This is a genomic window from Synechococcus sp. UW106, from assembly GCF_900474015.1.
Lineage (GTDB): Bacteria > Cyanobacteriota > Cyanobacteriia > PCC-6307 > Cyanobiaceae > Parasynechococcus.
This window is the reverse complement of sequence record NZ_UCNV01000009.1, coordinates 339,550-396,271: the sequence shown is the minus strand read 5'-3', so window position 1 is coordinate 396,271 and position 56,722 is coordinate 339,550. Positions and strand designations below refer to the sequence as shown.

Sequence of the window (56,722 nt, the reverse complement as noted above, 5' to 3'; positions counted from 1 at the left end):
CCGAAACCCTTGAGCTGCCATTCGATCCGGCTGAGAAACAACCCCGCTCCGGCGTCGGTGTGGTGATCGGCATGGCGAATGCTGCCGCCATTGGCTGCCACCCATCCCGCTAATTCGCTGACCAAGCCCGGGCGGTCGGGACAGATCATCTGGAGGATGACCGTGGCGTCACTCACAACAACCTTTGAAAAACAAATTCTCCCGCGCAGGAGGGGCTGGTTAAAGTCGCAGAAAATTTTTTGATCACCATGCTGAAGGCTCTGAGACGCCTGGCTGCGTTCTGCCTCTGCGTCGCGTTGAGCATGGGTCTGATGGCCCCGGCTGCTGCCGATGCTGCCGGCATCAATCCTGATGATCTGGGGGTGATCCGCCGCCAGGCCGCAGCATTTGAAGCCACCAAGTCTCGTCTGCCTGATCTAGCCCGGCTGGTGAGTGAAGAAGACTGGGTGTTCACTCGCAACCTCATCCATGGCCCCATGCAGGAAGTGGGCCGGGAAATGCTGTACATCAACCAGCGCTTGGATAAGAGCGACCGCAAAGCGGCCGACAAGGTGGCTCGATCCTTGAAGGAAGCTATGGCCGATCTTGATGAGGCAGCACGTCTGCAGGATTTCAGCCGCATGCAGAAGTCCTACAGCGCTGTCGCAGCCGGATTTGACGCCTACAGCGATCTGATCCCTGCTGAGGCCCTCAGCTGACCCGCTCCATCGGTGTCATTGGTGCTGGAGCCATTGGCCTCAGCACCGCCTGGCATCTGGCCCAACGAGGTCATCATGTCTCTGTTTACGACCCTCGCCTGAACGACCCCGTTCATCGCCAGGGATCGGCAAACGATCTCAGTGGCACATCAGCCTCCCTTGGGGTGCTGATGGGACATGTGTTTCGCCGCAGCAGCGGGCGGGGCTGGAGGCTTCGCCGCCGAAGCATGGAGCTCTGGCCGCAATGGATCGGAGCGCTGCAAACGCACCAGCCTGAGCTCAAGCTCGATCTGGGCTTATTGCAAATCGCTGAGGACGAACAAGCGGCTGAACGGATGGAGGGGCTTGCTAGCCAACGCGTCGACCTGGGCCTGGAAATAGTCGCCAAAGAAGCGCTGAACAAGGTCTGGCCGACAGCCACCCATGGTGGGCTCCACTCGCGTCACGACGGTCGAATCGACCCGCTGCTGCTTCAGCAAGCTCTGCGAGAGGCTCTGAATGAACAAAGCGTGGAGCAGACCACCACAGCAGTGGTCCACCTGGAGCGCAACAACAACAACAAGTGGAGTGTGCATCGAGCCGACGGTGAGAGCACACTCCATGACGTCGTTGTGCTGTCCACAGCACTGACCACGGACACTCTGCTGGAACCCCTGGGCCACGCCCGAGCGATGACGCCGGTGTTGGGCCAGGCTCTGTCACTCCAGCTAACGACGGGGCCAACGAGCTGGACCAACTGGCCCTCAGTGCTGGTGGATCAGGGCTTCAACCTGATTCCCACATCACCCGGGCGCTTGCTGCTTGGGGCCACAGTGGAACCGGGTGATTGCGCTGCCGAAGCCCCCATGACCCTGATGCGCAGCCTGAATGGGCGAGCACCGGAATGGCTGCGCACAGCCACCGTGGTCGCCCAGTGGAATGGCCTGCGAGCCCGCCCCATGGACCGCCCGGCACCCCTACTAGAGGAGCTGGAGCCTGGACTGATTCTTGCCAGCGGGCATTACCGCAATGGCGTACTGCTCGCACCTGCCACAGCGGAGTGGGTTGCCGCTGCACTCGAGCAGCCATAAAAAAGGGCCCCGCAGGGCCCTAACGCGTCGATGGATCAACCGATCACTTGGTCTCAGTGAACTCCGCGTCGATAACGTCGTCGCTGGCGTCACCACCAGCAGCGTTAGCACCGGCATCAGCACCGGCATCAGCACCAGGAGCTCCGCCGCCAGCTGCAGCACCCTCCTGCTGATAGACGGAAGCACCAACGGTGTAGAGCTCCTGCTGCAGTTCCTCCAGCAGGGTCTTCATCGCGTCGTAGTCGTCTTTCTCGGTGGCTTCCTTGAGCTGGAGGCGCTTCTCCTCCAGCTTCGCCTTGGCATCAGCATCGACTTTGTCGCCCAGTTCGCCCATCTGCTTTTCAGCTTGATAAACGAGGGTTTCGGCCTGGTTCTTGAGGTCGATCTTCTCGCGCTTCTCCTTGTCAGCGCTGGCATTGGCCTCGGCGTCCTTCACCATCTTGTCGACTTCGGTATCCGACAGGGTCGAGGCACCGGTGATCGAGATGGACTGCTCCTTGCCGCTGCCCTTGTCCTTAGCGGTGACGCTGAGGATGCCGTTGGCATCGATGTCAAAGGTCACCTCGATCTGAGGCACGCCGCGGGGTGCCGGAGGAATGCCATCGAGACGGAAGGTTCCGAGCGACTTGTTGTCGGATGCCATCTCGCGCTCGCCCTGGAGCACGTGAATCTCCACGTTGGTCTGACCATCCACAGCCGTGGAGTAGGTCTCTGTCTTCTTGGTGGGAACCGTGGTGTTGCGGGTGATCATCTTGGTCATGACACCGCCGAGGGTCTCAACACCCAGAGAGAGGGGCGTGACGTCGAGAAGAAGGATGTCCTTCACCTCTCCGGCCAGCACACCGCCCTGGATGGCAGCTCCAACAGCCACCACCTCGTCGGGGTTCACCGTCTGGTTGGGATCTTTACCGGTGATGCGCTTGACCAGTTCCAGCACAGCCGGGATGCGGGTGGAACCACCCACCATCACAATCTCGTCCAGCTCACCGGAAGAGAGCTTGGCGTCCTTGAGCGCCTGCTCCACGGGCATGGCACAACGATCAATCAGCTTGGAGGCCAGTTCCTCGAACTTGGCGCGGGTCAAGGTGAGGTCTAGGTGCTTCGGACCCTCGGGCGTTGCCGTGATGAACGGCAGGTTGATCTCGCTCTGAGTGGCATTGGACAGCTCAACCTTGGCCTTTTCAGCGGCCTCGGTCAGACGCTGCAGAGCCTGCTTGTCCTGACGAAGATCAATGCCTTCGTTGGATTTGAAGGTCTCGGCCAGGTGATCCACGATCACCTTGTCAAAATCGTCACCGCCGAGGTGGGTGTCTCCGGCGGTGGAGAGCACCTCGAACACGCCGTCGCCGACTTCGAGAACGGAAACATCGAAGGTGCCGCCGCCGAGGTCGAAGACCAAGATGCGCTCATTGCTCTTCTTGTCGAGGCCATAGGCCAGAGCCGCAGCGGTGGGCTCGTTGATGATGCGCAGCACCTCAAGACCAGCGATCTTGCCGGCGTCCTTGGTGGCCTGGCGCTGGGAATCGTTGAAGTAGGCGGGAACCGTGATCACCGCCTGGGTGACGGTTTCACCGAGATACTTTCCGGCATCCTCAGACAGCTTGCGCAACACCTGCGCTGAGACCTCCTCAGGTGCGAATTGCTTTTCGAGAACCGGGCACTTCACCTTCACGTTGGAGCCGGCCTTCTCAACGCCGTAGCTCACCTCCTTCGATTCCTCGTTCACCTCATCGACACGACGGCCAATGAAGCGCTTGACGGAATAGAACGTGTTGTCCGGGTTCATCACCGCCTGACGTTTGGCGATCTGACCCACCAACTGATCCTGGTTCTTGGTGTAAGCAACCACGGAGGGCGTCGTGCGGAAGCCCTCGGCGTTTGCGATCACGGTGGGCTTGCCGCCCTCCATCACGGAAACACAGCTGTTCGTGGTGCCAAGGTCAATGCCGACAACCTTTCCCATCGTTGCCCACCTCCTGAGATGGTGATTTGAATGGGTTCATCCTCCACATCAGACCCGGTGACAGGCGAGGTGTGGTTCCCGAACAGGCAGGCTGGTGGAGCGATCCGGCCCTGGCAATGATCAACGGCGGCACCAGCCTTTTGGGCCTGCTCGGCAATCCAGTGCGCCACTCGCTTTCGCCGGTGATGCACAACGCAGCCCTCGAATCAATGGGGCTCAACTGGCGCTACCTGGCCCTTCCTTGCGAAAGCGAGAGCCTTGGTTTGGTGTTGCAGGGTCTAAGGGCCGTTGGCTGCCAGGGCCTCAACGTCACCATCCCGCACAAGCAGGCCATCGCTGAACTCTGTGATGAGCTGAGTCCTCTGGCGCGGCGACTGGGTGCCGTCAACACCCTGGTCCCAGGGGTCGACGGTGGCTGGTACGGCACCAACACCGACGTGGAGGGCTTTCTGGCACCACTTGGCGCCAACGAAGACTGGGCCGGACGCGATGCCGTGGTGATCGGCTGCGGCGGATCGGCCCGTGCGGTGGTCGCCGGCCTGCAAAGCCTGAAGCTGAACACAATCACCGTGGTGGGACGACGAAGCGAAGCCTTGCAGGCCTTCAACACCGATCTGCAACAAGACAATGCCCCTTTAACGGCCTGCCTCGAGAACGCGCCCCAGCTCAAAGAAGCCGTCGCCCAAGCAGCTCTCGTGGTGAACACGACCCCGGTGGGAATGGCACAGCACGGTGACCCCAAAGCAATGCCCCTGGGTGCGGAACTCTGGTCAGGGCTGAGCCCAAAGGCTGTTTTGTACGACCTCATCTACACACCAAGGCCCACCAGCTGGCTCACTACCGGGCAACGCCGCGGCCATCGCTGCATCGATGGCCTCGAGATGCTGGTGCAGCAGGGCGCTGCATCGCTGCGGCTTTGGAGCGGACGCCATGACGTTCCAACCGAGGCGATGCGAAGCGCCGCCGAGACTGCTCTTGCGACCTAACGTCGCTGTAAGTCAGAGCCCCACCGTGCAGATTCCCCTCTGGCAGCGGCTACTCGCACCGCTGGTGTACCTGCTCCCCTGGAGTGACGCCATTCCCTTTGGCCTCGGGGCTGACGGTGTGTTTAACCAGATCCCTTTGCTCAGATTGCTGATCGTTCCAGCAGTGCCTCTGATCCAACTGAATCGGGGGGTGCCTTTTGGTGGCCTGCTGCTGTTCTTCGTGCTTTTTCTGGCGGTGGTGCGGAATCCAGCCGTTCCCTACTTCCTGCGATTCAACACTCTGCAGGCCTTGCTCACAGACATCGTGCTCGTTGTTCTGAGCTTTGCCTTTGGAATCCTGCTCCAACCGATTGCTGGAGGCAGCTTGCTGCTGAGCACCCTTTCCAGCACGATCGTGATCGCAGTGCTGGCCATTCTGGTGTTCGCTCTTGTGGAGTGCTGGCGAGGGCGTGAACCGGATCTGCCAGGCATCAGCCAAGCCGTGCGCATGCAGCTCTACTGACGGTGGAGGGGCACACCAGGGGATAAGGTGTTGGATCCGTCGCTCACTCCGGTGAGCCTGAAGCCCCGTTGGAGCTGCCCATGACGCACGATCCGTACTACGAAACCATGTACATCCTCCGTCCGGACATTCCGGAAGAGGAGGTCGAAAGCCATGTCACCAAGTACCGCGACATGCTCGTCGAAGCCGGTGCTGATGTGCTGGACAACCAGATGCGCGGCAAGCGCCGCCTGGCCTATCCGATTGCCAAGCACAAGGAAGGCATCTACGTGCAGCTGAGCCATAACGGCGATGGCCAGCACGTTGCTGTTCTCGAGAAGGCCATGCGCCTCAGTGAGGACGTCATCCGCTACCTGACCGTGAAGCAGGAAGGTCCCCTTCCCGCACCTCGTGTGATGCCTGGTAGTGAAGCCGCTCAGCAACAGCAAGCCGAAACAGCTACAGCTGCAGCTGCATCAGCTGACTGATCAGCATTGTCTGATCCATGGGTGGGCGATAGCGTCCGCCCATGGATTCACAACCTGATCAGCGTCATTCAACAGAACCCGCTTGTAACGAACGTCATGGCGACGTTGAGGTTGTTCAGTTGTTGAAGAAAAGAATCACAGAGCTCGAAGCCGAGATCAAGGCTTACGAAGACCTGCTTGCAGAACTGCCCGACGTTTTTGAGCGTCGATTCCAACAGCGACTTGAGCCGTTGATGGAGCGGTATCAACTACTGGCTGAACAGGTTGATCAAGAACAGAACAAGCGGCCCCAGCAGGCAGCTCTCCCTGGAACCTCAGAACCGGACAACGTCGTGCGCTTTCCGGGCCTGAGGCTCCCCAAGTTCCTGCAGAGGCAGCAGCGTTCAGCCTGAACGACGGTGGGATGCTGACCAGAGCCGGGTTGGCAGACCCCAGACGTAAATGAAACCCTCCGCAGCACGGTGATCGAACTGATCCCCACTGCCGTAGGACGCCATCTCGGGAACGTAAAGACTGCTGTCCGCTGAGCCGCGACCGGTGACCGTGGCTGTTCCCTTGTGGAGCCGGAGACGAACGACACCATTGACGTAGGTCTGGGTGCGATCCATGAAGCCGTCAAGAGCATCCTTGAGGGGGCCATACCAAAGACCTTGGTAAACGAGGTCAGCCCACTGCATCTCCAATTGCCGCTTGCTACGCAGAACATCGGCGGCCAGGGTCAGGCTTTCCAGTTCCTGGTGGGCCTGAATCAGAAGCAACAGCCCAGGCGTTTCATAGATCTCCCGGGATTTGATTCCCACCACCCGGTTCTCGATCATGTCGAGACGACCAATGCCGTGGGTGCCCGCCAAACGGTTGGCTTCACGGATCAACGCCACGGGATCCAGACGCTGCCCATTGATCGCAACAGGATTGCCTGCTTCAAAAGCAATCTCGATCTCTTCTGAGGCATCGGGAGCAGCCTCCACCGATCGGGTCATCGCGAAGACCTCTTCCGGCGGAGCAACCATCGGATCTTCCAGAGGTCCAGCCTCGATGCTGCGGCCGAGCAGATTCAGATCAATTGAGTAGGGCGATTTCTTGCTCACCGGGGCGGGCATCCCAAAGCGTTCGCCGTAAGCAATGGTCTCCTCTCGGCTCATGCCCCACTCACGGGCGGGGGTGAGAACCTTGAGATCAGGCGCCAGCGCTGCGATGGCCACATCAAAACGCACCTGGTCGTTGCCTTTGCCTGTACAGCCATGGGCGACAGCATCAGCACCCACTTCCCGGGCCACCTCGACAAGGCGCTTGGCGATCAGAGGCCTGGCCAGAGCGGTGGAGAGGGGGTAACGGCCTTCGTACAGAGCATTGGCACGAATCGCCGGAAAAGCGAAATCCTTGATGAACGGCTCGATCAGATCTCCCACCAGCGACTGACTGGCACCGGCATCGAGCGCTTTCTGACGAATCGGTTCCAGCTCATCGCCCTGGCCGAGATCTGCAGCAAATGTGATCACGTCCTCCACACCCCATTCCTGCTTGAGGTAAGGGATGCAGACACTGGTATCCACTCCCCCGGAATAGGCGAGTACCACCTTCTTGGCGCGGCCCATCAATGGGTCTCCTGATCACACTCCTCTGATTCTCTCGTCTCGCCGGCCGCATCCTGAGGTGAGGTCACAAGGAGCCATGCAGCCAGACCCGCAGCCGGAGCAAAGACCAGGACCAGCGCCACGATCCAAGAGGTCTGCAATGGTTCAGGCCGCTGCAGACCCCACCAGTGCAAGCCAGCACTGATCATCAGAGCCAGACCCCACAAGACAATCAGAAGCGCAGGTTTGTTCAGCTGAAGCTCAAAAACAGCACGTGGTCTATCTTGGTTGATTGGCCTGTGTCCCTCCCTGCATGAGCGCTCTGGTTGATTTAAACGCCCTGGACAGCGTCAACCCGTCCCTCACCCGCTATGGGCGCCGTGACCCAGCACCCGTGCTGCCCCTGCGAGAGGAGCCCGACCTCCTGTCCTGGCTGGAGACCAGCGGCCGTCTCGTCGCGGACGAGGAATCCGGTTCCCCCGAAGTGAGCACTGTCGAAGAGGAAGAACTCTCGGCGCTCATGGGTGAGAAAGAGGATTACAACAAGGATGACGAGCAAAATGAGGAGCAGTGGGAGGACTGATGTCCCCCAACCACTGACTGGTCGTCACTGAACGACTCATCTAGGGTCCCAGCGACCAGTCCAGTGCTGCTTTGCAATCCACGGATTCGATCCATCGTCCTTGGTGGGAGAACGGCTCGATTAGTGCCAGCTTGCTCATGCTGGTTGTCTTGGCGACCAGCTTTGCAGCCGACAAATGGATCACCAATGCGCAGCTGAGCCTGCCTCTGTTGATTTCAACGGTCTGCGCAACCGCTACGGCAGCTTTAGGCATACCGCTTCTGCGTCGCTTGAAGATGGGGCAGTTCATCCGCGAGGAGGGACCGGAATCCCATCGGAGCAAAGCGGGAACGCCAACGATGGGGGGTCTGCTCGTCGTTCCCGTCGGAGTCATTCTCGGCAGCCTGATCACGCGGGACCCCGTGGCATCGCAACAACTGCTCAGCCTGGCTTCGCTGACGTTGGCGTTCATGCTGATCGGCGGCGTCGATGACTGGAGCAGCCTCACCAAACACACGAACACAGGTCTGACAGCGCGAGGGAAATTGCTGCTGCAGGCCCTTGCGGCCCTTGTCTTTCTGGTCGTCGCAGCCTGGCAGGGCTGGATCAGCAGCAGCATTGCCTTGCCTTTGGGCCTTGAACTTCCGCTGGGGATCCTGATCTGGCCTTTGGGGCTGTTTGTTGTTCTGGCGGAGAGCAATGCCACCAACCTCACCGATGGCCTGGATGGTCTGGCCAGCGGCTGTGGAGCTCTGGTGTTTACGGGTCTGGCGCTTCAGCTAATGCTGCGAGGGGACAGTGGAGATCCCGCCCTAGCTGGATTTTGCATGACCATGGCAGGGGCGTGGCTGGGATTTCTTGTGCACAACCGAAACCCGGCTCGAGCCTTCATGGGCGACACCGGATCCCTGGCGATGGGGGCAGCCCTCAGTGGTGTCGCCCTGTTGTCCAACAGTCTTTGGCCCCTGCTGGTGATGGGAGGCGTCTTCGTGGCGGAATCCCTCTCCGTGATCATCCAGGTTTGGGTTTTCAAAGCCACGAAAGGGCCTGACGGACAAGGCCGACGCGTGTTCCGCATGGCGCCACTTCATCACCATTTTGAGCTGGGAGGCACCGATGAACGCAGCGTGGTACCAACGTTCTGGCTGGTCACAGCAGGTCTTGTACTTCTGGGGCTGGTGCTGCATCCATAGCGTTGATCTTCGATCAAATCCTGGGAAAAATCCTTTTTAGAACGATCTCAAGGATGAAGCCGTTCAGATCGTCACTGAGTCGAACTTGAATTCATAACACACAAAATCAATATATTTTTCAAAAGATTGATCATCAACCAGCAAAAACAAGTGACGTTTTAAAAATTAGAAGATGACCACAACACTGCCCGCCAAATAGAAGGAGGCGTGAACTAAAAATCCTGAACTGAGGAGATTTCTACATCCAGAACGAAAGCTTTCTTCGGCTCATATCCCTTAAAGTCATGCTTTCGAGGCATCGAGGCAGGATGACCTACTTCACTTGGCGTGAATCCGGTCTCACAGCTGACTGTTCGAGCCTCGAGGCGATGGCTGCCCGCTTTGAGGAGTCAGCCAGTTTGATGCGGCGCATGTCCAGCGAAGGATTCCAGCTGGAACGGCATGGAACAGAGCAGCGCATCACCCATCCCGATCCAACGGTGTTTGAAGCCTGGGGATTCGTCAGCGAAGAATCTCCGGTTCGCCAACTCACGCTGATCCCCGATCTTCAGAACTGATGGAAAACCTGCTTGCCAAAACCGCTGAGCTACTCGCCAGCGCAGCGGCTGATCCCGATCGGGTTCTGCGTTGGGTGCTGATCTATTTCGGTGTGTCGTCGCTTGGATTCATGGGCGTGTGGTTGATCGGAGAAGTGCGTCGTCAGAGCAACAACGCCGATTCGAACTGAGCCCTCAGCGGCTCGCTTCCACAGAACGCTGACGCCACTGAGGCGTCTGTTCCATCGATTTCAGCTGATCAGCACTGGGAGTTTCAAGCGCGTCGAGGAAATGCAGAGGTTCCGCTTCAAAGTGAAGGTGAGGACCGGTTGACCAGCGTCCCGTATTCCCACAAAGACCAATGATCTGACCGCGGTCATAGGAACCTGCGGGGGCACCAGCATTGAGATGGCTGTAGCGGGTCTTAATCCCATCGCCCGCAAGATGGAACGTCCATCCGTGGGTGGATGTCCAGCGACTCCGACCAACACCATCATGTGCCGCGCGCACAGGACGACCAACCCGGCAGGCGATATCCAACGCTGGGTGGTCTGGTTCGACGCCTTGGGTCACCACACCCGACATCGGTACAAGTAACGCGGCAAACAGACCCAGCAAACAATCAAAATGAGAATCGGAAGAGAACCTTAAGACACTGTCCCTTCCGTCAGAGAAAAGACAGGATTCTCGTTTTTCCTTAACGCTCTCTTAAAAGGAAAAAAACCCTGTGCTTCCGGGCCACTCCGCCGGCGGTCTCGCGACGGTTGAAGTGCAAATCAAACGCAGCTCATGCGCAGAGCACTTCTGTTCACTGGTGCCGGCCTGATGGTCGCAGCCGCTGGATTGCCTGGCTTCGCCGCCCCCAAACAAACCGCCCGGACCGTCACCAACGGTTTCGTTCGCTCCAACGTTCTGTTGCCCATCGGTGGCAAACAGCAAGTCTCCAATCCGGTTCCTCAAGATCTGAGCAATCTGTCCGGTTGGACCCGTGAAGAACTCGAAGTGGGTCTAGAGAAGCAGTACGACGTCGACGTTGCTGACGTCACTGAATTCCTCTACTCAGATGAGGGCGAGGCCTTCCTGAAAGCAAGCCTGAATGGCAACTATCACCCGTACTACAGCCAGCAGAACGATCTGCAGGCCGTTCGCAGCGCCATCATTCTCGATGCTGAAGATGGCAAGCTCTCCAGCTACGGAATGATGGCCAAGCTGCCGACCGATCAGCGCCTGCAAGGTGCCATGAAGGTCTGCAATGCCGACGTGAAAGGTGATTTCCACAAGGACACCTCTCTGCTCAGCTGGTACATGAACACTCCGGCCTGCATTCAGGCCTACACCGCCAAGGCCCCTGAGCCCGCTCCAGCTGCTCCCGTTCAGGGACTCTGGTGATCTGACGGCATAACGACAAAAGACGTCGAACAAGCCCTGGGACTACCCAGGGCTTTTTTGATGCCCAGTGCATCAAAAAAAGGCCATCAAAACAAGGGCATCAAGGCAAAACCACCACGGGAGTCCCCACCTCCACAAGCTCAAACACCCTGCGGATGTGTTCGTCATAAAGGCGAACACATCCATGCGACACGGCCCGTCCGACGGTCCAACGATGGGGAGTGCCGTGCAAACCGACGTGGGAGCAGCCTCGAACCTGCACCACTTTCTCGCCATCCCAACCACCGGGATTGGAGCAGTCCTGATGAAAGGCAATCCAGCGCGATCCCAGGGGGTTTCGACCTCCGGGGGGAACCAAAACACCGGTGCCTGGATGCCTCCAAACGGGATCCACCGTCTTGAAAAGCACCCGATGCTCCCCAACAGGGGTTTCCCAACCTTGCGTGCCAACAGCGGCAGGCACACGCAGACGAAGCTGGCCCTGCTCCAGCAGGATCAGCTGACGGCTTGAGCGATCCAACACAAGTTGCTTGTTGGAACGTGAGCGGACTGCAGCCGGCAGCAAAGCCAGCGCCTCTGCATCACTCAGCCATGGAGCAAGCGGTGGAATGGGATCAGCAGGCCTGGCTCTTGCCGCCCCGAGCTGAAGACATCCCCCAGCGAGAACCGCCAACAATGTCGCCCGAAGCACTGTACTCCATCAAGAACTCATCCTTGACGTAGCGGCACATCGAGCCCTGCACTCCCAGGCTGCGGAAAGTCTCAGGACTTGCGTTGATTGATGATGCGGCCAGCCATTCAAAGATCACCATGCCGTCGTTTCCTCGCACCGTGATGCTGCTGGGCAGTGGGGAACTGGGCAAAGAAGTGGCCATCGCTGCCCAGCGACTGGGCTGCCGGGTGATCGCCTGTGATCGCTATGCAGGTGCCCCAGCAATGCAAGTGGCTGACATGGCGGAAGTGTTGCCGATGACCGATGCCGAGGCCTTACTGGCGGTGGTCCGGCGCCATCAACCCGACGTGGTGATCCCGGAGATCGAAGCGCTCGCAGTTCATGCGTTAGCGGAACTGGAACAGGAGGGAATCACCGTGATTCCAACGGCCCGTGCGACGGCCGTCACCATGAACCGTGACCGCATCCGCGACCTGGCAGCCGGCGAACTCGGTCTCCGCACGGCCCGATTCGCCTATGCCTCCAATGCTGAGGAGCTCACAGAGGTAGCGAAACCTCTGGGGTGGCCCGTCGTGGTGAAACCGGTGATGAGTTCCTCCGGCAAAGGACAAAGCGTGGTGAAAGGCCCTGAAGACTTGAAGCAAGCCTGGGAGATCGCCATGGCCGGCGCCCGCGGCACCTCAGACCAAGTGATTGTTGAGGAATTTCTCAGCTTCGATCTGGAAATCACCCTGCTCACCATTCGCCAGCGCAACGGCGAAACCCTCTTCTGTGCACCGATCGGCCACGAACAGGAAGGAGGGGACTATCAGTGCAGCTGGCAGCCCGCCCAACTGACGGAACAGCAACTGAATCAGGCCCAAGCCATGGCCAGGACGGTGACCGACAACCTCGGCGGTGCAGGTCTCTTCGGTGTGGAATTTTTCCTCTGTGGTGATGAGGTGATCTTTTCGGAACTGTCTCCGCGCCCCCACGACACCGGCCTGGTCACATTGATCAGCCAAAACCTGAGCGAATTCGAACTGCACCTGCGTGCCGTTCTGGGCCTGCCGATCCCCGAGATCACCGCAGCTGATGCCGCTGCCAGCCGTGTGATCTTGGCCCAAACGAATATGGACTCCGTCGCTTTTGAAGGGGTCGAACAAGCGCTGACGGAAGCTGACACCCAATTGCTGCTGTTCGGCAAGCCCACGGCCCGCCCTGGTCGGCGGATGGGTGTGGCATTGGCAAGGGGAGGAGATCGGAAGGAAGCACAAGCCAAGGCCGACAGGGCAGCCGCCTGTATGACCGTGATCCCGGGATCAACGGCTGCCTGAAAACCGGTAGTGGGTTAAGCCATCCAGCACCGCTCCAACACTGGGGCGTTTCGACACGTACACCCGCTGCTGGGTCCGTTGACCCAACAAACAAGGATCGTGATCCGCAGGCACCACCGTGGCGGGTAAACCATCCAGCAGCTCTCCATCACCCTGCTGACTGGCCACCACCAGAACCCGCTCCAGGGGGAGCCCCCAAGAGTGAGCCAGGAAGCGAATGGCCTCGCTGCGGGAGGCGCGCTGCGGCAGAACATCCAAGAACCAGTGACAGCGAAGCTGGGGTTCAGCCTGCAAAGCATGGCGCCGCAAGCACTGACGGGCCAATCCGATCAACCCACGGTTGGAGGCACGCAACAAGTAGCTGACCTTGAAACGACTTTGATGATCAAGGTCCTGAAGCCGGATGTGTTCCTGCAGGTGACCCATCGCTGCAAGAACAGCATCGCGATCCCAGGCCTCACTGATCCGCTGCGCCCAAACGGGGTCCGCTGCGCGATCAAGACCATGGTGAATCTCGGTTCCAGCCCGGCAGATCCAGGCCTTGGGATCGGGAAGATGCAACTCGTGGTAGCGCTGACGTGCCTGAGCCAGGGAGCGACCCGTAAGGATGACCAACCCTGTCGAGGCGGAAAAGGGTTCGGCTTGAAGCCGATCGCGCAAATGCGCAAGGGAGCTTTCCTCCGGCAACTCCAAACTGCTGTCGAGATCCAGCGCCAGGAGCCTGGAGACAGGACTGGGCCGCCTCACCACCGACAACGCTCGAACAGGTGACGAACGAATCCTTTGCTGCATCAGGGCGAGGTATTTGCACACATGGGCATCCCAACTGAAGTGGCGACTGATCGCCTCCACCCCGTTATCACTCCAACGTCGCCAACGGGGTGCATCACTGCCGGCGAGTTCCAGGGCTTCCTGAAGTGCCCCAGGATCGGTGACGTCTGCCAAAAGACCGTTGTCGCAACGGTGTTGGATATCCCGTGGCCCCCCATCGTCGGTCGCCACCATCGGCAAACCACAGGCCGCGGCCTCCAGCAGGGTGAGTCCGAAGGGTTCCGTCAAAGCCGGGTTCACAAACAACCCGCCACGACGGGCAGCCCAGCGATACAGGGCGGGAATCTGGGCACGACTGTGTTGTTTGGGATAAGCCACCTGGCCATAGAGGTCAAAGCGATCCACCAGATCGAACACCTGCTGAAGCACATCGCGCTGCTGCTTCTCGAGCTGACGCGGGTCATCCCGACAGCCAAGCACAAGCACGAGGTTGTGACGCTGCCGCAGCACCGGTGACTGGCCGTAGGCCTCCACAAGCGCAGGAATGTTCTTGCGCCGAACCGCACGGGAAATCGCGAGCAGGGGTGCGCGATCTGGCTCCCTCAGGAAAGGCTGCAACAGGCTTTCCACAGCAGAGCATTCCTGCGACGAACCGTGGGGATGGAACCGTGTGGCATCGACCCCGGGGGGGACCACCTCCGCCTGCGCCGCCTGAAAGTGGCCGTAGCGCGAGTACTGCTGATCAGCTTCCTGACGGGTACTAGTGATCACCAGATCGGCTTGCGCCAGAGCGCGCTCTTCGGCGTCGATGCGACGGCTGATGGCATAGGTCTGCTCAATCTGAGAGCGATCAAGACCACCGGCCAGGAGGCGACGCTGTTTCTCCCGCCCGAGAGAGTGCCCGGTGAACACCAGAGGAATGCCCAGCCGCTGACTGACCAGAGCACCCACCAAGCCGGCATCGGCGTAGTGGGCATGAATCCAGTCCACCCTCTGGCCAGGCTGGCTCAGATGTTCCACCAGTTGATCAGCCAGCTCCTCGAGATGAGGCCATAGGAGCTCCTTTCGCAGATACCGCTTCGGTCCGAATGGGAAACGCAGGATGCGGGCACCCGGACAAATGACCTCCTCCCGTTTGCTGTAGTCGAGATCAAAACGACGGTCCTGAATCAACCGCGTCACCACATCAACCTGCTCGACCTCGGCCCGCTGCGCCAGGCTGCGCGCAAGCTCGAGAACATAGAGCGTCTGGCCACCGGTATCAGCATCCCGTCCGAGTTCGAGCTCATGGGAACGAAACAGACCGTGAAGATGCAGATGCAACAACCGGATCCCCATTCGCTCACCTCACAAACAACAACGGAACACAGATTCAGTGCCGTTGGTTTTTCTTTAGAGGCGGAAGAAGAGCTAAAAAATGAAAAAAACCTTAGAAGGCGCTGAAATCAAACAGCTAAAAAAAGCCGACTCTCTTTCTCTCGCAGGTGATCTGAGCTCAAGAAACTGCACTCATGCCGACTGCTGTATGTAACAACCCGGCAACGTCAGAGGCGGTCACTCACATCGACCAGGCTGCCCTGTTCATCACCCCAACCACCCCTGGAGAAGGTGATCGCGCCATCCACCTCAAGCTGCTCATTGATCCAGCCGAGGATGACCGGTCCAACGCGTGCCGGAGACGCTTCACCACGAAAACTGCGGAGGCTGAAGTGGTCAGCACCCTGTACCAACACCAAGCGATGACCCCGCTCCACTGCCTTGGTCTCGCGCATCGGAAGGATCGCTTCCGGACCCGAAGGCACCACCCAGTCGCGCGTGCCGCTGATCAGCAACAGCTTTGCCGGAAGAGTCTCCAAGCGACTGCCATCAAACAACAAACGCAGCGGCGGACTGACAGCCACCACAGCCTTGACCCTTGGATCCGAAACAGCGGCTTGGTTGATCCCCGATAGCCAACTGCACTGGAGCACCCAGCTGATGTTTCGCTCCGGATGCTTCAGGTCGTTGCACCGGGATTTGAGTCTGTGATCGGTGGGAACACCACCAGCCAACTGAAAGCTGGTGGTGCCTCCCCAGGAATGACCCACCACCGCAACAGCATTGGTGTTCAAGTTGGCGTCTGCCAGGAGACGACGTGCACTGACTGCATCCAACAGAGCGGACACATCAAGGGGCCGGAGCCGCAGTTCTTCAGGCCCAGGGGGCGGCGCATCACCAGAAAGCATCGCCTTCTGCTGATTGAAATCACTGCCTGGATGGTCCGGCATCAGCACCGTGTACCCATGCGCGGCCAGCACCTCACCCCAACCCTCAAAGGATTCCGGATCGTCCCAAAGCCCATGGGAAATAACAACCAAACGACCATTGGCCGACGATGCAGGCTGAAGGATCAAAACCCGCAGGGATTGTGGGCGATGGGGCACGGCAACTTGAATAACCTCACGGGACCAGCTGGAGCGAAGCGGAGTACGAAGTCCTGCCGACACGGAAGCGGGATCACCGGAACGGGCCAGAGCGACCCCCTCCTCAAGATTGGTTTTGAGCCGATTGGCCACGTCAACAACGCGCGACAGATCAATCGACGCCTCCTCTCCCGGCAACTCCCTCAGAAAACCAAGGATGTTGGGTTGTCCACTGCCTTCAGCGCGTAGCAGGGCATCCGTCAGCATCCGTCCACTGACATCCGGCTCAACACCCTCAAGGTCCACCAGATGCGTCGCCGCATTGAGGGCCTGCTCCAGAAGAGGCTGACCCGTCGATCCCGCCAAAAAGGCCTTTGTTTCCAGTGGCAGTGGCGTAAGGAACACCTGACGCAGCAGCTCCAACAACTTGCCGCCACTGGCCAATTGCAGGTCCTGCAGATCCGGACTGGCTTGGATCAACTGCTCAGCGGACTGACCAGCGGAGAGATTGATCGTGACCTGCGTTTCCAAAAACACCAATCGCAGCACCAGTCGCTCAAGTGCTGAAGCGGGACCCCCTGCCAAGGCCAGCGAGATGCCAACACCCAGGGCGGCCAGGTGTGTCCGAAGTCGAGCCATCAAGCTGCCAGGGGAACGGGAAGTTCAGGGGGATGCTGCTCCAAAACACGGCTGAGATAACGGCCTGTGTGACTGGTGGGGTGCTGGGCAACCTCCTCTGGAGTCCCCGTGACCAAGATCTCTCCTCCACGATCACCACCTTCAGGGCCGAGATCGATGACCCAGTCACTGCAACGGATCACATCGAGATTGTGCTCAATGCAGATGATTGAATTGCCCTTGTCCACCAATCGCTGCATCACGTCCATCAGCTTGTGCACGTCGTAAAAGCTGAGGCCGGTCGTGGGCTCATCAATCAGATAGAGGGTCTTGCCGGTGGCCCGCCGTGACAATTCCGTCGCCAACTTCACCCGCTGGGCTTCACCCCCCGAAAGAGTTGGCGCCGGCTGGCCAAGTTTGACGTAGCCCAAGCCCACATCCACCAGCGTGCGTAACCGATCTGCAGCCTGTGGAATCGCATCAAACACCTCAGCGGCCTGCTCCACCGTCATCTGGAGCACATCAGCAATGGTGTAACCCTTGTATTTGACCTGCAGGGTTTCGCGGTTGAACCGAGCGCCCTTGCAGACATCGCACTGAACATAGACGTCCGGCAGGAAGTTCATTTCAATCACGTTCACGCCCTGACCGCGGCAGGCCTCACAGCGGCCGCCCTTCACGTTGAAACTGAATTGCCCCACCTGGTAACCACGGGCCTTCGCCTCCACCGTGGCCGCGAACACCTGCCGGATCGGATCAAAAGCACCGGTATAGGTGGCCGGATTGGATCGGGGCGTCCGTCCAATCGGGCTCTGATCGATCACGATCACCTTGTCGATCGACTTCAGCCCTCGCAGCTCCCCAACACCCTGCGGAAAGGGGACTTTGAAACCCAGCCCATTTTCCAGAGCCGGATGCAAAAGCTCATTCACCAGGGTGCTTTTGCCGCTACCGCTCACACCGGTAACGGACACCAGCCGTCCCAGTGGAAACTCAACCGAAACGTTCTTGAGGTTGTTGCGATTGCAATCGATCAGCTTGAGGGAACGTGAACCGCTCTGGCGGCGTTCGGCCGGCGTGGGAATCGAGCGGCGGCCGCTCAGATAGGCACCGGTGAGGGATTCGCTGCTCGCAACCAAGTCATCGAAACTTCCCTCGGCCACGATGTGGCCACCATGGACGCCGGCACCGGGACCGATATCCACCACGTGATCTGCAGCACGGATGGTGTCTTCATCGTGTTCCACCACCACCAGGGTGTTTCCAAGATCCCTGAGCCTCACCAGAGTGTTCAGGAGACGGTCGTTGTCCCGCTGGTGCAGGCCGATGCTCGGCTCATCGAGCACGTAAAGCACCCCTGTGAGACCAGCGCCGATCTGGGTGGCCAACCGAATGCGCTGGGCCTCACCGCCGGAGAGCGTCATCGCCGGACGATCCAAGCTGAGGTAATCCAGACCGACATCCAGCAGAAACTTCAAGCGCAGACGGATTTCCCTGAGCACCAGATCACCGATCTGAATCTGTCGGGGACTCAACAAAGGCTCTGAACCCTCATAGGCACCAACGCCCATCAATTTTTCGATCCGTTCCAGGGTCTGACCGACGCTGACAGCAGTGAGTTCTGGAATCCGGTAGGGACCGACCGTCACAGCCAGGGCTTCCGGTCGGAGCCGCTGACCGCCACAGGCTTCGCAAGGTACGAGCTCGAGATACTTCTCCAACTTCTGCCGTTGGGCTTCACCGCTGGCATCGCGAAGCTGCCGCTCGAGAATCGGAAGAATGCCTTCGAAAGGGCGGGTGTATCCCCCTTTGCCCTTGCGATACCGGCTATCAGCCTGAATCAGAATCGGTTCACGGCTTCCGTTGAGCAGCACATCCCGCTGTTCATCCGTGAGCTCATTCCATGGGGTCTTGATCTCAAAGCCGAAGGCTTCACCAACCGAGAACAACAGTGAAAAGTAATAGCTGTTGTCTTTCTCTGCCCAAGGGGCAACGGCGGAATAAACGGGCTGACTGGGATCCGGAATCACCCGATCCACTGTGAATTTGCGCAGATGCCCGATGCCATGGCAAGCCTCACAGGCGCCGTAAGGGCTGTTAAACGAAAACAGCCGTGGAGATAGTTCCTCCATCACAGCGCCGTGAACGGGGCAGGCGAAGTTCTCGGAGTAGAGCCGCTCCCGTTCAACGCCGTCGGGAAGCTCCTCACCTTTCTTTGGCACGACCTCCACAAGCGCCAAACCATCGCCGCGTTTGAGAGCCGTGCGCAACGAATCGGTCAGCCGTTCCTGCACCCCCTCACGGGACACAAGGCGATCGACCACCACCTCGATGTTGTGGCTGTGGTTCTTGTCGAGTTCAATGTTGTCGGCCAGTTCGCGCACCTCACCGTTGATGCGCACCCGAGCAAAACCCTCAGCCGCCAGACCACTGATCAGCTTGGTGTGGGTGCCCTTTTTGCCACGCACCACCGGCGCCAGCAATTGATACCGGGTTCCCTCCGGCAACAAAAGAATCTGATCGACCATCTCGTCGATGCTCTGCGGCTTAATCGAGCGACCACATTTGGGGCAATGGGGTTCGCCAGCCCGGCCGAACAGCAAACGGAGGTAGTCCTGGATCTCCGTAACGGTGCCCACCGTGGAGCGCGGGTTGTGACTGGTGGATTTCTGATCAATGGAGATCGCGGGGGACAACCCTTCGATGGCATCCACATCGGGCTTGTCCACCTGACCTAGGAACTGCCTGGCGTAAGCCGACAGACTTTCGACATAGCGGCGCTGCCCTTCCGCAAAGATCGTGTCGAACGCCAGCGAACTCTTGCCGCTGCCACTCACCCCGGTGAAGACCACCAGCTTGTTGCGGGGGATCGTGACGTCGACGTTCTTGAGGTTGTGCTGTCGAGCACCCCTCACCCGAATCACGTCGTCCTGAATCGCCAGCGGGCCAGCTGAGTCAGTGATCTTGGCAGCAGCTCGCGCCATCAGGACCCGTTGGAAGGCCCAAAAGCTTAGGAAGAACCGAAGCCTTCAAGCTGTTCGCTGGTCCAGCAGGCTGGCTGCATAGGCATCGGCCTGATCGCCACCAGCGAGATCAGCCAGCTCCTGGCGACGTTCCTGGGTGTCCCGCAGTCGGGACACTCGCGAATGGGTCACGCCGTCCTCCACATGCTTGCTGACACGGAAATGGTGATCAGCCACTGCCGCCACGAGCGGTTGGTGGGTGACGCAAAACACCTGACGCTGATGGGCCAGAGTTTGAAGGAGATGCGCCATGGCACCACTCACGCGTCCACTCACGCCGGCATCAATCTCGTCGAACAACAAGGTGCTGGATCCATCCACTGCGGCAAGGGTGGTCTTGAGAGCAAGCAGAAAACGGGACATCTCACCCCCTGACGCCACCTCCGTCAACGGTGCCATCGGCTGGCCGGGATTGGCGGAAAACAGGAATTGCACAGCATCCGCACCATGCTCTGCGGGATCACATGAATTGAGATCCACCTTGAAACGCACGTTGGCCAGACCCATGGGAGGCAACAGCTCAAGCAACGAGGCCTCCAGAGCAGCAGCAGCCTTGGAACGCTCACGATGCAACGCCGCATTGGCTTGATCACGCCTTTGACGTTGATCGTTTTCGTCCTGGTGCAAGCGAGCGAGATCCGCCGCGAATCCTTCGGCACCCAGACGATGAAACAGGTCATCTCGACGCTGAATCAAACCGGCCAGATCGAGGCCGTAGCGGCGCTGCAGGCGTTTTAAAACCGACAAGCGGTCTTGGATGCGCTCGAGATGATCTGGATCACTCTCGAGTGCAAGACCGTACTGATCAAGGGAACGCAACAAGGCCTCAACGCCGGCCTCGAGATCCAAAGCCTGATCTCGCAGCGGCTCAACGGAACCATCCAGCTGGGCCATGGCCTGAAGCTCCTGGATGGAAACTGACAAATGATCCTGAAGAGAGGGTCCCTGATCAGCACCATCGCGGAGACGCCCAAACAAAAGAGCAAGACCCTCCAGAAGACGAACCCCATGAACAAGGCGATCCTGATCCTGTGCAAGCCGCTGCTGTTCGTCGGGGTCTTCCAGATCGGCAGCCTGCAGTTGCTCCAACTGCTCCTCCAGTTCAGCCCGCTCCTGTTCAGAGCGCTGCTGTTCCCGCTCGAGAGTCATCAAGGCATCCGCAGCAACACGCCACTCCGACCAGGCCTCAGCCACCTGCTGTTTAATCACCGCCAACGGGGAGCCACCGAGACGGTCCAACCAAAGACGTTGTTGCCCAGCGCGTGACAACAACTGAGTCTGGCCTTGAACGGTGAGATCGATCAGCAGTGGTCTGAGCTCAAGCAACTGCTGACGGTTCACCGTGCTGCCGTTCAGACGGCAGCGACTGGAGAAGCGATCACCGTCTTGCCGTTTCCACTCACGGCTAATCAGGAGCTCCTCTTCAGGGTCAAACTCCGCCGCAACCAGCCACTGTTCAAGGGCTGGGCTGAGTTGAAACGCAGCTTCGATCCTGGCTCGATCAACCCCAGCGCGAAGCAGACGAATACCGCTGGCCCCCTGCGCTCCACCGAGAACCGCATCGAGGGCATCAAGAAGAATCGACTTCCCTGCTCCGGTCTCACCGGTGAGCACCGTGAAGCCCGAGCTGAACTCCAGTTCAAGACTCTCGATCAGAGCAATGTTCTGCAGCAGCAGACCGGTGAGCACATCCAGCCCTGTGATGATGCCGACCGTAGCGGCAGCTCGGTTCGTTTAGAAGGGGTGTCGGACATCCCGATGAATTGATGGCGCAGGAGCTCGGGGATTTCATCGAAGCCGCGGGGTTGCTTGAGTACGACCCCGCCGCCATCACGCGTATTTATGCCGGTCATCCCCAACGGCTGATCCGACGGCTCTGGCAAACCCTGGTGCCCATTGGCCTGTTGCTTCTGGGCGTCGCCTTCGACTGGATCTTCCAGTTGCTGAAAGATGAAGAACGGGCTCGGGCTCGAGCCCGCGAATGCGCTGAGCTGCTGGTGGATCTCGGCCCCGCCTTCATCAAGGCCGGCCAGGCACTCTCCACCCGACCGGACATCGTCCCGCCACTGCTGCTGGAGGAACTGGCCCAGTTGCAGGACCAACTCCCCGGCTTCGACAGCGGCCTGGCCATGGCCTGCATCGAGGAGGACCTGGGGGCACCGGTGGATGAAATTTTCGAGCAGCTCGACCGGGATCCGATTTCCGCCGCCTCCCTGGGACAGGTGCATAAGGGAACCCTCAAGGGTGGCGCCAGGGTGGCGGTGAAGGTGCAGCGCCCAGGCCTGCGCGAACAGATCACCCTGGATCTATACATCGTGCGCAACATCGCAGCCTGGTTGAACAGCAACATCGGGGTGATCCGCAGCGACCTCGTCGCCTTGATCGACGAACTGGGGCGACGGGTGTTCGAAGAGATGGACTATCTCAACGAAGCCTCGAATGCAGAGACCTTCGCTGAGCTGCATCAGCAGAACCCTCGAATCGCTGTTCCGAAGATCTATCGCAACGCCACCAGCCGCCGCGTGCTGACGATGGAATGGATCGACGGCGTCAAACTCACCAATCTGGATGCCGTTCGGGAACTCGGTGTAGATCCAGACGACATGGTGGAGGTGGGCGTGAATTGCAGCCTTCAACAGTTGCTGGAGCATGGCTTCTTCCATGCCGACCCCCACCCCGGCAATCTCCTGGCTCTCGAGGACGGACGCCTCTGTTATCTCGACTTCGGGATGATGAGCGAGGTCAGCCGCGAGTCACGCACGGGCTTGATTCAAGCGGTTGTCCATCTGGTGAACCGGAACTTCGGGAAGCTCTCCAAAGACTTCGTCACCCTTGGTTTCCTGGCGGAAGACGTGAACCTGGAACCGATTGTTCCGGCCTTTGAGAAGGTCTTCAGCCAGGCGTTGGAAGCCGGCGTCAACCGCATGGATTTCAAAGCGGTCACCGATGACATGTCCGGTGTGATGTACAAATTCCCGTTCCGGGTGCCGCCCTATTACGCCCTAATCATTCGGTCACTGGTCACCCTCGAGGGCATCGCTCTGAGTGTGGATCCGAACTTCAAGATCCTCGGTGCGGCGTATCCCTACTTCGCGCGGCGGCTGATGGAAGACCCGGATCCCCAACTACGTCAGAGCCTCAAGGAGATGCTGTTCGACGGAGACGCCTTCCGCTGGACCCGTCTGGAAAATCTTGTGTCTAGCGCTGCAAGCCAAGCCCAACTGGACCTGGAAGCGCTACTCGACCAACTGCTCGACTTTCTGTTCTCTCCCAAGGCGGGACTGCTTCGGGATCAATTGGTGACTGCCGCTGTGGAGAGACTGGACGCTCTGGGGTGGTCCACGATGCAGCGCCTGGGTCGACGTCTACCCAAACGACTGCAACCCTCCGCCATCGCCCAGACGCCTCCAGGGCTCTCGGATCCACTGATGCAACTGGAGCCAGTACGAGAATTAATTCTGGTGTTGCAGTCATTGCCGGGGTTCAAACCGGAACTTCTGCTGCGACGGATGCCCAGAGTTCTGAATGAGCCGGACACCCGCCGTATGGGATTCCAGGTGGCTCAAGGGCTGGCCGAACGAGGAGTTGTCCGCCTGGTGCGGGTCGCCGCTGGAGTTCCTGCCTAAGTTCCTGAGAACACCGTCAGCGTGATGCTTCTCAAGCCCTTCACCCGTTCGTCACTGCTGGCCGTGGCGGCAGGACTTGGAATCGGTTGGAGCAGCGTCATGCAACCTCTGCATGCCGCCACGGATGTAGCCCTTGTCAGTGGTGCCTTCCGCCGCTCGATTCCCGTCAAGGAATTTGAACACCTGGCCGAGACCGGTGAAGCCATCGGCCTGCTGGGCAATCTGCTTGAACTGTCCGGGCAGGACCCTCAGGAGGTATCGCAGATGCTCAATCAGAGCCTCGAACTTCCGCTAGTGCTTACCAGCCGTTTAATCAATACACGGATCGGTGAAGCCATCCTGCGTCGTGCTTCACGCATCATCTACCCCATCTACACACCGGAACCCGAGGTGAGTGTTCCGGCGATCCGTGCAGGGGTGATCAGTGGATTGCAAAGCGAGGAAGGCCTCACCGCTGTGAGCTTTCTGAAGGGGTATCCCAATGCCGTTATGGCGGTGAACCTGCCAGCTTTGTTTGGGGTGATTGAGAAAGCGGAATCGATTGCCGGCCTGGTGCAGTTTTTCTCCGACTCCCCCTTGGACGGACTGAAGGACGCGCAACCCTGACCAACTCCTGAACGGACGCCGCCTAGATTCCGGAAATCCCCCCATCCCAGCCGGTGTCCCTGTTTCAGAACCTCCGTCGGCGTTTCACTGCCACCCCTGTGATGCAGGACTGGCCTGGACTGATTGAGGCCTATCGCAGCTGGCTTCCCGTCACCGATGCAACCCCGGTGATCACCCTTCGGGAGGGAGCGACTCCTCTGATTCCCGTGCCATCGATTGCGGAACAGATCGGCAAGGGCGTGAAAGTGTTCGTGAAATACGACGGCCTGAATCCCACAGGGTCCTTCAAAGACCGGGGAATGACCATGGCCATCAGCAAAGCCAAGGAAGCCGGTTGTGAAGCGGTGATCTGTGCAAGCACAGGCAACACCAGTGCTGCAGCAGCGGCCTATGCCCGGCGGGGAGGAATGCGGGCCTTCGTGTTGATCCCTGATGGCTATGTCGCCCAGGGAAAACTGGCTCAAGCTCTGGTGTATGGCGCTGAGGTCTTAGCGATCCGCGGCAACTTCGATCGTGCCCTGGACATCGTTCGGGAAGCGGCGGAGAAGTATCCGGTCACCCTGGTGAACTCGGTGAACCCCTACCGGCTTCAGGGCCAAAAGACGGCTGCTTTCGAAATCGTGGATGCCCTCGGAGACGCACCCGACTGGCTTTGCATTCCCATGGGCAACGCGGGAAATATCACCGCCTATTGGATGGGTTTTCAGGAATATCAGCAGGCGGGCCGGAGCCGGAACCTGCCCCGGATGATGGGCTTCCAGGCCAGCGGATCAGCTCCTCTGGTGAACAACACGACGGTGACGGACCCCGAAACCATCGCCACAGCCATCCGCATCGGCAACCCGGTCAACCGAGCCAAGGCCCTGGCGGCACGCGAAGCCAGCAAAGGAGCGTTCCTGGATGTCACCGATGCGGAAATCATCGAGGCTTACAAACTCTTGGGCGGTCAGGAGGGAATCTTCTGCGAACCCGCCAGTGCTGCATCTGTGGCAGGCCTGCTCAAACGCAAGGACGAAGTACCGGCTGGCTCAACGGTGGTCTGCGTTCTGACCGGCAACGGCCTCAAGGATCCCGACTGCGCGATCAGCAACAACGACGCCGCCTTCCACACCGACCTCAATCCCGATCTCGACACCGTTGCCAATGTCATGGGCTTCTAAAACGGCATTCCATCGACGTCCTCCAGCCCCCCGACGGGGGCTTTTTCATGGCCATTGGACCAAACCAGCCGACAAAGCGGCTGCAGAAAACAACCAAAAACCGAATGCACACGCTGTGGAAAACAGGTGAAAACAACTCCTCCAGCTAAGTGGATGGTTTTCCACCTGCTGTGAAGACGTGGAAAACAGGTCTGCACTCCCCATTCCGTAAAAATTTCTCCTCAAGCATTGGTGAAGCAGAACTCTCTTGACCACTGACTTTCAAGCAGCTTTCCCCCTTTTCCCCAGGCCCTACTACGACTGTTTTAGTTTTATTTTTTTAAATCCATAAAAACAAAACAGCCGAAAAGAGGATCCCGTTGCGCTGGCCATTGCACTTCCCCTCAGCCTGTGAAACGGTGGGGCACCTCAGCGCACTCAGGTCGTCAAGACGATGAAGGTGGTCTGTTCACAGTCCGAACTGAATAGCGCCTTGCAATTGGTGAGCCGTGCGGTGGCAACCCGGCCCACCCATCCGGTTTTGGCCAATGTGTTGCTTACGGCCGATGCTGGAAGCAATCGCCTCAGCCTGACGGGGTTCGATCTGAGTCTGGGGATTCAGACCTCTCTCGCCGCCAGTGTGGAAACCAGTGGAGCGATCACGCTTCCGGCCCGATTGCTGGGAGAGATTGTCTCCCGTTTATCCAGCGATTCTCCTGTCACTCTCGCGGTAGAGGATGCCGGCGAGCAGGTTCAGCTCACCAGCCTGAGTGGTAGCTATCAGATGCGCGGTATGAGTGCTGATGACTACCCCGATCTCCCGATGGTGGAGAGCGGCATGACGCTCAAACTTCAGCCTGAACGGTTGGTACAGGCGCTCAAGGGCACCCTGTTCGCGAGCAGCGGCGATGAAGCGAAGCAACTGCTCACCGGTGTTCATTTGAAGTTCAACCAGCGGGCTCTAGAAGCTGCTGCCACCGATGGACACCGCCTTGCTGTACTCAATGTTGACGATGCTCTGCAGGATGCGGCCATCGCTGATGCCGTTGATGAACAGGGTTTCGCGGTGACCCTCCCCGCACGTTCTCTTCGAGAGGTCGAGCGTTTGATGGCGTCCTGGCGTTCCGATGAACCCGTCAGTTTGTTTTGTGATCGTGGCCAAGTGGTGTTTCTCGCTGCCGACCAGATGGTCACCAGTCGCACGCTGGAGGGCACGTATCCCAATTACGGCCAGTTGATTCCCGATGGTTTCAACCGCACCTTCGGGATGGATCGTCGTTCATTGATTGCAGCTCTGGAACGCATTGCTGTTCTTGCTGATCAACACAACAACGTCGTGAAATTCAGCAGTCAGCCTGAGGAGGGTGTTGTGTTGATCAGTGCTGATGCACAGGATGTGGGCAGCGGCTCGGAGTCACTACCAGCCAGCCTGGATGGTGATGCCATGCAGATTGCTTTCAATGTTCGCTATTTGCTGGATGGTCTCAAGGCCATGGGCTCTGATCGGATTGTTCTGCACTGCAATGCACCCACCACGCCGGCTGTGCTTCGTTCGGATGAAACGTCTGAAGCTTTCACGTATCTGGTAATGCCCGTCCAGATTCGTTCCTGATGTGTCTCTTCCGGATCAGCTTCTCCTCAGTGATCTTCTGAGTCATACCGTCCGTTGTGATCTGGGCTTGGATCACGGACCTGGGGTGATGGCCTGGATGCATCCGCCTGTGCATCGGTTGCTGGGTTGGGTCAGTCGACCGTCAGCTCTGCGTATGTCTCGCGATGTCTGGCGTTTGAACCAATGTTGTGGCTTTACGGATCAGCAGGTTTTTGTGCGCGGCGAACCGGCGGTCACCGATCAGGTGATGCTGGAACGCTTGCCGACTTTGATGGAGGCAACGTTGCTGGATCGTGATGGTGAACGAATTGGCAGCGTTGTTGATCTTGATTTCCGACCAGCGGACGGCGCGATTCTTCACTACCTGATCGCGCGCAGCGACCCGCGACTTCCAGGGAGTTCCCGCTGGCGTTTGGCTCCGGATCGCATCCTTGACCAGCAACCGGGTCAGATTCAAACCGCCCTGATGGGATTGGATGATTTGCCGATGGCCCGCGCCAGTGTCCGTCAGGACCTGCTCCAACGCACCCAACGTTGGCGGGACCAGTTGCGCGTCATGGGTGACCGGGCCGGCGATCGCCTGGAGGGTTGGTTGGAGGACTCGCCAATGGATGATCTGCGGCCAGAGCCCATCCGCTCTTCGCTAGGGGACGTCGAATCAGAGGCTGTCTCTGAGCCTGAATCTGAGGTCTGGGACGACGACAGCTGGGAGGAAACTCCGTCCCCCCGCCGCCGACAGGACGAAGACCCCTGGGTCTGACGGTCGGTCGGCAACACTGGGGGGAGGTGCTCCGCGATTCGTGGTTTCCTCCCCTGCGTACGACATAGCTGCAGCCCTGAAGCAGGAAGGGCTTAAGCCCAGTGACTGGGATGAGATCTGTCGGCGGCTCGGTCGAGAGCCGAACCGAGCTGAGTTGGGCATGTTCGGTGTGATGTGGTCCGAACATTGCTGCTACCGCAATTCCCGGCCCTTGCTGAGTGGTTTCCCCACTGAGGGACCGCGCATTTTGGTGGGACCTGGAGAAAATGCCGGCGTGGTCGATCTCGGTGGGGGCCACCGGTTGGCCTTCAAGATCGAAAGCCATAACCACCCCTCCGCCGTTGAACCCTTTCAGGGGGCGGCAACAGGGGTGGGCGGGATCCTGCGTGACATCTTCACGATGGGCGCGCGTCCGATCGCGCTGCTGAATGCCCTGCGCTTTGGTCCCCTTGAGGACTCCGCCAATGTTGGCCTGATGGAAGGTGTGGTTGCTGGCATTGCCCATTACGGCAATTGCGTCGGCGTGCCGACGGTGGGCGGTGAGGTGGCCTTTGACCCGTCCTATTCCGGCAATCCCCTGGTGAATGCCATGGCACTCGGTCTGATGGAGACCGAGGAGATCGTCAAATCCGGAGCGATCGGCGTTGGCAATCCCGTGGTTTATGTGGGCAGCACCACCGGCCGGGATGGCATGGGCGGAGCCAGCTTTGCCAGTGCTGAGCTGAGTGCCGATTCCTTGGATGATCGCCCCGCCGTTCAAGTGGGTGATCCGTTTCTGGAGAAAGGGCTGATCGAAGCTTGTCTTGAGGCCTTTGCCAGTGGTGATGTGGTGGCAGCGCAGGACATGGGTGCTGCTGGTCTCACCTGCAGCTGTTCGGAAATGGCCGCCAAAGGGGGTCTGGGGGTGGAGCTGGATCTGGACCGGGTTCCGGCCCGTGAAACCGGGATGACGGCTTACGAGTTTCTGTTGTCGGAATCCCAGGAACGGATGTTGTTCGTGGTCAAGGCCGGGCGGGAGGAGGCGCTGATGCAGCGGTTCCGTCGCTGGGGATTGCAGGCGGCGGTTGTGGGCAAGGTGCTCCAGGAACCGATTGTGCGGGTGTTGCACCACGGTGCTGTTGCTGCTGAGGTGCCCGCCACGGCTCTTGCCGATGACACCCCGATCGAAAAACATGCTCTGTTGCAGGAGCCCCCGGCGGATCTTCAGGCCCTCTGGCGTTGGACCGAGCAGGAGCTTCCTGAGTTGAGCGATGCAGCTGCAGCCCTGCTTCAGCTCCTGGATGATCCCACCATCGCGAGCAAGCACTGGGTTCACCGTCAGTACGACCAGCAGGTGTTGGCCAACACAGTGGTGTCATCCGGCGCAGCCGATGCCGCTGTGGTGCGGCTGAGACCTCAGCAGGGTGAAGGATCGATGGCTGTGTCCAACCGTGGTGTCGCCGCCACGGTGGACTGCCCCAACCGTTGGGTCGCTCTTGACCCCGAACGTGGTGCGCAGGCGGCCGTCGCTGAAGCAGCACGCAACCTGAGTTGTGTGGGGGCTGACCCCCTGGCGGTCACCGACAACCTCAATTTCCCCTCACCGGAAACGCCGAAGGGGTTCTGGCAGTTGGCCATGGCCTGTCGGGGGATTTCCGACGCCTGCCGCGCCCTCAATACCCCCGTTACGGGCGGCAATGTCTCCTTGTACAACGAGACCAAACAGGATGACGGCACGATGCAGCCGATTCATCCCACGCCGGTGATCGGCATGGTTGGTTGTGTGGACGACATCAGTCGTGTGACCGGTTTGGCTTGGCAGCAGCCCGGCGATTCAATCTTTCTCATCGGCGTTCCGCCGGATGATGTTGCAGATCCCAGCCTTGGTTTGGCGGGCAGTGCTTATCAGCAGCAGAGCCTCGGGTCTCTGGCAGGACGTCCGCCCCAGCCCGATCTCGTTGTCGAAGCCGCAGTGGGGCGTCTGGTTCGTGAGGCCATCGCTCAGGGTCTGCTGGCCTCCGCCCATGACTGCAGTGATGGTGGTCTCGCTGTGGCTTTGGTTGAATCTTGCATTGCCTCTGATCTCGGCATCAATGTGACCCTGACAACAGGTTCAGCGCGTTTGGATCGGGTGCTGTTCGCTGAAGGTGGCAGTCGCGTCATTGTGTCTGTGAACGCAGCCTGCCTCCCTGGCTGGGAACAGTTGATCGCAGCTCGTGCAGGACTCTCTGTCACCTCGCTTGGCAGCGTCACAGAGGAGCCTCATTTGATCATCCGATCTCAATCTGCTGTTCAGCTCGATCTTGAGGTTGAACGGTGTGCAGCTGTCTTCCGTGATGCGTTGCCCCGACGGATTCATTCGGAGTGATTGAGTCAGGCGTTTCCTGACGGCCGATTCTCTTCCTTTTCTCTCTGTCTACGGATTCATCATGTGCGGCATTATCGGCATGTTCTGTGTTGACTCAGTCAACCAACAGATCTACGACAATCTGCTTCTGCTTCAGCACCGTGGGCAGGATTCGGCTGGGATTGTCACGATGGACAATCACACCTTCCATGTGCACAAACAAAAGGGACGTGTGCGTGAAGCGTTTCGCACCCGAGACATGCGAAAGCTTTTGGGCAATGCTGGTATCGGTCATGTTCGCTATGCAACTCGTGGTGCTGCTGCTTCTGAAGAGGAAGTTCAGCCCTTTTATGTGAATGCTCCCTATGGCATCACCTTTGTTCATAACGGCAATCTCACCAACACTCTTCAGCTCGAGCAGGATCTATTCAGGATTGATCGTCGTCATACAAATTCCACGAGCGATACGGAGATGTTGCTCAATGTGTTGGCTACCGAGGTTCAATCTCAGCTCACGGGACGAGATCTCACGCCGGATCAGTTGTTTGATGCGGTGGCATCTCTGTATCACCGCGTTCAGGGCTCCTATGCGGCCATTGCTCTGATTGCGGGCCATGGAATGCTGGCATTCCGTGATCCCTATGGAATTCGTCCTCTGATTTTGGGTAGGCGTTTATCCGACCAGGGTCGGGAGGAGTGGATTGTCGCCAGTGAGTCGTTGGTGATTGAAAACAGTGGCTACGAGATAGTTCGCGATGTTGATCCTGGTGAGGCTGTATTTATCGACGTCGACGCCAACTTGCACCAGCGTCAGTGTGCAGATTCTCCTCGGTTGATTCCTTGTGCTTTTGAGTACGTCTATCTGGCACGGCCGGATTCTCTAATGAATGGTATTTCAGTCTATGAGTCGCGGTTAAGGATGGGCGATCGTCTTGCTAAAACGATTTCTGAAACATTACCGGCTGGTGATATCGATGTTGTGATGCCGATTCCGGATTCAGCGAGGCCGTCTGCGATGCAGGTCGCCAAGCAATTGGGTCTTGACTATCGCGAAGGTTTTTATAAGAACCGCTATGTCGGTCGAACCTTCATTATGCCTGGTCAGGCGGAACGAAAAAAATCAGTACGTCAGAAACTTAATGCCCTTGGTACTGAATTTGCCGGCAAGAATGTGTTGATTGTCGACGATTCTATTGTTCGTGGTACTACCTCTCGCGAAATTGTTCAGATGGCGCGTAGTGCCGGTGCTAATAAGGTGACATTTACATCAGCGGCTCCCCCTGTCCGCTACCCCAATGTTTATGGAATTAATATGCCGACCAGGGCGGAACTCCTTGCCCATGGTCGAACAATTGATGACATTTCAGATGTTCTTGGTGCTGATCATGTTGTTTATCAGACTGTTGAAAATTTACTGGAAAGTATTGTCGAAAATACCGACATCAAGGATCTAGAGATGTCTTGTTTTGATGGGCATTATGTAACTGGTGGTATTGATGAAGAGTATTTCAGGTGGTTGGAGCAGAATTGCAGCTCCTGATCAGTTGTGCAGTTGAATTGTGTTGATCACTTCAACGATTCTTTCGCCATTCTGAAGAGAAGTTTGTTGGCTTAATCTTTCTCCTGGTTGTGTGATGTTGATTTCGTTCGGATCCATGCGCCCGTGACGCTCTTTGCTTGTCCGCACTCCCACGAGTCCGGTTTGATCGCTGATACCGACAAGACGATCAGATTCGGTGTCAATTTCAACGGCCATGCTGCCGAGATCACCGCGTTGGTTGTATCGCAGGCCTGAGCAATCGATGCGGCCGATCAACCCTTGTTGGCTGATCAGCATGAGTGGTGTCTGTTCTGCGCAGACAGCTCCGATGATCTCTTCCCCTGGCAGCAATCGCATGGTCATGGGTCCCTGTGCCAATCGGCCCATTAATGGAAGGGAGTCCTCGGTGACCCGCAGACGCAAGAGCCGACCGATGTCGCTGATCAGAACCAGTGTTCCCTGGTCGCGGCAGATCACAGCACTGTTGAGCTCCACGCCTTCCTTCAATTTGAGAACGCTTGTGGCTCGACCGGAAAGGTCCACGACCTCGCTCAGAGGAATTCGTTTGAAGCGACCGTCGCTGCTGAGTAGGCCCAGACTGTGATCATCTGTGTTTTGGTGGGGCAGCGACAGAAGGGAGACGATGCGGTCTCCATCGAGGCCGGTGGGCAGGAAACGCCCGATCTGACCAGGCTGTTGTCCGGCAAATTCCCAGCGAACCTGGGCAATGCGGCCGCCGGCACTTACCGCCAGCAGTCTCGGTGGGGGTTCGATCGGCAGGATCACCTGTGCCGGAGACGGTGCGTCGCCAATCGGGCAAGGATCATTGAGATGGAGACGGCCCAGCACCTGAGGGGTGACGATTTTTACTTGTCCATCGGCTTGGATCAGCACCCGACCATCCCCAGGCAGTGCGGATAGTGCCTGCTGACGCAGGAGTTCTGTATTCGGGCGTTGGCTGGCTGCCCGTTCGGCCATCAGTGCATCGCCACCTTCCACGAGTCGGGTTCGACGGGGGGTGCTGAAGCGCTTCTTCAACTCCTTGAGTTCCGTCACCATTGCGTCCAGCAATTGATCCCGGTTGTCCAGGAGCAACTTGAGCCGTTGACGTTCCGCCCGCAGTTCATCCAGCTCCTGTCGCAGGCTTTCCTGCTCCAGTCCCGTCAGGCGCCGGAGGGGCATGGCCAACACTGCATCAGCCTGGCGTTCGCTGAGGTCGAGCCGCACCATCAAGCTCGCGCGGGCTGATGCAGCGTCATTGGCTTCTTGAATCATGGCGATCACGGCCTGAAGATTGTTCAGAGCCGTGATCAGTCCCTCTACGACCTCAAGCCTGTCTTCTGTCTTGCGGAGCGCATGACTGGTGCGTCGAATCAGGGTCAGTTCCCTGAAATCGAGAAAGGTCTGCAGCAGTTGGCGTAAGGAAAGCTGCTGGGGTTGTCCATCGACGAGGGCCAGCAGGATGGCTCCGAAGTTGCTTTGCAGAGCCGTTCGTCGTTGCAGATCCTTCAAAACCTTGTCTGGATCCGCATCACGGCGTAGTTCCACCACAACGCGCATGCCTTCCCGGTCGCTTTCGTCTCGGATATCGGCGATTCCACCGATCTTTCCGTCGTTGACGGACTCGGCCAGCTTTTCAATCCAGCCGGCCTTGCTGAGCTGGTACGGCAATTCCGTGACGACAACGGCATTGCGCTTGTGGCGCCCCTTGCCGGGTTGCACCTCTTCGGTGTGGGCGACGCCGCGCATCGGGATACTGCCGCGTCCACGCAGATAAGTGTCCTGTAGCCCCGAGCTGATCAGCACTTCACCGCCGGTTGGAAAGTCCGGCCCTGGGATCAGTTCCAGAAGTTTCTCGTCACTCAGTTCCGGCTTCCGGATCAGGGCGATCAGACCATCCACCACTTCTCCCAGATTGTGAGGCGGGATGCTGGTGGCCATGCCGACCGCGATGCCAGAGCAGCCGTTCAGCAGCAGGAAGGGGAGCTGAGCAGGAAGAACGGTTGGTTCCTGTTGGGATCCATCGAAGTTCGGCGCAAAATCAACCGTGTCTTCACCGATCTCCTCAAGCATCGCCTGGTGGGAGATGGGCGCCAGGCGGGTTTCGGTGTACCGCATCGCCGCCGGTGGGTCGTCGTCCACCGAGCCGAAATTGCCGTGGCCGTCAAGCAGTGGGTGACGGCTGGAGAAGGTCTGAACAAGCCGCACCAGGGCGTCATAAACCGCCTGATCACCGTGGGGGTGGTACTTGCCAAGCACGTCACCAACGACCCTCGCGCATTTGCGGTAAGGACGGTCTGGGGTGAGCCCCAGTTCCTGCATCGCGTAGAGGATGCGTCGTTGGACGGGCTTGAGACCATCGCGGGCATCGGGCAACGCCCGACCCACGATCACGCTCATCGCGTATTCGAGGTAGGAGCGCTGCATCTCCTGATGCAGTGCGATCGGTTGAACGCGCTCCTCAGCCATTCGGTCTGTCGATCTCCGACCGGAAGGCGCTCAGCCTACAGATGATCACTGGCTTTTCTTCCACGTTGCGTTGGCTTGGGCCCGTTCAACAATGTTGGTGAGCTCCGGCTCACCGAGCAATTGTGCCGTCGCTTCACGGATGCGACGACCCCAGAGCTGTTCCGCTTGGTGCAATGGCAAGACGTAGTTGGGGTTTTGGGCCAGTGCTGTTGATGCCAGCTGGATCGCTTCTGTCTGCTCACCCTGTTGGTGCAGAGCTGCGGCCAGCGCCAGCATGGGTTCTGCATTGGCCTCCAGCTTCAACACCCGGCGCCAGCGACGCACCGCTTCTTGATGCTGGCCTAGCTCATAGAGAACGAGCGCTTGGTTGTTCAGGGCTTCCCAGAACGCTGGTTTCAGTGCCGTGGCTTTTTCGAACGACTCCAGTGCCAGTGGCAGTTCGTTCTGCATGATCCTGGCGTTGCCGAGGTCGAAATAGGCAGCAGCATTCTCCGGATCCAATTGAAGTCCGCGGGCAATCAAAGGAACAGCGTCATCCGGTCGCTCTGCCCGCAGGGCGATCGCTGCTTCGGCAAACCAGAGGCCAGCTTTCTCGGGATTCAGTTCCTTGGCGCGGGCTAGAGACCTGCTTGCATCCTTGAGGTCGTTGTTGCGGAGTTGCGCCTCCGCCAGGATCGACCAGAACCGTTCGTCATTCGGATTGAGCCGAACCGCCAGAGCCGCGAGTCGAGCCGCATCTTTGGCCTGCCCTAGCTGCAGCAACTGCGCAGCAGTCCGTCCGATGCCGATCGATGAACCTTTGAGCTCCTCTTCGGTGGGTAGATAGATGTAGGGAATGAGGGCGTTGGCTGCCGGCGCGCCGAACCAACCGCCGAGGACCATCAGTGCAGCCGCCAGCGTTCGACTGAAGCGAATTCGACGCAGCACTGGATCGTTGTTGGAGTGGCTAAAGCGTAGGTGTGGGATCCGGTTGTGCTGCAGCGGCGTTGCGGCGCCACATCCAGGGTTTGATCCGCCGCAATGCCGACCCCCGCAGGTTCTCGTCCCAGAGCTTGTTATCCCAGTGCTGGACGTCGTTCCGGTGCAGGTTCAGCAGCCACGGGCGCGGCTGTACATCGGGATCGTTGCTGTGGGGCAGTGTCTGATGGTTCCAGGGGCAGACGTCTTGGCAGATGTCACACCCCGCCACCCATGGGCCAAGGGCAGCGCGAATGCTCTCTGGTAGAGCCTCCGCTCGGTTTTCGATTGTGTGAAAGGCCAGGCATCGCCTTGCATCCACCACAAAAGGTTCACGGATCGCATCCGTCGGGCAGGCATCCATGCAGGCGTTGCAGCGTCCACAGAGGCTTCGCGCTGGTGGGTCGGCGTCCAGGGGCTCCGTGGTCAGGAGATGGCCGATCACCATCCACGAGCCCCGTTGGGGGTGAATCAGATTGCTGTGCTTGCCGATCCAGCCCAGCCCCGCTTCCTCGGCCCAGGCCTTGTCCAGCAGCGGTGCAGCGTCAACACAGGCTCGCCAGCCACATTCGGGCCGCTGTTCCGATAGCCAACGACCGATCCTCCGGAGCCGTTGATCCACAACACGGTGGTAGTCCCGACCCCAGCCATAGCGGGCGACCTTGAGGGATCCGGGGGAGGGTTGGTCGTTGACGTAATAGTTGAGGCCAACGGCAAGCACGCTGGTGAGTCCTTCCAACAGAAGTGTTGGATCTCGACGTCGGGGGGCTGCCATCCAGGCCATGTCGGCCTGATGCCCATGGTCCAACCAACGCTGTAGGGCTTCCGTACGCAGCTGCAGCCGTGGACTTCCCGGGATCCTGGCAATCCCAACAGGATTAAAGCCCTCCTCGGCGGCGCGGCGCTTCAGGGCCTGACTCAACCACGTCTGTTGATCGGTGACATGCCCTTGCATCGACCTTAGTGTTGAGCGCTTATCAGCATCTTCTTCGTGACCGGCACCGAGACAGGACGATTTGCACCCTTGCTGCGGTGGCTCGGCTTGACCCTTGTGGTGATCCTCGTGTTGCAGATGGTGGCTGTTTTGGTGGGCGTCGACTGGAGCTCGGATGCTCCCCGCCCGCAGGTCACCGGTCCCCTGGTGGCCCTGGCTCCTCTGGGTTTTGCCGGTTTGCTGATCTGCCTGATTGGGTCCCGGCTGGATCACCCTCAGCAGCAGCGCAGCCCTCTGCGCTTGCTAGTCGCCGTTTTTTCAGCACTGTTAGCTCTCGGCATGGTGGTTGCTGTTCCCATTTCGATGGATGGTGGTGCAGGTGACGTTGCCCGTTTGCGCAATCTTGAGCAGGGCCGCGAAGCCCTGAAGGATGCCCGGGCCTTCCGCGCCGATGAAGCGCAGGTGACGTCCCTGGGTGAGCAGCTGGCCCAGGCTGGTCAACTCGCTGCGGATGCCACCGATGAGGACAAGTTGCGGGCTGCCGAAACGATGGTTGACGATCAGATCGCACAGATGGAGGCGCAACTCAAGACCGTTGAGGCCGGCCAGACACGCGAATCCAGGCAGAGGTTCATTGGCGGAACCATCAATGCTGTGGTCCTCGCCGTCGCTTTTGTGCTCCTTGCTTTCACGGCAGTGCTCTGACCGCTGGTTAGGTTGGTCAGACTTCATTCAAAGCTGGGCGCAGAGGCTCCTTGGTCCAGTCCAATCCCAGACCTGATCTGCCGCTGTCCGCAAGGCTTCGGCAGGATCTGAAGAACGACCTGATCGCAGGGTTGCTGGTGGTGATCCCACTCGCGACCACGATTTGGTTGTCAACAATCGTCAGTCGCTTTGTTCTGGCGTTCCTAACCTCGATCCCGAAGCAGTTCAATCCCTTCATCACCCTGAACCCACTGCTTCAGGATCTGATCAATCTGGCTCTCGGTCTCACGGTGCCTCTGATGGGCATCCTTCTGATCGGATTAATGGCCCGCAATATCGTTGGGCGCTGGCTGTTGGAGTTCGGTGAAGGCACCCTGAGCCGGATCCCTCTCGCTGGGTCGGTTTACAAGACCCTGAAGCAACTACTGGAAACCTTTCTTCGCGACAACTCCACCCGGTTCCGTCGAGTTGTTCTGGTGGAGTACCCAAGGGAGGGTTTATTCAGCGTCGGTTTTGTGACCGGTGAGGTGGGTCCCTCGCTTCAGTCCGATCTGAAGGAGCCTCTATTAAGTGTGTTCATTCCCACCGCTCCGAATCCAACCACCGGTTGGTACACCCTTGTTCCTGCGGGGTCCGTCCGGGAGCTTGAGATCAGTGTGGAAGAGGCCTTCCGAACGATCATTTCTGCTGGCATCGTCAACCCCGATGATCGGGAAGCACCCGTGAATCGAAGTTTCTCCAGCCTCATGGCCCAGTTGCGGGCTTCTGCATCTCCTTCCAGCTGAGTCATGGCGACACGATCTCTTTCACGCGAGCTAGCTCTGCTCGTGCTCGGCCAGGTGCCGGAACAGAAGTCAGCCTCAGTGGCTGATTTGGCCCTTGATTCCATCCTTGATCAGGCCCTCGACACCCTCACCCAGCATTGGCGCGAATCGCTCGATGCCAGTGCAGCAGAGCTGGAGCAGGCGCAGCAGTCATTGCTGGACAGCGAGTTGCAGCAGGGCGAAACCGGAACCCATGACGCTGTGCGCACCCATCTGCGCTCATCCTTGAGTGCCGCTGAACAGGTGCTGAACGGATTGTCCGCCAGCCTTGAGTTGCCTCGGCTGTTGTTGCTTGGGGACCAGGAGCAGATTCGCCGTGGTGCCATGGAGCGGGTTCAGAAGGTGCTGACCCAGCGCGAGGGCATCGACACACGGCTGGATCAGGTGATGGAGGGCTGGAGACTGACGCGTCTTCCGCGGATTGACCGCGACATCCTCCGGTTGGCTGTTGTTGATCTTGAAAGCCTGCGAACTCCAGCCCCGGTGGCGTTTAACGAAGCGGTTGAACTGGCCAACCGTTACAGCGATGAGCAGGGTCGCCGGATGATTAACGGTGTCTTGCGCCGGTTTCATGACGCTCAATCCAAAGCATCAGCCTGATGGTGTTCAACTGGTTCGAACGACAGGCTGAGGAGTCTCCGAAGCCAGAGCCGACGCCCACCCCGGCGCCTACATCGGAGCCGTCTCCTGCCCCGGCGCCCACGTCGGTTTCTTCTGAAGTTGCTGTCACACAACCAGAGCCGACCCCAGCTCCTGAAGTCAACGAGGAGGAAGACGAGGCCCTGGCTTGGGCCCGTGAGGCTTACGCCCGCCTGAAGGCACAGCAGCAGGCCGCGACGCCTCCAGCTGAAGCTGTCCCCCAGCCCACTCCTGAGCCGAGTCCCGAACCAACCCCGGCACCGGCACCGGTATCCCTACCGACTCCCTCCCCCCTACCGAGTCAGCCACCAACCCAGACGCCGTCCCCAGCACCAGCACAAGGGTTGTCGTTGCTGGAGCAAGCCGCGGCTCAACGCCAGCAGCGTCAGCAGGATCTGGACAACAGAGCCTTCGAGGCTCCCCCTGCACCCACTCCGGCACCAGCGCCCGAGCCCACCGTCGACTCGGACGAGCCGCAGCTGGGTGACTTTGATCAGGATTTCACCTGGTCGGCTGAGGTGCTTGCGGCCCAAGGGCGTCGTGTTGATCAGGTTTCCCTCGAGGAAATTGATTGGTTGGGTCGGCTTCGCCGCGGCCTTGAGAAGACCCGTCAGGGTTTTGTGACCGGTCTTCTCGAGAACCTTGGTGACGATCCGCTGACGCCTGAGGTTCTCGACGATCTCGAAACCTTGTTGTTGAGGGCTGATGCTGGCGTCCAGGCCACCGATCAGGTGCTGGATGCCTTGCGGCAGCGGATGAATCAGGAGGTGGTTGACCCTCAAGAAGGGATTCGCTTCCTCAAAGAACAGCTGCGTGGCCTGTTGGATGCCCCCATTCAGGCCAGTGGTGTTCCCCTTCTGGCTCCGGAACGGGATCGGCTCAATATCTGGTTGATGGTGGGGGTGAATGGCGTTGGCAAGACAACGACCCTTGGGAAATTGGCCAACCTGGCTGTTCGCAGCGGTTATTCGGCTCTGATTGCAGCTGCAGATACCTTCCGTGCTGCTGCTGTCCAGCAAGTTGAGATCTGGGGCGAGCGCAGCGATGTCCCCGTGGTGTCGAACCCCAGCAGCAATGCGGATCCAGCTGCCGTTGTGTTCGACGCCATCGGTGCGGCCCGTTCGCGGGGGTCGGATCTGCTGCTGGTGGACACGGCCGGACGGCTGCAGACCAAGCACAACCTGATGGAGGAACTCCAAAAAGTCAGGAAGATCATCGACCGTTTGGCGCCGGAGGCGAAGGTCGAATCGTTGCTGGTTCTTGATGCAAGCCAGGGTCAGAACGGGCTTCGTCAGGCCATGGCCTTTGCTCAGGCGGCCGGGCTCACTGGTGTTGTGATCACGAAACTGGACGGTACAGCCCGTGGCGGCGTGGCTTTGGCGGTGTCGTCTGAGGCTGGCTTGCCGATTCGTTTCATTGGCGCTGGTGAGGGGATTCGCGATTTGCGCCCCTTCAACAGTTTTGAATTCATTGAGGCTCTGCTGGCTGGACGCTGAAGCGTTGCTACCTTGCGGATCCCGGTGGTGCGAGGTTGAGCAGCAAGCCGCCCGGACGTCATCCCAGGCCCTCGCAGCGGACCGGGAATCCTTCGCCCCAGGCGATCGACTCGTTGCGTCAGCTTTTTGACAGCCTCAGCAGCGAACAGCGCCGCAACCAGGACCTGTTGGTCTCCTTGGGGTTTGCTCTGCGCAGCTTCACCAATCTCCAACGCTTTCTTGAGCTTGTGCCTGTCGTGGCCTCGCGTCTGGTGGGGGTTGAGGGTGCCCTGCTGGTTCCGTTTCAGACGGATGGTCGCCTCTGGCGTGATCAGTTGCAGGGCATTCCGGAGGAGCCTTCACAGGATCTGTTGCGGCGGCTGGCCGCTTTTGAACCTGGTTCTGCAGCAGGGTTTGGCAGCGACGACCAGCAGGTTCTGGCGCTTGATCGACTGGTCCAACGCTGCCTTCCTAAAGCGGGTCTGTTTGCAACGTCTGTGACGGCCCGTGGTCGGTCGCGGGGCCGCCTTTACGTCTATGCCCGCAACGGTTCATTGGTCTGGACCGAGGTGCATCGTCGGCATGTCCAGTTAGTGGCGGATCTCGCTGGTGTTGCGATCGAAAACGATCAGATGCTGCAGGATGCCCGCCGTCATGAGCGTGTCGACCGACAACTCAGCATCGGAGCAGAGATTCAGGCCCAGTTGTTGCCGGATCGGTGCCCCGTGATCGAGGGCGTCGACTTGGCTGCGCGGTGCCGTCCTGCTTTTCAGGTGGGCGGTGACTACTACGACTTCATTCCCACCCGTCCTGAACTGATCGGCCGTCGTCGAGAGCGGGGGCGCTGGGCGCTGGTGATGGGAGATGTCATGGGCAAAGGCGTTCCTGCCGGGCTGCTGATGACGATGTTGCGGGGGATGCTGCGTGCTGAGGTTCTCAGTGGGCTGCCGCCGGACCGGATTCTTCATGACCTCAATCAGCTGGCTCAAGAGGACCTCGCGCAATCCCACCGGTTTGTGACGCTGTTTTATTCCGATCTGGATCCGCGCACGTTGCGGTTGCGCTACGCCAACGCGGCCCATAACCCTCCCTTGCTCTGGCGTGCTGAACGACGGGTGATCATGCGGCTGGATGCCGCAGGGTTGCTGATCGGTCTTCAGCCTGAGGCTGAGTTTGCCCTTGGTGAGGTTCGGCTCGAACCGGGAGACGTGTTGCTCTATTACACCGATGGCGTGACGGAAGCACCGGGGATCACCGGAGATCGTTTTGATGAGGCGCGGCTGATTCGTGCCCTTGAAACGGCATGTCGCAGTGGTCAGGGGGCGCAGGGAATTCTTGAAAGCTTGTTTGAACGTTTGGATCGATTTGTGGGTTCGGATCGCCAGCTGGAGGATGACGCTTCCCTTGTGGTGCTGAAAGTTCCGGAAGCGGTCACGTTGCCGAGCGTGCAGGGACGGTCAATCGCCTGACAAGCTGAGGAAATCGATGGATGAACTGATGGCTGGTGGGGTGACCGGTGGTGCTGCAGGGACCTGGAGCGATCGTTTTGAGCAGGGTTTGCATCCCTTCATCGAGGCGTTCAATGCCTCCATCGGTTTTGACCTGACGTTGCTTCAGGAGGATCTGGATGGATCGATCGCCCATGCCCGGATGTTGGCTGGCGCGGGAGTGATCACCGAGGCGGAAGCTGAGCAACTGGTGGAGGGCCTTGAGACAGTTCGTGCCGAGGCGGCGTTCGGCAGTTTTCAGCCCGGTTTGGCGGATGAGGATGTTCACTTCGCTGTGGAACGTCGCCTCATTGCTCTGTTGGGTCCAGTGGGCAAGAAGCTGCACACCGGACGCAGCCGCAACGATCAGGTCGGTACCGATTTACGGCTCTGGTTGCGGCGACGGCTGGATGGTCTGGATCAGGATCTGCAGCGGCTGCAGGGCGCGCTGCTGACCCAGGCGGATCGTCATCGCCGCACGATGATCCCCGGGTACACCCATCTGCAGCGGGCGCAACCGCTCTGTCTCGCCCATCACCTCCTCGCCTACGTCGAGATGTTGGAGCGCGACCGTGAGCGGCTCCAGGATGTGCGGAAACGTGTGAACATCTGCCCGCTTGGGGCTGCTGCACTGGCGGGTACACCGGTGCCGATTGATCGCCAGCGCACGGCGAAGGAACTGGGTTTCTCAGCGGTTTACGCCAACAGCCTTGATGCCGTCAGCGATCGTGATTTCTGCGTTGAGTTCTCTGCTGCTGCGTCCCTGGTGATGGTGCATCTGAGCCGTCTGGCGGAGGAGGTGATCGCCTGGGCGTCGGAGGAATTCGGTTTTGTGCGTCTCAGTGACCGTTGCGCCACCGGCAGCAGCCTTATGCCTCAGAAGAAAAATCCAGATGTTCCCGAATTGGTGCGGGGCAAAACCGGTCGTGTCTTCGGGCACCTACAGGGGTTGTTAACCATGATCAAGGGTCTTCCACTGGCCTACAACAAGGATTTTCAGGAAGACAAGGAGGCCCTGTTTGATGCCTTCCGCACAACGCGTGATTGTGTTGAGGCGATGGCGATTTTGTTTGAGGAAGGCCTTGATTTCAGAGTTGAGCGCCTTAATGAAGCGGTGGAGCAGGACTTTTCCAATGCGACCGATGTGGCCGACTATCTGGTGTCTCGTGGTGTTCCATTTCGCGAGGCCTATCAATTGGTTGGCGCCGTTGTTCGGCGTTGTCTCGAGCAGGGTTGTTTGTTGCGTGACCTTGATCTGAGTGCCTGGAAGGAACTTCATCCGGCCTTTGAGGCGGATCTGCATGACGCCCTGGCTCCCCGGGCGGTTGTGGCTGCTCGTCGCAGTGAAGGGGGAACGGGATTTGAGCGTGTTGATGAACAGCTTCAGCGCTGGTTACAGCGTTACAACGGAAGTCAAGCGGTGGGATGACTCTCCCCCATAAACGGGTCTACGCTTAAACAGCCAGGGGTATGTCACTTCGTTCCGGAGTCATGGCCCGATGGCAATATTCCAGGCCTCTTCGGTCCACTGTTTCGTACCCGGTCCACGCAAAACGTGAGCATTTTTGTCGGCAACCTTCCCTTCCGCGCTGAGCAGGAAGATGTGATTGAACTGTTTGCCCAGTTCGGTGAAGTGTCTAACTGTGCGTTGCCCCTCGAGCGGGATACAGGCCGCAAGCGTGGTTTTGCGTTCATCGAGATGGCGGATGAGTCCACCGAAGATGCAGCGATTGAAGGTCTTCAGGGTGCAGAACTGATGGGCCGTCCTCTTCGGATCAACAAAGCTGAACCCCGGGGCAGTGCTCCCCGTCGTGGCGGCGGTGGAGGTGGCTACGGCGGCGGTGGAGGTGGCTACGGCGGCGGTGGAGGTGGAGGTGGCGGTGGCGGCTACGGCGGCGGTGGCGGCTACGGCGGCGGCGGTGGCGGTGGTGGTGATCGCCCCTCCGGAGCTCGCGGCTGGGAGGATCGCAGCTATGGAGCCCGCGATAACAACAGTGGAGAAGGCAATGCCTACGACGAAGGCCGCAGCCGTCGTCGCCGTGGATCCTCCAGTGGTGGTGATGACTATTCCGGTTACGGCGGAGCTCAGGGCTGACGCCAGTCGTTGATCAGAGTCCTGCGTCCTTGAGCTGTTGCCCGGCGTGGACCAGGACACTGAGGTCGGCTCCGGGTCGCTGGGCTTTCTCTCCCAGCTCCCGGCGCCAGTGCCGGGCACCACGGACGCCTTCCACGAGCTGCACAAGGTGACGGCAAAGGTCCCATAAACGTCCTCCTCGCTCCAGATGAGCGGCCGCATGGGGAAGCAGGCCGTTCACGACGTCTGACGCCAGGATCTGGCGTTCCTCTTCTCCGAAGATCAAGGCATCGACGCTGGTCCAGCGCAGGGGATGGCTGTAAGCGGCTCGCCCCACCATGGCGCCATCGCACCCTTCCAGCGCCAAAAGGCAGTCTTCGGGTGACTCCAGCCCTCCATTGAGTTCAATCACCAGATCAGGTCGGCGCTGCTTTAGGGCATGCACGCGGTCATGCCTGAGCGCAGGAATCGTTCGGTTCTGCTTGGGATCCAGGCCCTCCAGCCAGGCCTTACGGGCATGAACAGCGAAGCGGCTGGCCCCTGCCAGCGCCACACGATCCACAAAGTTCGTCAGCAACGCGTCGCTGTCGAGGTCGTCAATGCCAATCCGATGCTTCACGGTCACGGGGAGTCCCCCCGCGTCGACCATGGCTTCCACGCAGCGGGCGACCAGATCCGGTTCCGCCATTAGACAGGCTCCGAAATTGCCGGCCTGTACCTTCTGACTGGGACAGCCCACATTGAGGTTGATCTCGTCGTAGCCCCAGTCCTGAGCCAGTCGTGCGGCTTCGGCCAACAGTGCTGGATCGTCGCCGCCTACCTGCAGTGCGATCGGATGTTCAACAGGATCGAAATCCAGCAGCTTGTTGCGTCGCTTGCTGTGGTGCAGCGCCTGGGCCACGACCATTTCGCTGTAGAGCAGAGCTCTGCGGCTGATCTGCCGCATCAGCACCCGGAAGTGGCGGTCGGTGCAGTCGAGCATCGGTGCGACGCTGAATCGGAAGGCACCTGTGATGTCCGCTGTGGCGACGGTGTTCATGGATCCATGCTGCCTTCCGGTGAAGGCCCACTCCGGCTAGAACCAGTTCTGTTCATCTGGTGATGATGTCCTTCAGTAGCTTCGCCGTCTCGAGACGATCGCTTCTGGTTGCGGTGTCCGCAGGACTGGTGGGCTCACTCTGGAGAACGCGGCAGGTGCTGGCGGCGTCAAAGGCTGATGATCCCCAATGGGATCTGTCAGAGGAAGCCTGGCGTCAGAGGTTGTCTCCCGCGGCTTACAACGTGCTTCGTGACGAGGGAACTGAACGGCCCTTCACCAGTCCCCTGAACAACGAGAAGAGGGCGGGGACCTATTACTGCGCCGGTTGTGATCTCGCCCTATTTTCCTCTGAGGCGAAGTTCGACAGCGGCACCGGCTGGCCCAGCTTCTGGCAGCCCCTGGATGGGGCCATCGCCACGAAAGTAGATTTCAAATTGATCCTGCCGCGCACGGAATACCACTGCAGCCGCTGCGGTGGGCACCAGGGCCACGTGTTCAATGACGGACCTCGACCCACCGGCAAGCGCTACTGCAACAACGGTGTCGCCCTCCGCTTCCAGCCCGCTTGATCTGATCGTCGTTGGCGGTGGACCTGCCGGATACATGGCAGCGATCACAGCTGCCGAGCAGGGGGTTCAGCGGGTGCTGGTGCTTGAAGGCACCCCTGAGCCTCTCCAGAAGGTTCGCATCAGCGGCGGCGGTCGCTGCAATGTGACCCATGCCTGCTGGGACCCCCGTGAACTGGCCACCCATTACCCCCGAGGCAGTCGACCCTTGCGGGGTCCCTTCAGTCGCTTCGCTTGCGGGGATGCGATTGCTTGGTTTGACGAGCATGGGCTCACGCTGGTGGAGGAACCCGATGGACGGATGTTCCCGCAGCAGAACCGTTCTGAGGCGGTGATTCAGTGCCTGCAGAAGGCGGCTCGGGCATCGGGTGTTCAGCTGCAAATCAAGGCGATGGTCCAACAGGTGCGCGTTCACCCCGAGGGTGGCTTTGTGCTCGAGGGCCGCGGCCTGGAGCCTTTGCATGCACGCTGCTTGATGCTGGCCACGGGGGGGCATCCCAGTGGTCGAAAACTGGCGGAGGCCCTCGGCCACCAGGTGGTGCCGCCGGTGCCATCGCTGTTCAGCCTCACGCTGCAGGCGCCGGCCCTGACGGCCTGCAGTGGCATTGCCATCGATGATGTGGGTCTTGATCTGAAACTGGGCACCGAGCGTTTCCGCCAGACCGGGCGGGTGTTGATCACCCACCGCGGTCTGAGTGGTCCGGCCACGCTCCGCCTCTCAGCCTTTGCCGCCAGGGCACTGCATCAGAGCCGATACAAGGGTGAGCTGAAGCTGGATTGGAGTGCTGGGTTGGGACGATCAGGAGTGACCGAGCGGTTTCACCAATGGCGGCAGGAGCAGGCCCGGCGAACCCTTTCAGCAGCGAAGCCGTTCGAGCATCTGCCGCGGCGGTTGTGGCACGCCTTTCTGACCATCGCTGGGGTGGAGGCTGATCGCCGTTGGGCCGATCTGCCGATCAAGGCGGAGCGTCAATTGGTGGAGATCCTCTGCGCGCAGAGTTTGTTCATACAGGGGCGTGGGCCGTTCGGGGAGGAGTTCGTCACCGCCGGAGGTGTCGCTTTGGGGGACGTCAACCTGGCCACGATGGAGAGCCGCCGCTGCCCAGGTCTCTATCTGGCTGGTGAACTGCTGGATGTGGACGGGGTGACAGGTGGTTTCAACTTTCAGGCCTGCTGGAGCGGCGGTTGGTTGGCGGGCCAGGCGATGGGCGTCGCGCTCACTGAATCTGATCAAACACGGTGAACATCGGCAGGTACATCGCCAGCAGGATGGACCCCACGATGCCGCCCACCACCACAATCATTGCGGGCTCGAGCATTGAGGTGAGCGCCTTGACCATGGCTCCGACTTCATCTTCGTAGAAGTCCGCCACCTTGCTGAGCATCTTGTCCATCTCACCGGTCTCCTCGCCGATGGCCAGCATGTTCAGCGCCATATCCGGCAGCACCTTGTGGCGGATCAGCGCATTGCTGAGGAGCACCCCTTCTTGAACCATTCCCCGCGAGGCAAGGATGGCATCGGAAATGATTGAGTTGCCGGCGGTTTCGCTTGAGATCTCCATCGACATCAGGATCGGTACGCCGGCTCGCGTGAGCGAACTGAAGATCCGGCAGAACTGAGCTGTCGCCGTCATCAGAATCAGTTCGCCGAAGAGCGGAAGTTTCAGCACCAGGCGATCGATCGTCCGACGGCCTTTGTGGGTTGCGTAGAACCGGCCCAATAGCCAGATCGCCAGCAGGATCATCCCTGCGGCATAAAGCGCGACGGAAGAGCGCAGCAGTTCGCTCAGATCAACGAGCAGTTGGGTGAAGGCCGGCAGCTCGGCGCCCAAGTCTTCGAAGATCCCCGCAAAGGTCGGGATCAAAAAAATGGTCATGCCCAGGAACACCAGGATGGCGATCACCAGCACCGCCACGGGATAGCCCAAGGCTCCCTTGATTTGGTTCTGAAGTTTCGCGTTGTCCTCGAGCAATTTGGCTAGTCGCTTAAGGGCTTCATCCAGCACACCACCTGCTTCCCCGGCTTCCACCATGGCAATGGTGAGCTGGTCAAACACCTTGCTGTTGGCCCTCATGGCCGTTCCCATCGCCACGCCTTGATTGACGTCTGAGCTCAGTTCGCTCAATGCCCTTCGGAACAAAGGCAGCTTCTGCTGAGTCGCCATTAAGTCAAGGCCTCGAACGATCGGAACTCCTGCATCCACAAGTGCTGAGAGTTTGCTCGCCCAAATTGCCTTTTCCTTGACTCCTGGAGGTCGTTCAAAAAGACGTTCAAGCGACTGCATTGCTGATCCTTTCTTTTCAGCACGTTGTGTCTTGGTTTTTGATTCAGGAAGAATTGATGTTGTTGCTTCTTTCTTGTCAATTTTTGTTGATCTTGTCTGTCTTTGTGCTGGTTCAAGTTTGAGCACGTGTTGGCCACGTCGACGCAACTCTCGGCGTGCGGCAATTTCGCTTGTCGCGCTTATTTCAATCGTTGTTTTTGTGCCATTTTTGAGCTGACAAGTGGCGATATAGTCACGTTCTCTTGGTTGAACGAAGCCGGACGTGTTGGACCTGCTGATCTGAACGTCAAGGGGTTTGAATCCGCGTCTTCTTAAATAGTTTTTTGCATTCAGCGGTGATTTTGATTCAACGATCAGATCCTCAATCGTTCCATCCGCTTTTTCGATTTTGACGTTGAAGGTTGGCATTTCAAGCTTCAGTTCGTCAGCAGGCGTTCAAGTTCTGATGGTTTGGAGGCTTTGCCCACGGCTTCCGCTTTGGAGACACTCCCTTGATTGACGAGGTCAGCCAAAGCTTTTTCCAGCGTTTGCATGCCCTGTTCTCCGCCGGTCTGAATCTGTGAGTACAGCTGTGCCGTTTTCCCCTCGCGGATCAGGTTGGCGGTGGCGGGGGTGTTGATCAGGATTTCCTGCGCCATCACCCGACCAAACTGTCCGTCTGCAGGGTTCTGACGTCGGCAGAGGGTTTGGGAAAACACAGCCACCAAGCTGCCCGAGAGCTGCACACGGATCTGCGTTTGTTGTTCCGGTGGGAAAACGTCGACCATGCGGTCCACGGTCTGGGCCGCGGAGCTGGTGTGAAGGGTGCCGAAGACGAGATGTCCGGTTTCGGCAGCACTCACGGCCAGTTGAATGGTCTCCAGATCCCGCATCTCACCCACCAGGATCACGTCTGGGTCTTCCCGCAGGGCGGCGCGCAAGGCGTTGGCAAAGCTACGGGTGTCTTCGTTCAGCTGGCGTTGGTGCACCAGGCTTTTGTCGCTCTGGTACACGAATTCGATCGGGTCTTCGATCGTGAGGATGTGTTCGCTGCGGGTGTGGTTGATGTGATCAAGTAGTGCCGCCAGGGTGGTGGTCTTTCCGGATCCGGTGGGACCGGTCACCAGCACGAGCCCCCGGGGCCGCGCGCTGGTTTCCAGCACCACTGGTGGAAGGTTGAGCAATTCAACGCTGGGAATCTTGCTGCCGAGGGCTCGAAGGCAGGCCGCATAGCTGCCTTTCTGTCGATAGACATTGACGCGGAAGCGTGCAACGCCCTTCAGGCCGTAGGCGCAGTCCAGTTCCCAAGTCTGTTCCAGCGTTTTGCGCTGGCTGTTGTTGAGCATCGAGAAGATCAGCTTGTTGCAGTCCTCCTCGGCCAGCGGCCGATCCGTCATCGGCCGAAGCTCGCCGCTGAAGCGGCCATAGGGCGGCTGGCCGGTCGCGAGGTGAAGATCGCTTCCTCCGCCCTTCACCAGTTGTTCCATCAGGTCTTCGATCATCAGATCCATGACCGGCTCCTCAGTGGCGTGGTGTCAGGCAATAAGGGCACTCGAGCCAGCCTTCTTGCAGACCGGCTCCGCATCCTTCACAAGTCATTGTGCTGAGGGCACGGGCCCTGCGCTCGGATTCCAGTCCGGAATCCGTCAATACCATGCGCCCCACCTCTTCCAGCGTTGTTTCGCCCTTTCGCACCAGTTCGAGGCTGTAGCCCAGCAGGCTCACCATCCCTGATTCAAGGGCCAGCTGTCGGATTACATCAGTGCTGGCGCCTCTGGAGATGGCAGTGGCCATGTCGTCCTGGATGCGCAGTACCTCGTAGACGCCGACACGTCCTTTGTAGCCGCTTCCCTTGCAGTGGGAGCAGACCTGTTCGCCGGGGCCGTGATGGTGAGCCTTGAAGAAGGTGACTTGGGTTTCACGCCTCGCCATCAGCCCGAAGCGCCCCAGCTCCTGCTCTCCGGGTTGGTAGGGCTCGCGGCAGTGGGGGCAGACCCGTCTCAGCAAACGCTGGGAGACGATCCCGCTGAGAGACGCCGACACCATGAAAGGCTCTACGCCCATTTCGTCCAGTCGCGCAATGGTGCTCGGCGCATCGTTGGCATGCAGGGTGCTGAGCACTAGGTGACCGGTGAGTGCTGCCTCAATAGCGGTTTTGGCTGTTTCCAGATCACGGGTTTCTCCCACCAGCAGAACGTCCGGGTCTTGGCGCATGAAGGCCCGTAGTGCCGTGGCGAAATCGAAGCCCTTCTCACGGTTCACCTGGCATTGGGTGATGCCTGGCAGGGTGTATTCGATCGGGTCTTCCACCGTGGAGATGTTGATGCCGGGATCGTTGCGCTCGGCCAGAAGTGAATAAAGCGTGGTGGACTTGCCGGATCCTGTTGGCCCGGTGACCAGGATCATTCCGAAGGGCTTGGAGCCCAGATCCCTAACCAGTGCCAAGGCGTCGGGATCACTGATCAGTTTGTCCAAGCCCAGCTGTGTTGCACCGCTGTCCAGCAGGCGCAAACAGACCTTTTCGCCGAAGCGGCTGGGCAGCGTGTTGACCCGGAAATCAACCACCCGATCGCGGTATTTGCGGCGAATGCGTCCGTCCTGGGCTTGACGTCGCTCGGCGATGTCCAGATCCGCCAGGATCTTGAAACGGGATGTCACCGCGGGAATGAGCCGACTGGGGAGCGGTTCGACGTATTGCTGAAGCACCCCGTCCTGGCGGAACCGCAGACGCAGACCCTTCTGTTGTGGTTCCACGTGGATGTCGCTGGCATTGATCGACATCGCTTGCAGCAGGATTCGGTCCACAAGGGTCACCACCGGCGAAGCTTCCGCATCCTTCAGCCTCGTCTCTAGGTCAATGGCATTTTGGGCTTGCTGGCTCTCCTCTCCCTCATCGTTCTCCAGCACCCCATCGGTGTTGAATCCCTCCAGAAAGGATTCAGTGCTGATTTCTTCAGTGCTTGTTTGTGGAGGCCCGGCGGTGTCCGCAGGAGCAGACGCATGAGCCTCTTTGATCTGCGGAGGTGTCGAATCGCTTTGCGGCGACGGGTTCACGTCTGCATGCAAGGCCCGCTGCAGATCAGCTTCGATGGCTGGGTGCAGGCGGATCGTGCGGTGTTGTTCCGGCAGCTGATCGATCAGGTGTTGCCATTCCTGGTCTCGCCACTGGCTGGGAATCGCAATGTCGAGGTTGTCAGCATTGATTGCGATCGGCATGGCCTGGAGCACGCGCCACTGGTCCGCCTGCACATCCGGTAAGGCGTTATCCAGCAGGCTGCGGCTTGCCAGCAACTGGTCCGGCCCCGGAACAGGCTGCTGCAGCAACAGTTCAAGCGCAAAACGCTGCCGCGCCGTGTCGCCGGCATCAGGGGTGGGCAGCGTCAGAGTCATGGGTTGCGGCCGAGGTGCGGGCTTCCGCAGCTTGTGGGAGGTGAGCGTTGCCCTTCAACATGTCTAGACAGCAATCCCTGAGCGGTCAGCATGAGCGGCGACGCCTCCACCCCAGAGCAGGATCAGACCGTTGAGTCCGGTGCTGTTCCAGCCACCCCGGAGTCAACTCCGGATGCGTCAGAGGCAACCTCCGATCAGGCACCCGCAGCTGTTGATCCGGCGGATCGGATGCAGCAACTCGAGCAGGAGTTGACCACGCTGAAGCAGGAGCACGAGACGCTCAATGGCCAATATGTGCGCATTGCGGCGGACTTCGACAACTTCCGCAAGCGACAGAGCCGCGATCAGGACGACATGCGTCAGCAGCTGGTCTGTTCGACCCTCACGGAAATTCTTCCGGTCGTCGACAACTTCGAGCGGGCCCGTCAGCAGCTCAATCCTGAAGGTGAGGAAGCTCAAGCTCTGCACCGCAGTTACCAGGGTCTGTACAAGCAACTGGTGGATGTGCTGAAGCAGCAAGGCGTGGCACGGATGGAGGTGGTCGGCCAGGAGTTCGACCCGAACCTGCATGAGGCCGTGTTGCGAGAAGAAAGCAGTGAGTTCGCTGAGGATGTGGTGTGTGAAGAGCTCCAGCGTGGTTACCACCGCGATGGTCGTGTGCTGCGCCACGCGATGGTGAAGGTGTCGATGGGTCCAGGACCGTCAGATGCAGCGCCGGCTGAGGCCGCACCGGATCAGACGGCGGAGGAGGCCTGATGGCCGACTTCTATGACCTGCTCGGCGTCAATCGGGATGTGGATCCCGACAGCCTCAAGCAGGCTTATCGCCGCATGGCGCGTCAGTACCACCCCGACATCAACAAAGATCCCGGTGCTGAGGACCGTTTCAAGGAAATTGGTCGTGCCTACGAAGTGCTGAGTGATCCGCAGACCCGTGCCCGTTACGACCAGTTCGGTGAAGCCGGTCTTGGTGGTGCGGCTGGCTCCCCGGACATGGGGGACATGGGCGGGTTCGCTGATCTGTTCGAAACGTTTTTCCAGGGATTCGGTGGACCCGGCGGAGCCGGTGGTGGTCGGCCACGGCGTCAGGGCCCCCAGCAGGGCGATGATCTTCGTTACGACCTAACGATCGATTTCGAGCAGGCGGTTTTCGGCCAAGAGCAGGAGATCAAGATCCCGCATCAGGAGACCTGCGACACCTGCGGCGGCAGTGGTGCCAAGGCGGGTAGTGGGCCTACCACTTGCGGAACCTGCGGTGGTGTTGGGCAGGTGCGCCGTGCCACTCGGACCCCCTTCGGCAGCTTCACCCAGGTCGCCGAATGTCCCACGTGTGGTGGGACGGGCCAGGTGATTGCGGATCCCTGCGGATCCTGTGGTGGCCAGGGTGTCAAACAGGTGCGCAAGAAGCTGCGGATCAACATTCCTGCCGGGGTGGACACCGGAACTCGGCTTCGGGTCTCGGGCGAAGGCAATGCGGGACCCCGGGGAGGCCCGTCCGGTGACCTTTACGTCTTCCTGACCGTCCGCAATCACCCACGCCTCCAGCGGGATGGCTTGAACATATTTTCGGAGGTGAAGGTCAGCTACCTCCAGGCGATTCTCGGCGACACGATCGAGGTGGAAACCGTGGATGGAACCAAGGAGCTGAACATCCCTGCCGGCACGCAGCCCGGCACCGTGCTCACCCTGCCGAATCACGGCATTCCCAAACTTGGCAATCCGGTGGCGCGGGGTGACCAGCGCGTGACGGTCACCGTCGATCTGCCGAAGCGGCTCAGCGATACGGAGCGGGATCTGCTGGAACAGCTGGCGGGTCACCATTCCGCTCGTGGTAAGCAGCACCACCACCACAACAGTGGATTATTCGCTCGCTTGTTTGGTCAGAAGGGATGAGCAGGCGTTCCCTGGATTTGCGGGGAACGCCCTGTCCGGTGAATTTCATTCGCTGCAAGCTCACCCTCGAGCAGATGAGCTCCGGTGACTGTCTTGAGGTCTGTCTCGACAGGGGCGAGCCCGAGGCCATGGTCCTGCCGGGATTAAGGGATGCCGGTCATCGTGTCCAGTGTGTTGATCAAACGCCAGATGCAGTCACCATCGAGGTGATCTGTGGTGGCTGACACCAGCAGCTCCGTGGCTTCGGGGATTGTGGTGGCGCTTCAGGCCAATTACCTGGAAGTCGAGCTGGATGCTGCCCCTGCCGGATACCCAGGGCGACTGCTCTGCACGCGCCGCACCCGATTGACCCATCGGGGGGAAGCGGTCTATGTGGGTGATCGGGTTTGCATCGAGGCGATTGACCCGGGCCAGGCCCGCGCTGTTGTGGCCGACGTGGAGCCACGCCATAGCTTTCTGTCACGGCCACCGGTGGCCAATGTCTCGATGGTGGCTGTGGTGTTGGCTGTAGACCAGCCCAGTTTTGATCCTGATCAGGCCAGTCGCTTCCTGTTGACGGCGGAACGCACGGGGCTGGACGTGATCCTTCTGCTCACCAAGACAGATCTCATTTCAGCTGCAGCTCTTGAGCGGCTCGTGACCCGTTTGAAGGGGTGGGGGTATGACCCTCTGGCGCTCTGCAGTACCTCCGGAATGGGTATGGATGCCCTAAGGCAACGCTTGGCTGGCGCAGAGCTGTCGGTGCTCTGTGGGCCCTCCGGGGTGGGCAAAAGCAGCCTGCTCAACCATCTGCGTCCTGATCTTCAACTTCGTACGGCTGCGGTGTCTGGACGCTTGCAGCGTGGTCGCCACACCACCCGCCACGTGGAGCTGTTTCCTCTGGGGCCAAGCGCGAGGGTGGCCGATACCCCCGGTTTCAACCGTCCTGATCTGCCGGATGATCCGCAGGAACTGGCGATCCTGTTTCCGGAGCTCCGGCAGCAACTTGATCCCTGGCCCTGCAGGTTTCGCGATTGCTTGCATCGCGGCGAGCCCGGCTGCGGCGTCTCCAGCGAATGGGAGCGCTATCCCCTCTACAAGGCTGCGTTGATTGAGCAGAGCAGCCTCAGCCGCCCATCCCGGGGAGGTTGAGGTTCAGGCCACCGGTGAGTTCCTCCATCCGGCCCTTCATCGTGGCGGTGGATTGCTCATAGGCCGCTTGCAGGGCTTCTAGGGTCGCCGCTTCGCTCGCTTGTTGACCCTCCTGCAGCAGGGCAGGGTCCAGCCGAACCCGCAGTGGTTGTTGGTTGCCCGATAGCCAGACACTGGCGCGCCCATCGTTGCTCTGGCCTTCGATCTCCATTCCGTCCAGTTCGTCCTGCAGAGCCTGAGCGTTCTGCTGAATCTCCTGGGCCTTTTTGAAGGCTTCGGTGAGTTGACCGAAATTTGGGAGTCCGAACCCTGCCATGGCGATCCTGTGGGAGTCGGAAGGCTAAGTCGCGGAAGCGAATCCCAGGCGTTTCACTTCGGGGTGAAGACGGATTCCATGCTCGGCTTCGACACGATCCTGCACCAGCTGGATCAGCCGGGCGATGTCATCGGCCTGGGCGTGGTCGGTATTCACGATGAAATTGGCGTGCATGGTTGAGATTTCTGCGCCGCCGATGCGTGTTCCCTTCAGCCCCTGCTCTTCGATCAGCCGTCCGGCCTTGAGAGGTTCGGGATTGCGGAAAACGCTGCCGCAGCTGGGCTGTTGATAGGGCTGTGTGGTGGTGCGATGGCTGAGGTTCGCGCTGGTAACGCGTTTCAGTTCGTTTGGATCGTGACCTGGTTCAAGGCGGAACCGCGCTGACAACACAACAAGGTCGTCGTCCTGGAGACGGCTGTGGCGGTAGGCGAAGTCCAATTGATCGCTCCGAAGCTCAAAGCAGTCGCCCCCATCCAGGGGCATGACCCGCACCGATTCCAACCACTCCGCCGTACAGCCCCCCTGGGCTCCTGCATTCATGACAGCGGCACCGCCTGCGGTGCCTGGGATGCCAACCGACCATTCGAGGCCGTGCAGTCCAGCGCGAGCAGCCCGTCGCGCCAGCGATGGGATCGGTTCACCGGCGAGTACCTCAACGGTCCCATCGGTTTCATCGAGTTGCAGCCCCTGAAGTTTGCGAAGACAGAGTGAGAGCCCTGGCAGGCCGTCATCGTGAATCAGCAGATTCGACCCAGCACCGATGATGCGGCAGGGCATGCCCTGTTGCGTGGCCCATTGGATCCAGGCCTGGGTTTCGTCAAGGCTGACGGGTTCCGCAAGCCATTCGGCGGCTCCTCCCACCCGCCAGGTGGTGAACTCCGCAAGGCTGACTCCGGCCTGGGGCAGGCGGGCATCGCACTGGCTCATGACGTCAGCCTTGACCACAGTCCATTCACATCGCCAGCACCCATCGCCAGGACGAGATCCTGTTCGCGGCTGTGCTGCATGACCAGGTCGGTGAGTTCATCGAGGTTGTCCGCGACGGCGATTTGTAGATCAGGCTTCATGTTGCGGATCCGTTCCGCCAGGGCGTTGCTGCAAATGCCTTGCAGGGGTTGCTCCCCTGCCGAGTAGACGGGGGCCAGCAGGAGCAGATCACAGTTCTGCAGTGCCTGGGCAAACCCATCGAGGAACTGCTGGGTGCGGCTGTAGCGATGGGGCTGGAACACCGCCAGCACGCGCTGAGGTGCTGTGGGAAGCGGACTGCGACCACTGCTCACCATCAGGTGAGCCATCTCCAGGGTTGCCTTCACTTCACTGGGGTGGTGGGCGTAGTCGTCAACGATGTGACGCCCCTTCCAGGTGCCCCGAAGATCAAATCGGCGGCCCGGTGCTTTCAGGCCAGCGAGTCCCTTCACTAACTGATCGAAGGGGAGTCCCTCCATGCGGCAGGCAGCCAGGGCGCCTGTTGCATTGCTCAGGTTGTGCAGCCCGGCCATCGGCAGGGTGAAGTCGCCGATGGGGCGGCCCGATTCGTAGAAACGCGCCACGCAGCGATCTCCCTCAAGGCTCAGAGGCAGGGCGGCGAAGTCAACGGATTCAGCGCTTTGGTTGGACCACCAGGCGTTCGGCTGGAAGTGTTCTTGCAGGATCGGACAGTCGTGATTGGCCAGCACGCGATCGCAACCGTTCGCGAAGCGTTGCAGGGTTGAAATCAGGTCGTCGAGACTGGTGTAGTGATCGGTGTGATCCAGCTCCAAGTTGGTGATCACGCCCAGGCTTGGGCTGAACTTCACCAAGGATCCGTCGGATTCATCCGCCTCAGCCACAAGCAGTTTCCCCTGGCCGGCGTGGCCATTGCTGCCCAGACGGGGGACGATGCCACCAATGACAGCGGTCGGGTCTTGATCGGCTTCCAGCAGCAAGGTGGTGATCAACGTGCTGGTGGTGGTCTTGCCGTGGCTGCCGGCCACAGCGATCGAGGGTTGCTGCTCAATCAGAGCCGCCAGAAGATCGGAGCGATGCCAGATCTCTAGGCCGATCTGACGGGCACGTTGGAGCTCAGGATTGCTGTCGGGGATGGCTGTACTGATCACCACCACAGGGGAACAAGCGATCGTCGAACCCGTGACGGCGTCAATGCAGGCCTCGTCCTGCTGGCTGAAAACCTTCACCCCGAGGGTTTTCAGTTGTTGTGTTGTTGCGTTATCTCGCGGGTCTGAGCCGCTGACTGGATGACCGCGGTCGACCAGGATCCGGGCCAAGGCCGACATGCCAATTCCGCCGACACCGATGAAGTGGACTGGTGTCTGACGGTCGAGCAGGCGCGGCAACTGAGGGCTTCGATCTGGGGAAAGATAGGCCAGTTGTTGCCGCTTGTCTGCCGATCTGAGGGACGGATCGAGCCGATTCAATCGAGGCAAAACAAGGTATTTCTGCCGATTTCTGTATGATCTGCGGCCAAAACCCCTGCGCGGCTTTGCCGCTTCTTCCATGACCCTGCGCGTTGCGATCAATGGATTCGGCCGGATCGGTCGCAATGTTCTGCGGGGTTGGATCAGCCGTGGCGCTGACACCGGCCTGGAAATCGTGGGAATGAACTCCACCTCCGACCCTGCCACCAGCGCTCACCTGCTGACCTACGACTCAATCCTTGGTCGTCTGGACCCTTCCGTGGACATCAAGACCACGGACACCTCGATGTTCGTCAACGGCAAGGAGATCAAGTTCTTCGCTGACCGCAATCCCCTCAACTGCCCCTGGAAAGAGTGGGGAGTTGACCTGGTGATTGAGTCCACGGGTGTGTTCAACACCGATGAGAAGGCCAGCATGCACATCCAGGCTGGTGCCAAAAAGGTGATCCTCACCGCTCCTGGCAAGGGTGACGGCGTCGGCACCTTCGTGGTGGGCGTCAACGACGACCAGTACCGCCATGAGGACTGGGACATCCTGAGCAACGCCAGCTGCACCACCAACTGCCTGGCTCCGATCGTCAAAGTTCTGGATCAGAACTTCGGCATGGAGTGGGGGCTGATGACCACCATTCACAGCTACACCGGTGACCAGCGAATTCTCGACAACAGCCACCGAGACCTGCGCCGTGCCCGTGCTGCTGCCCTGAATATGGTTCCCACCACAACGGGTGCTGCCAAGGCTGTGGCCCTGGTTTATCCCGAAGTGAAGGGCAGGCTCACCGGCTTCGCCATGC

At 59.6% G+C, this 56,722-nt stretch carries 55 protein-coding genes (2 of these 55 running past the window's edge); 34 read left to right on the top strand and 21 right to left on the bottom strand.

Annotated features, from left to right (window positions below; all coding sequences use genetic code 11):
* Positions 1 to 176 carry the 5' end (the start) of a formyltetrahydrofolate deformylase gene (gene purU / locus DXY30_RS09640; protein ID WP_115094726.1) on the bottom strand. The gene continues 679 nt to the left of window position 1, outside the view, so only the first 176 of its 855 coding nucleotides appear in the window; the start codon lies at positions 174 to 176; its stop codon lies beyond the left edge, outside the window.
* 72 nt (positions 177 to 248) lie between these two features.
* On the opposite strand from purU, the gene psbQ reads away from it, so the two are divergent.
* Positions 249 to 698, top strand: a complete 450-nt coding sequence (psbQ, locus tag DXY30_RS09635) for a photosystem II protein PsbQ (protein WP_115094977.1) — start codon at positions 249 to 251, stop codon at positions 696 to 698.
* Between the two features lie 8 nt (positions 699 to 706).
* On the top strand, positions 707 to 1,768 hold the full coding sequence (locus DXY30_RS09630) for an FAD-binding oxidoreductase (RefSeq protein WP_115094725.1): 1,062 nt from the start codon (positions 707 to 709) through the stop codon (positions 1,766 to 1,768).
* A gap of 43 nt (positions 1,769 to 1,811) precedes the next feature.
* Here DXY30_RS09630 and dnaK read toward each other — a convergent pair whose 3' ends face one another.
* Positions 1,812 to 3,731 (bottom strand): molecular chaperone DnaK, encoded by a 1,920-nt coding sequence (gene dnaK, locus DXY30_RS09625; RefSeq protein WP_115094724.1) that lies wholly within the window; start codon positions 3,729 to 3,731, stop codon positions 1,812 to 1,814.
* 116 nt (positions 3,732 to 3,847) lie between these two features.
* Between dnaK and DXY30_RS09620 the strand changes: the two genes are divergently transcribed.
* The 4 genes from DXY30_RS09620 (at position 3,848) to DXY30_RS09605 (ending at position 6,078) form a co-directional block, all read left to right on the top strand.
* Positions 3,848 to 4,717 carry a shikimate dehydrogenase gene (locus tag DXY30_RS09620; RefSeq protein ID WP_115094976.1) on the top strand — a complete coding sequence of 290 codons (870 nt, stop codon included), beginning with the start codon at positions 3,848 to 3,850 and terminating at the stop codon, positions 4,715 to 4,717.
* 25 nt (positions 4,718 to 4,742) lie between these two features.
* The gene (locus DXY30_RS09615; protein WP_115094723.1) at positions 4,743 to 5,219 is read left to right on the top strand and encodes a Tic20 family protein; all 477 of its coding nucleotides are present in this window, start codon (positions 4,743 to 4,745) and stop codon (positions 5,217 to 5,219) included.
* Positions 5,220 to 5,299: 80 nt separating this feature from the next.
* Complete coding sequence (gene rpsF, locus DXY30_RS09610; RefSeq protein ID WP_115025022.1) at positions 5,300 to 5,686, top strand: 30S ribosomal protein S6; 387 nt, start codon at positions 5,300 to 5,302, stop codon at positions 5,684 to 5,686.
* A 41-nt stretch (positions 5,687 to 5,727) separates the two neighbouring features.
* Positions 5,728 to 6,078: a hypothetical protein gene (locus DXY30_RS09605; protein ID WP_115094722.1), complete on the top strand. Its 351-nt coding sequence runs from the start codon at positions 5,728 to 5,730 to the stop codon at positions 6,076 to 6,078.
* On the opposite strand, the gene DXY30_RS09600 is transcribed toward DXY30_RS09605, so the two are convergent.
* Positions 6,070 to 7,281, bottom strand: a complete 1,212-nt coding sequence (locus DXY30_RS09600; RefSeq protein ID WP_115094721.1) for an argininosuccinate synthase — start codon at positions 7,279 to 7,281, stop codon at positions 6,070 to 6,072. The genes DXY30_RS09605 and DXY30_RS09600 overlap by 9 nt on opposite strands.
* Entirely contained in the window at positions 7,281 to 7,487 is a 207-nt protein-coding gene (locus DXY30_RS09595; protein ID WP_115094720.1) for a hypothetical protein, read from the bottom strand. The genes DXY30_RS09600 and DXY30_RS09595 overlap by 1 nt, the downstream gene beginning before the upstream one ends.
* Positions 7,488 to 7,573: 86 nt before the next feature.
* Here DXY30_RS09595 and DXY30_RS09590 point away from each other — a divergent pair, with 86 nt between their 5' ends.
* The 4 genes from DXY30_RS09590 to DXY30_RS14195 all read left to right on the top strand — a co-directional run bounded on the left by DXY30_RS09590 (position 7,574) and on the right by DXY30_RS14195 (position 9,742).
* Positions 7,574 to 7,843 carry a DUF3134 domain-containing protein gene (locus DXY30_RS09590; RefSeq protein ID WP_006850710.1) on the top strand — a complete coding sequence of 90 codons (270 nt, stop codon included), beginning with the start codon at positions 7,574 to 7,576 and terminating at the stop codon, positions 7,841 to 7,843.
* Positions 7,844 to 7,980: 137 nt separating this feature from the next.
* Entirely contained in the window at positions 7,981 to 9,015 is a 1,035-nt protein-coding gene (mraY, locus tag DXY30_RS09585) for a phospho-N-acetylmuramoyl-pentapeptide-transferase (RefSeq protein ID WP_244281369.1), read from the top strand.
* A 308-nt stretch (positions 9,016 to 9,323) separates the two neighbouring features.
* Positions 9,324 to 9,572 carry a hypothetical protein gene (locus DXY30_RS09580; protein ID WP_115094718.1) on the top strand — a complete coding sequence of 83 codons (249 nt, stop codon included), beginning with the start codon at positions 9,324 to 9,326 and terminating at the stop codon, positions 9,570 to 9,572.
* Positions 9,572 to 9,742, top strand: coding sequence for a hypothetical protein (locus tag DXY30_RS14195; RefSeq protein ID WP_170951220.1), 171 nt, complete (start codon positions 9,572 to 9,574; stop codon positions 9,740 to 9,742). The genes DXY30_RS09580 and DXY30_RS14195 overlap by 1 nt, the downstream gene beginning before the upstream one ends.
* Positions 9,743 to 9,746: 4 nt before the next feature.
* Here DXY30_RS14195 and DXY30_RS09575 read toward each other — a convergent pair whose 3' ends face one another.
* Positions 9,747 to 10,169: a M23 family metallopeptidase gene (locus DXY30_RS09575; RefSeq protein WP_115094717.1), complete on the bottom strand. Its 423-nt coding sequence runs from the start codon at positions 10,167 to 10,169 to the stop codon at positions 9,747 to 9,749.
* A 171-nt stretch (positions 10,170 to 10,340) separates the two neighbouring features.
* Here DXY30_RS09575 and DXY30_RS09570 point away from each other — a divergent pair, with 171 nt between their 5' ends.
* Complete coding sequence (locus DXY30_RS09570) at positions 10,341 to 10,940, top strand: alpha/beta hydrolase (protein WP_115024699.1); 600 nt, start codon at positions 10,341 to 10,343, stop codon at positions 10,938 to 10,940.
* Between the two features lie 100 nt (positions 10,941 to 11,040).
* Here DXY30_RS09570 and DXY30_RS09565 read toward each other — a convergent pair whose 3' ends face one another.
* Positions 11,041 to 11,613 (bottom strand): L,D-transpeptidase, encoded by a 573-nt coding sequence (locus DXY30_RS09565; RefSeq protein WP_244281352.1) that lies wholly within the window; start codon positions 11,611 to 11,613, stop codon positions 11,041 to 11,043.
* Positions 11,555 to 11,752: a hypothetical protein gene (locus tag DXY30_RS14325; RefSeq protein WP_206749530.1), complete on the bottom strand. Its 198-nt coding sequence runs from the start codon at positions 11,750 to 11,752 to the stop codon at positions 11,555 to 11,557. Before DXY30_RS14325 ends, DXY30_RS09565 begins: the two co-directional genes overlap by 59 nt.
* On the opposite strand from DXY30_RS14325, the gene purT reads away from it, so the two are divergent.
* Positions 11,751 to 12,929: a formate-dependent phosphoribosylglycinamide formyltransferase gene (purT, locus tag DXY30_RS09560; RefSeq protein ID WP_115094975.1), complete on the top strand. Its 1,179-nt coding sequence runs from the start codon at positions 11,751 to 11,753 to the stop codon at positions 12,927 to 12,929. The genes DXY30_RS14325 and purT overlap by 2 nt on opposite strands.
* Here purT and DXY30_RS09555 read toward each other — a convergent pair.
* The 4 genes from DXY30_RS09555 to recN form a co-directional block, all read right to left on the bottom strand.
* Positions 12,915 to 15,038: an HAD family hydrolase gene (locus DXY30_RS09555; RefSeq protein WP_115094715.1), complete on the bottom strand. Its 2,124-nt coding sequence runs from the start codon at positions 15,036 to 15,038 to the stop codon at positions 12,915 to 12,917. The genes purT and DXY30_RS09555 overlap by 15 nt on opposite strands.
* Before the next feature lie 206 nt (positions 15,039 to 15,244).
* Positions 15,245 to 16,741, bottom strand: a complete 1,497-nt coding sequence (locus tag DXY30_RS09550) for an alpha/beta fold hydrolase (protein ID WP_115094714.1) — start codon at positions 16,739 to 16,741, stop codon at positions 15,245 to 15,247.
* A complete protein-coding gene (gene uvrA / locus DXY30_RS09545) occupies positions 16,741 to 19,704 on the bottom strand; it encodes an excinuclease ABC subunit UvrA (RefSeq protein WP_115094713.1) in 2,964 nt (987 codons plus the stop codon). Before uvrA ends, DXY30_RS09550 begins: the two co-directional genes overlap by 1 nt.
* Before the next feature lie 45 nt (positions 19,705 to 19,749).
* On the bottom strand, positions 19,750 to 21,432 hold the full coding sequence (gene recN, locus DXY30_RS09540; RefSeq protein WP_115094712.1) for a DNA repair protein RecN: 1,683 nt from the start codon (positions 21,430 to 21,432) through the stop codon (positions 19,750 to 19,752).
* Positions 21,433 to 21,509: 77 nt separating this feature from the next.
* On the opposite strand from recN, the gene DXY30_RS09535 reads away from it, so the two are divergent.
* From DXY30_RS09535 to purF, 7 genes are all read left to right on the top strand, one after another.
* A complete protein-coding gene (locus DXY30_RS09535; protein WP_115094711.1) occupies positions 21,510 to 23,369 on the top strand; it encodes an AarF/ABC1/UbiB kinase family protein in 1,860 nt (619 codons plus the stop codon).
* A gap of 24 nt (positions 23,370 to 23,393) precedes the next feature.
* On the top strand, positions 23,394 to 23,975 hold the full coding sequence (locus DXY30_RS09530) for an alpha/beta hydrolase (protein ID WP_115094710.1): 582 nt from the start codon (positions 23,394 to 23,396) through the stop codon (positions 23,973 to 23,975).
* Between the two features lie 101 nt (positions 23,976 to 24,076).
* Positions 24,077 to 25,135 (top strand): threonine synthase, encoded by a 1,059-nt coding sequence (gene thrC, locus DXY30_RS09525; RefSeq protein WP_115024707.1) that lies wholly within the window; start codon positions 24,077 to 24,079, stop codon positions 25,133 to 25,135.
* A 433-nt stretch (positions 25,136 to 25,568) separates the two neighbouring features.
* Complete coding sequence (gene dnaN, locus DXY30_RS09520) at positions 25,569 to 26,726, top strand: DNA polymerase III subunit beta (RefSeq protein WP_115094709.1); 1,158 nt, start codon at positions 25,569 to 25,571, stop codon at positions 26,724 to 26,726.
* A gap of 1 nt (position 26,727) precedes the next feature.
* Complete coding sequence (locus DXY30_RS09515) at positions 26,728 to 27,486, top strand: RNA methyltransferase (protein WP_115094708.1); 759 nt, start codon at positions 26,728 to 26,730, stop codon at positions 27,484 to 27,486.
* 40 nt (positions 27,487 to 27,526) lie between these two features.
* Positions 27,527 to 29,833, top strand: coding sequence for a phosphoribosylformylglycinamidine synthase subunit PurL (gene purL, locus DXY30_RS09510; protein ID WP_115094707.1), 2,307 nt, complete (start codon positions 27,527 to 27,529; stop codon positions 29,831 to 29,833).
* A 61-nt stretch (positions 29,834 to 29,894) separates the two neighbouring features.
* A complete protein-coding gene (purF, locus tag DXY30_RS09505) occupies positions 29,895 to 31,352 on the top strand; it encodes an amidophosphoribosyltransferase (RefSeq protein ID WP_115094706.1) in 1,458 nt (485 codons plus the stop codon).
* Here purF and DXY30_RS09500 read toward each other — a convergent pair whose 3' ends face one another.
* Genes DXY30_RS09500 through queG form a run of 3 tightly spaced genes read right to left on the bottom strand, consistent with a single transcriptional unit; the run spans position 31,353 to position 35,733 of the window.
* Positions 31,353 to 33,821, bottom strand: coding sequence for a DNA topoisomerase (ATP-hydrolyzing) subunit A (locus DXY30_RS09500; RefSeq protein ID WP_115094705.1), 2,469 nt, complete (start codon positions 33,819 to 33,821; stop codon positions 31,353 to 31,355).
* A gap of 45 nt (positions 33,822 to 33,866) precedes the next feature.
* Positions 33,867 to 34,748: a tetratricopeptide repeat protein gene (locus DXY30_RS09495; RefSeq protein WP_115094704.1), complete on the bottom strand. Its 882-nt coding sequence runs from the start codon at positions 34,746 to 34,748 to the stop codon at positions 33,867 to 33,869.
* A gap of 19 nt (positions 34,749 to 34,767) precedes the next feature.
* A complete protein-coding gene (gene queG / locus DXY30_RS09490) occupies positions 34,768 to 35,733 on the bottom strand; it encodes a tRNA epoxyqueuosine(34) reductase QueG (RefSeq protein WP_115094703.1) in 966 nt (321 codons plus the stop codon).
* A 36-nt stretch (positions 35,734 to 35,769) separates the two neighbouring features.
* Here queG and DXY30_RS09485 point away from each other — a divergent pair, with 36 nt between their 5' ends.
* The 7 genes from DXY30_RS09485 to DXY30_RS09455 all read left to right on the top strand — a co-directional run bounded on the left by DXY30_RS09485 (position 35,770) and on the right by DXY30_RS09455 (position 42,937).
* On the top strand, positions 35,770 to 36,417 hold the full coding sequence (locus DXY30_RS09485) for an HpsJ family protein (RefSeq protein WP_115094702.1): 648 nt from the start codon (positions 35,770 to 35,772) through the stop codon (positions 36,415 to 36,417).
* Positions 36,418 to 36,467: 50 nt separating this feature from the next.
* Positions 36,468 to 37,202: a DUF502 domain-containing protein gene (locus DXY30_RS09480; protein WP_115024716.1), complete on the top strand. Its 735-nt coding sequence runs from the start codon at positions 36,468 to 36,470 to the stop codon at positions 37,200 to 37,202.
* A 3-nt stretch (positions 37,203 to 37,205) separates the two neighbouring features.
* Complete coding sequence (nusB, locus tag DXY30_RS09475; protein WP_115024717.1) at positions 37,206 to 37,841, top strand: transcription antitermination factor NusB; 636 nt, start codon at positions 37,206 to 37,208, stop codon at positions 37,839 to 37,841.
* Positions 37,841 to 39,376: a signal recognition particle-docking protein FtsY gene (gene ftsY, locus DXY30_RS09470; protein WP_115094701.1), complete on the top strand. Its 1,536-nt coding sequence runs from the start codon at positions 37,841 to 37,843 to the stop codon at positions 39,374 to 39,376. The genes nusB and ftsY overlap by 1 nt, the downstream gene beginning before the upstream one ends.
* 35 nt (positions 39,377 to 39,411) lie before the next feature.
* The gene (locus DXY30_RS09465) at positions 39,412 to 40,824 is read left to right on the top strand and encodes a PP2C family protein-serine/threonine phosphatase (RefSeq protein WP_115094700.1); all 1,413 of its coding nucleotides are present in this window, start codon (positions 39,412 to 39,414) and stop codon (positions 40,822 to 40,824) included.
* A gap of 28 nt (positions 40,825 to 40,852) precedes the next feature.
* Positions 40,853 to 42,271 carry an argininosuccinate lyase gene (gene argH / locus DXY30_RS09460; protein ID WP_170951234.1) on the top strand — a complete coding sequence of 473 codons (1,419 nt, stop codon included), beginning with the start codon at positions 40,853 to 40,855 and terminating at the stop codon, positions 42,269 to 42,271.
* A 126-nt stretch (positions 42,272 to 42,397) separates the two neighbouring features.
* A complete protein-coding gene (locus DXY30_RS09455; protein ID WP_115094698.1) occupies positions 42,398 to 42,937 on the top strand; it encodes an RNA-binding protein in 540 nt (179 codons plus the stop codon).
* 13 nt (positions 42,938 to 42,950) lie between these two features.
* Here DXY30_RS09455 and dusA read toward each other — a convergent pair whose 3' ends face one another.
* Complete coding sequence (dusA, locus tag DXY30_RS09450) at positions 42,951 to 43,955, bottom strand: tRNA dihydrouridine(20/20a) synthase DusA (RefSeq protein WP_115094697.1); 1,005 nt, start codon at positions 43,953 to 43,955, stop codon at positions 42,951 to 42,953.
* Between the two features lie 65 nt (positions 43,956 to 44,020).
* On the opposite strand from dusA, the gene msrB reads away from it, so the two are divergent.
* Together msrB and DXY30_RS09440 are read left to right on the top strand one after the other, a co-directional pair.
* Positions 44,021 to 44,524, top strand: a complete 504-nt coding sequence (gene msrB, locus DXY30_RS09445; RefSeq protein ID WP_115094696.1) for a peptide-methionine (R)-S-oxide reductase MsrB — start codon at positions 44,021 to 44,023, stop codon at positions 44,522 to 44,524.
* Entirely contained in the window at positions 44,496 to 45,764 is a 1,269-nt protein-coding gene (locus DXY30_RS09440; RefSeq protein ID WP_115094695.1) for an NAD(P)/FAD-dependent oxidoreductase, read from the top strand. The genes msrB and DXY30_RS09440 overlap by 29 nt, the downstream gene beginning before the upstream one ends.
* On the opposite strand, the gene DXY30_RS09435 is transcribed toward DXY30_RS09440, so the two are convergent.
* Entirely contained in the window at positions 45,739 to 46,806 is a 1,068-nt protein-coding gene (locus DXY30_RS09435) for a type II secretion system F family protein (RefSeq protein WP_115094694.1), read from the bottom strand. The genes DXY30_RS09440 and DXY30_RS09435 overlap by 26 nt on opposite strands.
* Here DXY30_RS09435 and DXY30_RS14465 point away from each other — a divergent pair.
* Positions 46,739 to 47,023, top strand: coding sequence for a hypothetical protein (locus tag DXY30_RS14465; RefSeq protein WP_244281376.1), 285 nt, complete (start codon positions 46,739 to 46,741; stop codon positions 47,021 to 47,023). The two genes, DXY30_RS09435 and DXY30_RS14465, sit on opposite strands and share 68 nt — an antisense overlap.
* Before the next feature lie 199 nt (positions 47,024 to 47,222).
* Here DXY30_RS14465 and DXY30_RS09430 read toward each other — a convergent pair whose 3' ends face one another.
* Together DXY30_RS09430 and DXY30_RS09425 are read right to left on the bottom strand one after the other, a co-directional pair.
* Complete coding sequence (locus tag DXY30_RS09430; RefSeq protein ID WP_115094693.1) at positions 47,223 to 48,296, bottom strand: type IV pilus twitching motility protein PilT; 1,074 nt, start codon at positions 48,294 to 48,296, stop codon at positions 47,223 to 47,225.
* Positions 48,297 to 48,306: 10 nt separating this feature from the next.
* On the bottom strand, positions 48,307 to 50,175 hold the full coding sequence (locus DXY30_RS09425; RefSeq protein ID WP_115094692.1) for a GspE/PulE family protein: 1,869 nt from the start codon (positions 50,173 to 50,175) through the stop codon (positions 48,307 to 48,309).
* A 90-nt stretch (positions 50,176 to 50,265) separates the two neighbouring features.
* Here DXY30_RS09425 and grpE point away from each other — a divergent pair, with 90 nt between their 5' ends.
* The 4 genes from grpE to rsgA are packed head-to-tail and all read left to right on the top strand — an operon-like array spanning position 50,266 to position 53,198.
* Positions 50,266 to 50,931 carry a nucleotide exchange factor GrpE gene (gene grpE / locus DXY30_RS09420; protein ID WP_115094691.1) on the top strand — a complete coding sequence of 222 codons (666 nt, stop codon included), beginning with the start codon at positions 50,266 to 50,268 and terminating at the stop codon, positions 50,929 to 50,931.
* The gene (gene dnaJ, locus DXY30_RS09415; protein ID WP_115094690.1) at positions 50,931 to 52,067 is read left to right on the top strand and encodes a molecular chaperone DnaJ; all 1,137 of its coding nucleotides are present in this window, start codon (positions 50,931 to 50,933) and stop codon (positions 52,065 to 52,067) included. The genes grpE and dnaJ overlap by 1 nt, the downstream gene beginning before the upstream one ends.
* Positions 52,064 to 52,291: a sulfurtransferase TusA family protein gene (locus DXY30_RS09410; RefSeq protein ID WP_115094689.1), complete on the top strand. Its 228-nt coding sequence runs from the start codon at positions 52,064 to 52,066 to the stop codon at positions 52,289 to 52,291. Before dnaJ ends, DXY30_RS09410 begins: the two co-directional genes overlap by 4 nt.
* Positions 52,284 to 53,198 (top strand): ribosome small subunit-dependent GTPase A, encoded by a 915-nt coding sequence (rsgA, locus tag DXY30_RS09405; RefSeq protein ID WP_115094974.1) that lies wholly within the window; start codon positions 52,284 to 52,286, stop codon positions 53,196 to 53,198. The genes DXY30_RS09410 and rsgA overlap by 8 nt, the downstream gene beginning before the upstream one ends.
* Here rsgA and DXY30_RS09400 read toward each other — a convergent pair.
* Genes DXY30_RS09400 through murC form a run of 3 tightly spaced genes read right to left on the bottom strand, consistent with a single transcriptional unit; the run spans position 53,173 to position 55,847 of the window.
* Positions 53,173 to 53,514, bottom strand: a complete 342-nt coding sequence (locus DXY30_RS09400; protein WP_115024729.1) for a YbaB/EbfC family nucleoid-associated protein — start codon at positions 53,512 to 53,514, stop codon at positions 53,173 to 53,175. The two genes, rsgA and DXY30_RS09400, sit on opposite strands and share 26 nt — an antisense overlap.
* A gap of 24 nt (positions 53,515 to 53,538) precedes the next feature.
* The gene (gene murB / locus DXY30_RS09395) at positions 53,539 to 54,441 is read right to left on the bottom strand and encodes a UDP-N-acetylmuramate dehydrogenase (protein ID WP_115094688.1); all 903 of its coding nucleotides are present in this window, start codon (positions 54,439 to 54,441) and stop codon (positions 53,539 to 53,541) included.
* Entirely contained in the window at positions 54,438 to 55,847 is a 1,410-nt protein-coding gene (gene murC / locus DXY30_RS09390; RefSeq protein ID WP_115094973.1) for a UDP-N-acetylmuramate--L-alanine ligase, read from the bottom strand. The genes murB and murC overlap by 4 nt, the downstream gene beginning before the upstream one ends.
* Before the next feature lie 160 nt (positions 55,848 to 56,007).
* Here murC and gap point away from each other — a divergent pair, with 160 nt between their 5' ends.
* Positions 56,008 to 56,722, top strand: the 5' portion of a protein-coding gene (gene gap, locus DXY30_RS09385) for a type I glyceraldehyde-3-phosphate dehydrogenase (RefSeq protein ID WP_115024731.1). The gene runs 311 nt beyond the window's last position; only the first 715 of its 1,026 coding nucleotides appear in the window; the start codon lies at positions 56,008 to 56,010; its stop codon lies off the right edge, out of view.

Bases quoted from the DNA above. Each gene is read 5' to 3' on its own strand.
- psbQ (WP_115094977.1), top strand. From the start codon at position 249: ATGCTGAAGGCTCTGAGACGCCTGGCTGCGTTCTGCCTCTGCGTCGCG.
- dnaK (WP_115094724.1), bottom strand. From the start codon at position 3,731: ATGGGAAAGGTTGTCGGCATTGACCTTGGCACCACGAACAGCTGTGTT.
- DXY30_RS09620 (WP_115094976.1), top strand. From the start codon at position 3,848: ATGATCAACGGCGGCACCAGCCTTTTGGGCCTGCTCGGCAATCCAGTG.
- rpsF (WP_115025022.1), top strand. From the start codon at position 5,300: ATGACGCACGATCCGTACTACGAAACCATGTACATCCTCCGTCCGGAC.
- DXY30_RS09605 (WP_115094722.1), top strand. From the start codon at position 5,728: ATGGATTCACAACCTGATCAGCGTCATTCAACAGAACCCGCTTGTAAC.
- DXY30_RS09600 (WP_115094721.1), bottom strand. From the start codon at position 7,281: ATGGGCCGCGCCAAGAAGGTGGTACTCGCCTATTCCGGGGGAGTGGAT.
- DXY30_RS09590 (WP_006850710.1), top strand. From the start codon at position 7,574: ATGAGCGCTCTGGTTGATTTAAACGCCCTGGACAGCGTCAACCCGTCC.
- mraY (WP_244281369.1), top strand. From the start codon at position 7,981: ATGCTGGTTGTCTTGGCGACCAGCTTTGCAGCCGACAAATGGATCACC.
- DXY30_RS09580 (WP_115094718.1), top strand. From the start codon at position 9,324: ATGACCTACTTCACTTGGCGTGAATCCGGTCTCACAGCTGACTGTTCG.
- DXY30_RS14195 (WP_170951220.1), top strand. From the start codon at position 9,572: ATGGAAAACCTGCTTGCCAAAACCGCTGAGCTACTCGCCAGCGCAGCG.
- DXY30_RS09570 (WP_115024699.1), top strand. From the start codon at position 10,341: ATGCGCAGAGCACTTCTGTTCACTGGTGCCGGCCTGATGGTCGCAGCC.
- purT (WP_115094975.1), top strand. From the start codon at position 11,751: ATGCCGTCGTTTCCTCGCACCGTGATGCTGCTGGGCAGTGGGGAACTG.
- DXY30_RS14325 (WP_206749530.1), bottom strand. From the start codon at position 11,752: ATGGTGATCTTTGAATGGCTGGCCGCATCATCAATCAACGCAAGTCCT.
- DXY30_RS09555 (WP_115094715.1), bottom strand. From the start codon at position 15,038: ATGGGGATCCGGTTGTTGCATCTGCATCTTCACGGTCTGTTTCGTTCC.
- DXY30_RS09550 (WP_115094714.1), bottom strand. From the start codon at position 16,741: ATGGCTCGACTTCGGACACACCTGGCCGCCCTGGGTGTTGGCATCTCG.
- uvrA (WP_115094713.1), bottom strand. From the start codon at position 19,704: ATGGCGCGAGCTGCTGCCAAGATCACTGACTCAGCTGGCCCGCTGGCG.
- DXY30_RS09535 (WP_115094711.1), top strand. From the start codon at position 21,510: ATGGCGCAGGAGCTCGGGGATTTCATCGAAGCCGCGGGGTTGCTTGAG.
- DXY30_RS09530 (WP_115094710.1), top strand. From the start codon at position 23,394: ATGCTTCTCAAGCCCTTCACCCGTTCGTCACTGCTGGCCGTGGCGGCA.
- thrC (WP_115024707.1), top strand. From the start codon at position 24,077: ATGCAGGACTGGCCTGGACTGATTGAGGCCTATCGCAGCTGGCTTCCC.
- dnaN (WP_115094709.1), top strand. From the start codon at position 25,569: ATGAAGGTGGTCTGTTCACAGTCCGAACTGAATAGCGCCTTGCAATTG.
- purF (WP_115094706.1), top strand. From the start codon at position 29,895: ATGTGCGGCATTATCGGCATGTTCTGTGTTGACTCAGTCAACCAACAG.
- DXY30_RS09500 (WP_115094705.1), bottom strand. From the start codon at position 33,821: ATGGCTGAGGAGCGCGTTCAACCGATCGCACTGCATCAGGAGATGCAG.
- queG (WP_115094703.1), bottom strand. From the start codon at position 35,733: ATGCAAGGGCATGTCACCGATCAACAGACGTGGTTGAGTCAGGCCCTG.
- nusB (WP_115024717.1), top strand. From the start codon at position 37,206: ATGGCGACACGATCTCTTTCACGCGAGCTAGCTCTGCTCGTGCTCGGC.
- ftsY (WP_115094701.1), top strand. From the start codon at position 37,841: ATGGTGTTCAACTGGTTCGAACGACAGGCTGAGGAGTCTCCGAAGCCA.
- argH (WP_170951234.1), top strand. From the start codon at position 40,853: ATGGCTGGTGGGGTGACCGGTGGTGCTGCAGGGACCTGGAGCGATCGT.
- dusA (WP_115094697.1), bottom strand. From the start codon at position 43,955: ATGAACACCGTCGCCACAGCGGACATCACAGGTGCCTTCCGATTCAGC.
- msrB (WP_115094696.1), top strand. From the start codon at position 44,021: ATGTCCTTCAGTAGCTTCGCCGTCTCGAGACGATCGCTTCTGGTTGCG.
- DXY30_RS09435 (WP_115094694.1), bottom strand. From the start codon at position 46,806: ATGCAGTCGCTTGAACGTCTTTTTGAACGACCTCCAGGAGTCAAGGAA.
- DXY30_RS09430 (WP_115094693.1), bottom strand. From the start codon at position 48,296: ATGGATCTGATGATCGAAGACCTGATGGAACAACTGGTGAAGGGCGGA.
- DXY30_RS09425 (WP_115094692.1), bottom strand. From the start codon at position 50,175: ATGACTCTGACGCTGCCCACCCCTGATGCCGGCGACACGGCGCGGCAG.
- grpE (WP_115094691.1), top strand. From the start codon at position 50,266: ATGAGCGGCGACGCCTCCACCCCAGAGCAGGATCAGACCGTTGAGTCC.
- dnaJ (WP_115094690.1), top strand. From the start codon at position 50,931: ATGGCCGACTTCTATGACCTGCTCGGCGTCAATCGGGATGTGGATCCC.
- DXY30_RS09410 (WP_115094689.1), top strand. From the start codon at position 52,064: ATGAGCAGGCGTTCCCTGGATTTGCGGGGAACGCCCTGTCCGGTGAAT.
- DXY30_RS09400 (WP_115024729.1), bottom strand. From the start codon at position 53,514: ATGGCAGGGTTCGGACTCCCAAATTTCGGTCAACTCACCGAAGCCTTC.
- murB (WP_115094688.1), bottom strand. From the start codon at position 54,441: ATGAGCCAGTGCGATGCCCGCCTGCCCCAGGCCGGAGTCAGCCTTGCG.